The sequence below is a fragment of the Rhodococcus sp. NPDC003348 genome (assembly GCF_053589375.1).
Genome location: NZ_JBSFRT010000039.1, coordinates 1 through 56032, shown reverse-complemented (window position 1 = coordinate 56032; position 56032 = coordinate 1). Strand labels below are relative to the sequence as shown.

The 56032-nt window shown below is 68.9% G+C and carries 56 protein-coding genes (1 of these 56 cut by a window edge); 17 read left to right on the top strand and 39 right to left on the bottom strand.

From position 1 onward, the window contains the following. On the top strand, positions 1-1028 hold the 3' portion of the coding sequence (locus ACWDU4_RS22080; RefSeq protein WP_450116064.1) for an enoyl-CoA hydratase/isomerase family protein. Its footprint begins 34 nt before the window's first position; 1028 of the gene's 1062 nt are visible here — the last part of the coding sequence; its start codon lies beyond the left edge, outside the window; the stop codon is at positions 1026-1028. Between the two features lie 70 nt (positions 1029-1098). Here ACWDU4_RS22080 and ACWDU4_RS22075 read toward each other — a convergent pair whose 3' ends face one another. The 12 genes from ACWDU4_RS22075 to ACWDU4_RS22020 form a co-directional block, all read right to left on the bottom strand. Further along, the gene (locus ACWDU4_RS22075) at positions 1099-2001 is read right to left on the bottom strand and encodes a TIGR03619 family F420-dependent LLM class oxidoreductase (protein ID WP_450116063.1); all 903 of its coding nucleotides are present in this window, start codon (positions 1999-2001) and stop codon (positions 1099-1101) included. 55 nt (positions 2002-2056) lie between these two features. Next, positions 2057-3799: an ABC transporter permease gene (locus tag ACWDU4_RS22070; RefSeq protein WP_450116062.1), complete on the bottom strand. Its 1743-nt coding sequence runs from the start codon at positions 3797-3799 to the stop codon at positions 2057-2059. A 5-nt stretch (positions 3800-3804) separates the two neighbouring features. Next, positions 3805-4971, bottom strand: coding sequence for an ABC transporter ATP-binding protein (locus tag ACWDU4_RS22065; RefSeq protein WP_450116061.1), 1167 nt, complete (start codon positions 4969-4971; stop codon positions 3805-3807). A 34-nt stretch (positions 4972-5005) separates the two neighbouring features. Beyond that, positions 5006-6013 carry an acyl-CoA dehydrogenase family protein gene (locus ACWDU4_RS22060; protein WP_450116060.1) on the bottom strand — a complete coding sequence of 336 codons (1008 nt, stop codon included), beginning with the start codon at positions 6011-6013 and terminating at the stop codon, positions 5006-5008. Positions 6014-6198: 185 nt separating this feature from the next. Further along, on the bottom strand, positions 6199-6495 hold the full coding sequence (locus tag ACWDU4_RS22055; protein ID WP_450116059.1) for a hypothetical protein: 297 nt from the start codon (positions 6493-6495) through the stop codon (positions 6199-6201). Between the two features lie 53 nt (positions 6496-6548). Further along, on the bottom strand, positions 6549-7610 hold the full coding sequence (locus tag ACWDU4_RS22050; RefSeq protein ID WP_450116058.1) for an ABC transporter substrate-binding protein: 1062 nt from the start codon (positions 7608-7610) through the stop codon (positions 6549-6551). A gap of 36 nt (positions 7611-7646) precedes the next feature. Next, positions 7647-8891 carry an acyl-CoA dehydrogenase family protein gene (locus ACWDU4_RS22045; protein ID WP_450116057.1) on the bottom strand — a complete coding sequence of 415 codons (1245 nt, stop codon included), beginning with the start codon at positions 8889-8891 and terminating at the stop codon, positions 7647-7649. Positions 8892-8939: 48 nt separating this feature from the next. Continuing rightward, positions 8940-10115, bottom strand: coding sequence for an amidohydrolase family protein (locus ACWDU4_RS22040; protein WP_450116056.1), 1176 nt, complete (start codon positions 10113-10115; stop codon positions 8940-8942). 199 nt (positions 10116-10314) lie between these two features. After that, positions 10315-11532: a CaiB/BaiF CoA transferase family protein gene (locus ACWDU4_RS22035; protein ID WP_450116055.1), complete on the bottom strand. Its 1218-nt coding sequence runs from the start codon at positions 11530-11532 to the stop codon at positions 10315-10317. A 50-nt stretch (positions 11533-11582) separates the two neighbouring features. Continuing rightward, on the bottom strand, positions 11583-12359 hold the full coding sequence (locus ACWDU4_RS22030) for an SDR family NAD(P)-dependent oxidoreductase (protein ID WP_450116054.1): 777 nt from the start codon (positions 12357-12359) through the stop codon (positions 11583-11585). A 119-nt stretch (positions 12360-12478) separates the two neighbouring features. Next, positions 12479-13270 (bottom strand): FadR/GntR family transcriptional regulator, encoded by a 792-nt coding sequence (locus ACWDU4_RS22025; RefSeq protein WP_450116053.1) that lies wholly within the window; start codon positions 13268-13270, stop codon positions 12479-12481. A gap of 135 nt (positions 13271-13405) precedes the next feature. Continuing rightward, positions 13406-14182, bottom strand: coding sequence for an SDR family NAD(P)-dependent oxidoreductase (locus ACWDU4_RS22020; protein WP_450116052.1), 777 nt, complete (start codon positions 14180-14182; stop codon positions 13406-13408). A 212-nt stretch (positions 14183-14394) separates the two neighbouring features. On the opposite strand from ACWDU4_RS22020, the gene ACWDU4_RS22015 reads away from it, so the two are divergent. Beyond that, complete coding sequence (locus ACWDU4_RS22015) at positions 14395-15108, top strand: SDR family oxidoreductase (RefSeq protein ID WP_450116051.1); 714 nt, start codon at positions 14395-14397, stop codon at positions 15106-15108. Between the two features lie 89 nt (positions 15109-15197). Here the strand turns inward: ACWDU4_RS22015 and ACWDU4_RS22010 are convergent, their stop codons facing one another. The 20 genes from ACWDU4_RS22010 to fabG form a co-directional block, all read right to left on the bottom strand. Continuing rightward, a complete protein-coding gene (locus ACWDU4_RS22010) occupies positions 15198-16301 on the bottom strand; it encodes a phosphotransferase family protein (protein ID WP_450116050.1) in 1104 nt (367 codons plus the stop codon). Beyond that, entirely contained in the window at positions 16301-17590 is a 1290-nt protein-coding gene (locus ACWDU4_RS22005) for an acyl-CoA dehydrogenase family protein (protein WP_450116049.1), read from the bottom strand. Before ACWDU4_RS22005 ends, ACWDU4_RS22010 begins: the two co-directional genes overlap by 1 nt. Positions 17591-17633: 43 nt before the next feature. Continuing rightward, the gene (locus tag ACWDU4_RS22000; protein WP_450116048.1) at positions 17634-18776 is read right to left on the bottom strand and encodes a thiolase family protein; all 1143 of its coding nucleotides are present in this window, start codon (positions 18774-18776) and stop codon (positions 17634-17636) included. Next, a complete protein-coding gene (locus tag ACWDU4_RS21995) occupies positions 18773-19210 on the bottom strand; it encodes a Zn-ribbon domain-containing OB-fold protein (protein ID WP_450116047.1) in 438 nt (145 codons plus the stop codon). The genes ACWDU4_RS22000 and ACWDU4_RS21995 overlap by 4 nt, the downstream gene beginning before the upstream one ends. Beyond that, the gene (locus ACWDU4_RS21990; protein ID WP_450116046.1) at positions 19207-19701 is read right to left on the bottom strand and encodes a Zn-ribbon domain-containing OB-fold protein; all 495 of its coding nucleotides are present in this window, start codon (positions 19699-19701) and stop codon (positions 19207-19209) included. The genes ACWDU4_RS21995 and ACWDU4_RS21990 overlap by 4 nt, the downstream gene beginning before the upstream one ends. Beyond that, positions 19698-20888 carry a thiolase C-terminal domain-containing protein gene (locus ACWDU4_RS21985; protein WP_450116045.1) on the bottom strand — a complete coding sequence of 397 codons (1191 nt, stop codon included), beginning with the start codon at positions 20886-20888 and terminating at the stop codon, positions 19698-19700. The genes ACWDU4_RS21990 and ACWDU4_RS21985 overlap by 4 nt, the downstream gene beginning before the upstream one ends. A 31-nt stretch (positions 20889-20919) precedes the next feature. Beyond that, positions 20920-21693 (bottom strand): SDR family NAD(P)-dependent oxidoreductase, encoded by a 774-nt coding sequence (locus tag ACWDU4_RS21980; RefSeq protein WP_450116044.1) that lies wholly within the window; start codon positions 21691-21693, stop codon positions 20920-20922. Positions 21694-21707: 14 nt separating this feature from the next. Then, complete coding sequence (locus ACWDU4_RS21975) at positions 21708-22538, bottom strand: mycofactocin-coupled SDR family oxidoreductase (RefSeq protein ID WP_450116043.1); 831 nt, start codon at positions 22536-22538, stop codon at positions 21708-21710. Between the two features lie 39 nt (positions 22539-22577). Continuing rightward, entirely contained in the window at positions 22578-23645 is a 1068-nt protein-coding gene (locus ACWDU4_RS21970; protein WP_450116042.1) for an extracellular solute-binding protein, read from the bottom strand. 69 nt (positions 23646-23714) lie between these two features. After that, entirely contained in the window at positions 23715-24734 is a 1020-nt protein-coding gene (locus tag ACWDU4_RS21965; protein WP_450116041.1) for an NADP-dependent oxidoreductase, read from the bottom strand. Positions 24735-24774: 40 nt separating this feature from the next. After that, entirely contained in the window at positions 24775-26268 is a 1494-nt protein-coding gene (locus tag ACWDU4_RS21960) for a class I adenylate-forming enzyme family protein (RefSeq protein WP_450116040.1), read from the bottom strand. Between the two features lie 276 nt (positions 26269-26544). Then, entirely contained in the window at positions 26545-27570 is a 1026-nt protein-coding gene (locus ACWDU4_RS21955) for an acyl-CoA dehydrogenase family protein (protein WP_450116039.1), read from the bottom strand. Beyond that, positions 27567-28709, bottom strand: coding sequence for an acyl-CoA dehydrogenase family protein (locus ACWDU4_RS21950; RefSeq protein WP_450116038.1), 1143 nt, complete (start codon positions 28707-28709; stop codon positions 27567-27569). The genes ACWDU4_RS21955 and ACWDU4_RS21950 overlap by 4 nt, the downstream gene beginning before the upstream one ends. A 23-nt stretch (positions 28710-28732) precedes the next feature. After that, positions 28733-29923: an acyl-CoA dehydrogenase family protein gene (locus ACWDU4_RS21945; protein ID WP_450116037.1), complete on the bottom strand. Its 1191-nt coding sequence runs from the start codon at positions 29921-29923 to the stop codon at positions 28733-28735. A gap of 314 nt (positions 29924-30237) precedes the next feature. Continuing rightward, positions 30238-30888, bottom strand: a complete 651-nt coding sequence (locus tag ACWDU4_RS21940) for a ScbR family autoregulator-binding transcription factor (protein WP_450116036.1) — start codon at positions 30886-30888, stop codon at positions 30238-30240. Positions 30889-31030: 142 nt separating this feature from the next. Further along, positions 31031-31915 (bottom strand): LysR family transcriptional regulator, encoded by an 885-nt coding sequence (locus tag ACWDU4_RS21935; protein ID WP_450116035.1) that lies wholly within the window; start codon positions 31913-31915, stop codon positions 31031-31033. Continuing rightward, on the bottom strand, positions 31915-32787 hold the full coding sequence (locus ACWDU4_RS21930; protein ID WP_450116034.1) for a LysR family transcriptional regulator: 873 nt from the start codon (positions 32785-32787) through the stop codon (positions 31915-31917). Before ACWDU4_RS21930 ends, ACWDU4_RS21935 begins: the two co-directional genes overlap by 1 nt. A 72-nt stretch (positions 32788-32859) precedes the next feature. Then, positions 32860-33312 (bottom strand): MaoC family dehydratase, encoded by a 453-nt coding sequence (locus tag ACWDU4_RS21925; RefSeq protein ID WP_450116071.1) that lies wholly within the window; start codon positions 33310-33312, stop codon positions 32860-32862. 5 nt (positions 33313-33317) lie between these two features. After that, a complete protein-coding gene (locus ACWDU4_RS21920; protein WP_450116033.1) occupies positions 33318-34529 on the bottom strand; it encodes an acetyl-CoA C-acetyltransferase in 1212 nt (403 codons plus the stop codon). Next, a complete protein-coding gene (fabG, locus tag ACWDU4_RS21915) occupies positions 34529-35269 on the bottom strand; it encodes a 3-oxoacyl-ACP reductase FabG (protein WP_450116032.1) in 741 nt (246 codons plus the stop codon). The genes ACWDU4_RS21920 and fabG overlap by 1 nt, the downstream gene beginning before the upstream one ends. A 155-nt stretch (positions 35270-35424) precedes the next feature. Here fabG and ACWDU4_RS21910 point away from each other — a divergent pair, with 155 nt between their 5' ends. Then, the gene (locus tag ACWDU4_RS21910) at positions 35425-36603 is read left to right on the top strand and encodes an acyl-CoA dehydrogenase family protein (protein ID WP_450116031.1); all 1179 of its coding nucleotides are present in this window, start codon (positions 35425-35427) and stop codon (positions 36601-36603) included. A 24-nt stretch (positions 36604-36627) separates the two neighbouring features. On the opposite strand, the gene ACWDU4_RS21905 is transcribed toward ACWDU4_RS21910, so the two are convergent. From ACWDU4_RS21905 to ACWDU4_RS21885, 5 genes are all read right to left on the bottom strand, one after another. Next, complete coding sequence (locus ACWDU4_RS21905) at positions 36628-37371, bottom strand: GTP pyrophosphokinase (RefSeq protein ID WP_450116030.1); 744 nt, start codon at positions 37369-37371, stop codon at positions 36628-36630. A gap of 79 nt (positions 37372-37450) precedes the next feature. Next, entirely contained in the window at positions 37451-37978 is a 528-nt protein-coding gene (locus ACWDU4_RS21900; protein WP_450116029.1) for a DUF1990 family protein, read from the bottom strand. A 140-nt stretch (positions 37979-38118) separates the two neighbouring features. Continuing rightward, positions 38119-39591 carry a hypothetical protein gene (locus ACWDU4_RS21895; protein ID WP_450116028.1) on the bottom strand — a complete coding sequence of 491 codons (1473 nt, stop codon included), beginning with the start codon at positions 39589-39591 and terminating at the stop codon, positions 38119-38121. Between the two features lie 90 nt (positions 39592-39681). After that, positions 39682-40836 carry an NADH:flavin oxidoreductase gene (locus tag ACWDU4_RS21890; protein ID WP_450116027.1) on the bottom strand — a complete coding sequence of 385 codons (1155 nt, stop codon included), beginning with the start codon at positions 40834-40836 and terminating at the stop codon, positions 39682-39684. 67 nt (positions 40837-40903) lie between these two features. After that, positions 40904-41230 carry an ArsR/SmtB family transcription factor gene (locus tag ACWDU4_RS21885; RefSeq protein WP_450116026.1) on the bottom strand — a complete coding sequence of 109 codons (327 nt, stop codon included), beginning with the start codon at positions 41228-41230 and terminating at the stop codon, positions 40904-40906. A 48-nt stretch (positions 41231-41278) separates the two neighbouring features. On the opposite strand from ACWDU4_RS21885, the gene ACWDU4_RS21880 reads away from it, so the two are divergent. The 14 genes from ACWDU4_RS21880 (at position 41279) to ACWDU4_RS21815 (ending at position 54496) form a co-directional block, all read left to right on the top strand. Next, on the top strand, positions 41279-42526 hold the full coding sequence (locus ACWDU4_RS21880; protein WP_450116025.1) for an MFS transporter: 1248 nt from the start codon (positions 41279-41281) through the stop codon (positions 42524-42526). Positions 42527-42931: 405 nt separating this feature from the next. Further along, positions 42932-43729, top strand: coding sequence for an MlaE family ABC transporter permease (locus ACWDU4_RS21875; protein ID WP_450116070.1), 798 nt, complete (start codon positions 42932-42934; stop codon positions 43727-43729). Then, a complete protein-coding gene (locus ACWDU4_RS21870; RefSeq protein WP_450116024.1) occupies positions 43730-44587 on the top strand; it encodes an ABC transporter permease in 858 nt (285 codons plus the stop codon). 3 nt (positions 44588-44590) lie between these two features. Further along, positions 44591-45901 (top strand): MlaD family protein, encoded by a 1311-nt coding sequence (locus tag ACWDU4_RS21865; protein WP_450116023.1) that lies wholly within the window; start codon positions 44591-44593, stop codon positions 45899-45901. After that, the gene (locus ACWDU4_RS21860) at positions 45898-46935 is read left to right on the top strand and encodes an MlaD family protein (protein ID WP_450116022.1); all 1038 of its coding nucleotides are present in this window, start codon (positions 45898-45900) and stop codon (positions 46933-46935) included. Before ACWDU4_RS21865 ends, ACWDU4_RS21860 begins: the two co-directional genes overlap by 4 nt. A 4-nt stretch (positions 46936-46939) precedes the next feature. After that, positions 46940-47992 (top strand): MCE family protein, encoded by a 1053-nt coding sequence (locus ACWDU4_RS21855; protein WP_450116021.1) that lies wholly within the window; start codon positions 46940-46942, stop codon positions 47990-47992. After that, on the top strand, positions 47989-49095 hold the full coding sequence (locus tag ACWDU4_RS21850; RefSeq protein WP_450116020.1) for an MCE family protein: 1107 nt from the start codon (positions 47989-47991) through the stop codon (positions 49093-49095). The genes ACWDU4_RS21855 and ACWDU4_RS21850 overlap by 4 nt, the downstream gene beginning before the upstream one ends. Further along, positions 49092-50195 (top strand): MlaD family protein, encoded by a 1104-nt coding sequence (locus ACWDU4_RS21845; RefSeq protein ID WP_450116019.1) that lies wholly within the window; start codon positions 49092-49094, stop codon positions 50193-50195. The genes ACWDU4_RS21850 and ACWDU4_RS21845 overlap by 4 nt, the downstream gene beginning before the upstream one ends. Further along, the gene (locus tag ACWDU4_RS21840; RefSeq protein WP_450116018.1) at positions 50174-51451 is read left to right on the top strand and encodes an MlaD family protein; all 1278 of its coding nucleotides are present in this window, start codon (positions 50174-50176) and stop codon (positions 51449-51451) included. Before ACWDU4_RS21845 ends, ACWDU4_RS21840 begins: the two co-directional genes overlap by 22 nt. 27 nt (positions 51452-51478) lie before the next feature. Continuing rightward, positions 51479-52102 carry a hypothetical protein gene (locus ACWDU4_RS21835; protein ID WP_450116017.1) on the top strand — a complete coding sequence of 208 codons (624 nt, stop codon included), beginning with the start codon at positions 51479-51481 and terminating at the stop codon, positions 52100-52102. A 105-nt stretch (positions 52103-52207) separates the two neighbouring features. Next, a complete protein-coding gene (locus ACWDU4_RS21830) occupies positions 52208-52804 on the top strand; it encodes a TetR/AcrR family transcriptional regulator (protein WP_450116016.1) in 597 nt (198 codons plus the stop codon). A gap of 154 nt (positions 52805-52958) precedes the next feature. Next, complete coding sequence (gene lppU / locus ACWDU4_RS21825) at positions 52959-53552, top strand: LppU family putative lipoprotein (protein ID WP_450116015.1); 594 nt, start codon at positions 52959-52961, stop codon at positions 53550-53552. A 63-nt stretch (positions 53553-53615) separates the two neighbouring features. Then, a complete protein-coding gene (locus tag ACWDU4_RS21820; RefSeq protein ID WP_450116014.1) occupies positions 53616-54065 on the top strand; it encodes an FAS1-like dehydratase domain-containing protein in 450 nt (149 codons plus the stop codon). Beyond that, positions 54062-54496 carry a MaoC/PaaZ C-terminal domain-containing protein gene (locus ACWDU4_RS21815; RefSeq protein WP_450116013.1) on the top strand — a complete coding sequence of 145 codons (435 nt, stop codon included), beginning with the start codon at positions 54062-54064 and terminating at the stop codon, positions 54494-54496. Before ACWDU4_RS21820 ends, ACWDU4_RS21815 begins: the two co-directional genes overlap by 4 nt. A gap of 54 nt (positions 54497-54550) precedes the next feature. On the opposite strand, the gene ACWDU4_RS21810 is transcribed toward ACWDU4_RS21815, so the two are convergent. Further along, the gene (locus tag ACWDU4_RS21810) at positions 54551-54937 is read right to left on the bottom strand and encodes a DUF1304 domain-containing protein (protein ID WP_450116012.1); all 387 of its coding nucleotides are present in this window, start codon (positions 54935-54937) and stop codon (positions 54551-54553) included. Positions 54938-54983: 46 nt separating this feature from the next. Next, the gene (locus ACWDU4_RS21805) at positions 54984-55757 is read right to left on the bottom strand and encodes a DeoR/GlpR family DNA-binding transcription regulator (RefSeq protein ID WP_450116011.1); all 774 of its coding nucleotides are present in this window, start codon (positions 55755-55757) and stop codon (positions 54984-54986) included. Positions 55758-56032: the final 275 nt, after the last annotated feature.

Sequence of the window (56032 nt, the reverse complement as noted above, 5' to 3'; positions counted from 1 at the left end):
ACCTCGCCGCCGGAGTCGCGGACCAGCCGCTGCTCGCCGAGGGAGCGGCCGTCGACCGGCCGCTGTTGGTGGTCGATCTCGACGCCGACATCGACGCCGACCTGGCCGCGCGAGCGGCGGCGAGGGCCCGCGGCGGCACTCGGGTTCTCGTCGGGCTGCGCACCCGGGCGCAACCGCTGACGGCCGCGCACCTCGAGCTGGCCGCCGCCCTCGACACGTCCCTGGTCCCTGAGTCCGTCGCCACCGATCGGACCCTCGTCGGCGTCCCGGACCCGGCCGCCGCCATCGAGACCGTGCTCGCCGCCGTCGCCGAGCAGGTGCACGCGGCGGTCGTGCTCGGGCAGGTGCTGCGTGTGTCCGAGTCGTTGCCGGTACCCGAGGCCATCGACGTCGAATCCCTGGCCTACTCCACGCTGCTCGGCACCCCCGGGTTCCGGCGGTGGCTGGCGGTGCGCGGGCCGCGGCCGTTGCCGCCGCCGGCGCCGCAGGAGCCGGTGCTGCTGGATCGGGACGGCGACCGCCTGCACATCACCCTGAACCGGCCGGAGCGGCGTAACGCCTACGGGGCGCAGGTGCGCGACGGCCTGGTGGAAGGGTTGCGGCTCGCCCTCGCCGACGACAGCATCACCTCGGTGCTGCTCGACGGCGCCGGGCCGGTGTTCTCCGCGGGCGGCGACCTCGACGAGTTCGGCACCACGCCCGACCTGGCGACCGCACACCTGATCCGCACCCGGGCCGGGGCGGGACGCCTGGTGGCGGCGCTGGCGGACCGGATCGAGGTCCGGGTTCACGGTAGCTGCGTCGGCGCCGGCATCGAGGTGCCCGCGTTCGCCGCCCGGATCGTCGCGGCGCCGGGGACCGTGTTCCGGCTGCCGGAGGTGTCGATGGGGCTGGTTCCCGGCGCCGGCGGCTGCGTCAGCGTGCCCCGCCGCATCGGCCGCTGGCGCGCCTACTGGATGTGCGTGACGAACGTCCCGCTCGACACCGACACCGCCCTCTCGTGGGGCCTGGTCGACGAGATCGCCTGACGAGGTCGTCGACGCGACAGACGAACGCCCCGGATCCGCAAACGGTCGGATCCGGGGCGGTAGTGGATGGTCAGTTTCGTTCTGCCGTTGCCGAGAACGACCGGTGTTGGGCGCACAGCCCCAGACGCTCCGCCGCCGCGGTGAGGTTGCGTCGGCGCTCGCCCGGGGTGTCACCGGTCCAGAGCGCGTCGGCCCACAACACCAGGTCCTCGACGCCGTTGTTCCGGTAGTCGGCGAGGACGTCGGGGTCGGTGGTCGACACTCGGACGTAGCAGGGAAACCGGTCGGAGGCGCCCGACTCGTGGCGAAGCCGCCGCAGCTCGGTGACCAGTGCCACCGCTTCGTCCGGGGTTGGGGTGCCCGACGCGAACCACGCGTCACCCAGTCGCGCGGCGCGGGCCAACGCGGGTGCGGTGTTGCCGCCGAGCACCACAGGGACCGGCGTGGGCCGTGGATGCACCTGGATCCGGTCGAAGGTGAAGTGCTTCCCGCTGTGGTCGAACTCGGCGCCGGACCACGACTTCCGGAGGATGTCGAGGCATTCCTCGGTGCGGGAGAACCGGGTGCGGAAGGGCACCCCCAGTGCGGCGAATTCCTCCTCGAGCCAGCCGGATCCGACCCCGAACAGCACCCTGCCACCGCTGAGTTCCTGCACGGAGATCGTGGTCCGTGCGGTGTGCAGGGGGTGCCGCAGCGCGGTCACGTACACCGCGGTCCCCAGTTTGATGCGGGAGGTGACCGCGGCGATCGCCGCGTGGGCGACCCACGGATCGATCAGTTCGGTGTCGGTGTCGACGATGGTCGTGTGGTGTTGCACGGTTCCCGTCGTGGGATGTTCGCTGCCGTAGCCGGCAGGTCGGATCACGTGCTCACCCAGCCACAGCGCGTCGAAGCCCAGTTCGTCGGCGCACACGGCGAGTTCGACGAGTTCGGCGACGGTCATGCCGTACGCACTCAGTCCGATTGACCCCACGGGCCACTTCCTTTCCGTTCGGCACATTGTCGGATGGTCGGGCGTCGTGTCCCGATCACATCTTGCTCAGCGAATCCGCGCCGCCCACGAGCATCGCGGCGGCGACGCCGACCGCGGTGACGCCCGTCATGATGAGCGCGACGGCGGCAACGAGGGGATAGCTGCCGTTCGACCAGGCGTCGAACAGGACGGTGCCCATGACCTGTGTTTTGGACGCCCGGACGAGGAGCGATGCGGTGAACTCGTGCGTCAGGAGCACGAAGATCAGGGCCGCGGTGCCGCCGAGGCTTCCTCGCATCAGCGGTAGCAGGATGCGGATGTTGGTGCGCAGGAAGCCTGCCCCGCTGACCCGGGACGCCTCGATGTAGCTGTCGCCGAGTGCGAGCATCGTCGAGAGCTGCATGCGGGTGGCGAACGGCAGCATCAGCGTCACGTACACGAGGATGACGACCCACGGCGTGCCATACAGCACGATCGGTCCCTCGGTGTAGGTGAGCAGGAACGCGGCGCCGAAGATGACCGCAGGAACGCCGAGCGGCATCGAGACCAGCACGTCGACGAGGACGCGCAGGGCAGGGTAGTGGACGCCTCGGACGATGAGGCTGGCGGCGATGAAGCCGAGCGGCAACGCGATCGCCATCGAGCCGAGTGAGAAGACCAGGCTGTTGGTGATCGCGGACGGCACCGCGGTCGTGCTGAACACGGTGCGGAAATTGTCGACCGTCAGGGTGGAGAGGTCGATGCTGCCACGCCAGTACCGGGAGAGCGAGACGAAGGCCAGCGCCAGGATCGGCAGGACCGTCGACAGCAGCGAAAAGAGCACGATGAGGCCGACGCCGATACGGGACGGGCGCCCCTGGGAGCGGAATGCCTTGCCGCCGTGGGTGACGAAGCGCTTCTGGTTGCCGAGCATCGCCTTCTGCGCGAACACGACTGCGATGCCCGCGAGCAACAGTGGCGAACCGAGAGCTGCCGCGGTGGCGAACTGGGCAGGGCTGTCGCTGATCTGGAAGTACATCTCCGTCGTCAGAACGCTGACACCGCTGTTGGTGCCGAGAAGCAGGGGCCCGGTGAACTGGCCGAGGCCGAGAAGCAGCGCGACGCCACCGCCGTAGATGAGGGTCGGGCGCAGCAGCGGAAGGGTGACCTTGAAGAACACCTTCCACTCCGGCATTCCGGAAACCTGTGCGGCCTCGAGCATCTCGGAGTTGATGTTGGAGAACCCGGAGCTGACGAACATGTACACGAACGAGCTCAGCGAGAAGCCGGTGATTATGACGATCCACTCGATCGAGTAGACGTCGACCGGGCCCTCCTCCAGGTGTGACCACCAGGGCAGGTTCCGGAGGGCGGCGTTGAGATACCCGGGCCGCGGGGAGAGCAGGAACGCCCAGCCTGCGATCGCGGCGACGGAGGGGATGACGATCGGGAGGATCGGCAGGATGCGCAGGAATTCGAGGCGCCGCGGGAGCCGACTCGCGGCCCACGCCAGCGCCGTGCCGAGCACCATCGCGATGACGACTGATCCGATCGCGAGTCCGACCGTGTACTTCAGGATCTCGCCGATGCGATCGAGTCCGAACGCACGGCTGAAGCCGGCGCTGCCGTCTTCGAACGCGGTCGCCTGCAGGCGCACGATCGGCAGGATGACGAGGTAGGCGAGTAACGCCGCGAAGGCGATGACGCCGAGCCGTCGGGCTCCGGAGCGCACCTTCTCGTTCTCCATCAGCGACGGCGTCCCGGTGGTCGGAGCCGACGGGGTGGGAGTCGACGGGGTGGGGAGGGTCAGGGTAGCCATTCTCGTCACCCCACCAGCGCCGTGAGGACCGCGGACTGCTCGGTGGAGAGCATGCGTCCGTCGCTGCCGAACATCCGTCCGTCGGTGGCGTCGAACGCGAGGATCATCCGGTCGCCGCGTTCGACGGTCCGCGGCGCGCGGGACCGGTCGTACGTCGAGATCCGGGCGTGCAGTTCGCGCCGTCGCGAGTCCCGTGCCGTGGAGGAGAGCATCACATCCAGGTGCAGACCGCCGAATTCCACGTCGTCGACGTTCACGGCGATGCCGGCCTCGCCGGCGCGCAGGTCGCTCGCGTCGCCGATCAGCCGCACCTTCTCGGGACGCAGTCGCAGGACGAAGTCTCGGGTGCCCGCGGCCGCCCGCGGCTCGGCGCCGATGAGCTCGGTGCCGAGGGCGTACCAGTGCCCATCGACGTACTCGCACGACAGCCGGTTCGACATGCCGGTGAACCCGGCGACGTACTCGTCGACCGGCTCCTCGAACACCTCACGGGGAGTTCCGATCTGGACGATCTGGCCGGCGTTCATGATGGCCATGCGGGTGCCGAGCGCGAGCGCTTCGCTCTGGTCGTGCGTAACGAAGACCGCGGTGAACGGATTGCGCTGGTGCAGGTCGTGCAGCTCGGCGCGCACCTGGTCGCGCAGTCGCGCGTCGAGGTTGCTCAGCGGTTCGTCGAACAGCACCAGATCGGGGTGTGCGACGAGGCCGCGGGCGAGGGCCACGCGTTGCTGCTGTCCACCCGACAGTTCGGCGGGCAGTCGGTCGAGGAGGCGCTCGCAGTCGACGAGGGCTGCGGTCTCCTCGACGCGTCCACCACGCAGTTCGTCGGTCATCTTGCGGGACTTGAGGGGGTAGGCGATGTTCTTGCGGACGCTCATGTGCGGCCACAGCGCGTACGACTGGAACACCATGCCGATGAACCGCTTGTCCGGAGTCAGGTTCAGACCTCGGTCGGCGTCGAACACCACCTGGTCGCCCAGGGAGATGGTGCCGCCGACGGGCTGTTCCAGACCGGCGAGGCACCGGAGGGTCGTCGTCTTGCCACAGCCGCTGGGGCCGAGCAGGACGAGGAACTCTCCGTCCTCGATCTCGAGGTCGAGGTGGTCCACGGCGACGGTGGGCGGTTTGCCGTCGAAGTTCTTGAGGAGCTGACGAACGGATACGTGGGACACGGGAACTCGCTTTCTGACCGGGCTGGGTCGGGTGCTACGACGAGAGGGCGGACGCAGGGATGGGCACGGCGTCCGCGTGCGCGCACGTGTGCGCACCGGTGGCCAGTTCGTAGAGGCGTTGCGCGTGTTCGTCGCCGCTGCCCCACAGCACCGCGTTCGTCAGGGCGCGACGGTAGTAGCGGTGAGCGGTGTGCTCCCAGGTGAATCCGATGCCGCCGTGAATCTGGACGGTGTCAGCGGTGGTTCGGGACGCGGCGTCCCCGCACGCGATCGCGGAGATCGCGGCGGCTTCCGCGAGCTCGTGATCGGTGCCTTCCTCGACCGCCCACACGGCGTGAGCGACAGCTGACGTGGCGAGCTCGATTGCGACGGCGGCTTCGGCCAACCGGTGTTTGACGGCCTGAAAGCCACCGATCGCCCGTCCGAACTGGACGCGGCTGCCCGCGTAGGCGACCGCGTCGTCGAGGGCGCGTCGAGCGACCCCGAGGCTGTCGCAGGCCAGCGCGACGAGGGCGCGGTCCTGGAGACGACGAACCGACGGGTGGGGATCCAGCAGCGCGGCGGATGCGCCGTTCGCGGTGACCGTCGACAGCACGCGGGTGCCGTCGGTTGCGGTCATCCGCGTCCGGGACAGCGCCTCGGCGGCCACGGCGAACAGCCCGGTGGTGCCGTCCTCGGCCTGTGCGAACACGAGCACGACGTCGGCGATGTCCGCGTCCACGACGAAGGACGCCGATCCCGTGAGTGTGGCTCCTTCGGTGGCATTCGTTACCCGGAATGCATTGTCGTCGCGAGAAACCGGGACCACGGTGGCCGCGATCAGTTCACCTGAGGCAATGCGTGCCAGGTAGTCGTCGACAGTGGCGGAGGCAGGCGCGTCGATCAGGGCGGTCGTCGAGACGACCGCGGAAAGGTACGGCACGCGTGACAGCTCGGCACCGAGGACGGTGAGCACCGCGGACACGTCCTGGAAGGACGCACCGAGACCGCCCCGGTCCTCGGGCACCGACAGGGCACCGATGCCGACTTCGCGAGCGAGCAACGACCACAGGGCGTGATCAAACGGTCCGTCCCGATCGATTCGCTCCGATCGTCCGTCGGCGGGGTCGAGACGGTGGACAGCCGACTGGACCGTGGACACGAGCATTTCGGTGTCTGCGCGTTCGGTGGTTGTCGTGCCGAGAATCATGGTGCAGGCCTTTCTGCGATCGTCGAGGCGGCCGGGCGTCAGTCCGAGGCGGGGAGCGGGCGGGGCGCTGCCAGCTCGAGGTCGACGCCGTCGACGGTGAGCGGGCCCGGGCCGGCGGTCACGCACAGCACCTCGACGCCGGCGCCCGAGTACCGCTTGCCGAGGACGAGGGGTGCACCGTCTGTGGACGCCTGCGCTTCCGCCGCGCCAGTGGCACCGCCGGAACCCATCGGTACGCCCGCGCAGTGCAGGGGGCCGTTCACGGCATCCCCGACCTTGACGACGATCACCTCGACATCGGACACCGAGCTCTTCAAGCGTTCGCCGACATTCATGGGTTGTCCTTTCCGAATCCGGTCCGCAATGGGCCGGAGTTGTTTGTGGTCTTCTACTGGCTCGCGCCGAACATGCGCTCGAACTCGCTGCGGAAGGCGACGGTGTCGTCCGCGGAGACGGCACGGCTGCTCGTCCAGATGTTGTCGGCCGACGTGGTTGCGGTCGGAATGTCCGGCAGCACCGCTCCGGCGCGGTTGGCGACGGCGTTCTGGCCGGCCTTCGTGACGAGGAAGTTGGCGAACAGTTGAGCGGCGTTGGGGTGCGGCGCCTTCGCCACGACGCCCGTCAGGAACGGGGCGCCGAACACCGGCGATGCCAGACCGAAGTCGACGGGCGCCCCCTTCTCCTTCTCGGCCGTCAGCGGAAGCGTGTATGCGGCGGCGGCGATTTCGCCGGAGGTCAGTGCCTGGGCGATGGCCTGTGCGCCCGTGTAGGTGCGGGGCCGCTGCGCGGCGAGCTTCTCTACGTAGTCCGGGGACACGGTCTCGTTCAGGTAGCCGTAGAAGTCGACGATCGCGGCCGAGATGGGCAGGATCACGCCGATCTTCCCGCCCGCGAGGTCGGGAGTGAGCAGGTCCTTGTACCCGGACAGGCCGGCGGGGACCCGGTCGGTGTTCCACGCGTAGGTGAGGACCGCCGCGGACGAGGTGAAGATCGTGTCGTCCTGGACGAACTTGGCGGCATCGAACTCGGGAGCGGAGAACGCCGGACCCGTCACCGGCACGAAGTAGTTCTGGGTGAGGCGTTCGTCCACCCATGGCCGTGCAGCGGACGCGACGACGTCGGCCACCTGATTGCCCGTCGTCTCCTCCGCGGCCAGCTTGGTCTGCAGGTTCGCGTCGTTGTCTCGCACGATGTCGACCTTGATGCCGTACGCGGATTCGAAGGCGGTGGCGGCGGTCTGGAGGTTGTCGGTGGCCTGCCCCGAGTAGTAGGTGACCGAACCCTCCTCCTTGGCCTTGTCGATCACCTCCTGCCAGGAAGTGTCCCCACTGGGACCGAGATCGCCGGCCGAGACCTCCACTGTTTCGCCGGAACCGCATGCGGCGGTCGCGAACGTGACTGCGGCGACGCCGAGGCCGGCGAGAACGCGCCGGAAAGTCGTGACTCTCATTGTGCGGGCCTTTCTGAAATCGATTGGGGGATTGGGTCACCGCTGGGCATCGGCTTGTGCGGCACGGGCCTCGCGCCAGGTGAGGCCGCGATCCGAGCGATGCTCGGGCGGCAGGCCGAGGACCCGCTCGGCGATGATGTTGCGTTGGATCTGGTCGGTGCCGCCCGCGATGCTGTAGCCGGGTGCTCCGAGCACGTGGGCGTTCCACGAGAACGTTCCGGGGGCACCGGTGTCGGCGATCAGGTCGCGGCCGAGGATCGCTCGAGCCGCGGCGGACACGGCGGTGAGCTTGTCCACCCACTGGACCTTGCGGATCGAACCCATCGCACTCGGCGCCGCGCCCCCGTCGCGGGACTGCCGATCGAGGAGGGTGTCGACTCGGGCGAGCATCTGTCGCAGGTACACCTGCGCCATCAGCTCGCGCACCCGCGGATCGTGATCTCGCCCGAGATCCTGTGCAGTGGAGACCAGTTGGGTGAACTGTCCGCCGATGCTGCTGCTGTCCGAGCCACCCTCGCGTTCGAAGGCGAGGGTCGTCAGCGCGACACCCCACCCCTTGCCGACCTCGCCGAGGCGGAGACGGTCGGGGATGCGAACCCCGTCGAGGAACACCTCGTTGAAACTGGTGCCACCCGACATCTGACGGATCGGCCGCACCGTGACCCCGGGAGCGTCGAGCGGAACCATGAACGCGGTGAGGCCGGCGTGCTTCGGCTGGTCGGGGTCGGTGCGGGCGATCAGCTCACCCCAACCGGCGAACTGGGCACCGGACGTCCACACCTTCTGCCCGGTGATCACCCAGTCGTCGCCGTCGCGGAGGGCGCGGGTCGCGACGTTGGCGAGGTCGGAACCAGCATCCGGCTCGGAGAAGAGCTGGCAGGCGAGGAGCTCGCCGTGCAGCATGTGCGGAAGGAACTCGTCCTTCTGTTCCGGGGTGCCCAGCAGGTTGATGGTGGGAGCCACGAGATGCATGGTGACCGCGAACAACTCGTGTGGGCGCAGCGGGCAGAGTTCGTTCTCGAGGCGGACGAACGTCTCGGTGTATGCCGAGTCGAGTCCGGCGCCGCCGACCTCCACCGGCCAGTCGAGTGCCGCGTAGCCGGCATCGAACTTGGCGCGCTGCCACGTTCGGTGCTGGTCGAGGAGTTGCTGCTCCTCCTCGAAGTCCATGTCGTGGAAGACCGCGACATCGTGGGGGTCGTCGACCCGGTCGAGGCCGAGGCGAGCGGCGGTGGCGAGAATCCACTCGCGTGCCTCGGCTTCGAAGGCGGGAAGGGACATCGTTCCTCCGGGGGCTGGTGGTGGCGAAGGTGCGGCGGGCGCGGAGCCTCAGTCGTCCAGGTTGTAGAGCTTTGCGGCGTTGTCGTGCAGAATCTTTCGCGCATCTGCTTCGCTCAGGTGGCCGAAGTTCTTGCGCAGGTAGTCGTCGGGGCGCTGTGCGTCGGAGGCGGGGCCGGGCGACATCGACGTCGGGTGCGGGTAGTCCGTCTCGTAAAGCACGTTGTCGGCGCCGATCTGATCGATGGCACTCAGCGCGGACGCCTGCTCGAACCAGAAGCATCCGTAGATCTGCCGCTTGAAGTACTCGCTGGGCAGCAGTTCGTAGTTCGGGTGCTCCTTGTGCACGCCGCTGTTGCGCCACTGCCAGTCCATGCCCTCGAGGGCGAACGGCATCCAGCCGATCCCGGACTCGACGGACACGAATTTGAGGTCGGGGAAGCGGTCGCAGATGCCACCGAAGATGAGTTGCGACAGGGTGCGGGCATTGTCCATGAAGAACGAGATGCCCATCATGCCGTAGTTCGCCGCGACCCCGTTGCTCTCGTGCCCGAATCCACTGAGATCGACTTCACCGGAAGCGATGTGGAAGTTGATCGGCAGCTTCTTCTCCTGCGCGGACGCCCACAGCCGGTCCCAGTAGGGGTCGGTGAGCATGGGGAGGCCGAAGGCGGCAGGGTTCTGTGTGAAGACGAGGCCCTTGTGTCCGGCGGCGGCGACGCGGTCGACCTCGGAAAGGGTGGCCTCCATGTCCCAGAACGGGAGGATGCCGACGGGGATGTAGCGGCCGGGCGCGAAGTCGGCCCACTCGGTGAGGTAGTCGTTGTACGCCTTGATGCACTCGATCTGGAGTTCGTTGTCGCCGTTGGACTGCAGTGTCTTCGAGCTGAACACGGCGACGTTCGGGTACAGGACTTGTGCGTGGATGCCGTACTCGTCCATGAGGGTCAGGCGCTTGGCAGGATCCCAGGACCGCGGGTCGGCGTCGGCGAACCGGGGCGGGCAGTTCGGCGGGTATTCGTGCCAGCCGGCCATGGCCGGGGAGCCGACCGCGCTCATGCGGGTTCCCGACACGAACCAGGCCTCGTCGCCACGCTGGTCGTCCCAGCGGACGTGGGGGACGAGGTCGCCCCACTTCTTGGTCGAGATCCGGGAGGTCCACAGGTCCGGGGGTTCGACGACGTGGGTGTCGGTGTCGATGATCTTGATGTCGCGAAGGTCGTACACGTTTCCTCCTGAAGTGAGGGTCGGTGGTTGGACGGATGCGCCTGGAGCGGGGCCTCGCGGGCGAAAGCTCTAATATTCGAATATTAGAGGGATTTAGCTCACATTGGAAGGCCTGTTGAGATTTCCGTCACTACCAAGGGGGGTGTGATCCGGTGAACGTGGGGCCGCCGGGGTTTGCGGGCGGGAGCGGGTCAGTTGCTCACTTGACCGCGCCCGAGACCTTGAGCGCGAAGATCTCGTCCCAGCTCAGGCCCTGTTCGAGCAGTACCTCCTCGGTGTGCTCGCCGTGACCGGGTGCGGGGGTGAGAATCGGGGTCGCACTGTCGAACTGGACCGGCGCGGTCACGAGGTTCAAGGAGCGGCCGTTCGGATACTCGACCGGGCAGACGTAGCCGTTCTCGACGGCCTGCGGATCGGTCACCACGTCGCCCGGCCTCCGGAAGACGTCCCACTGGCCCTCCTGTTTGCCGAGGATGTCCACCCATTCGCTCAGTGGACGGGCCTGGAAGGTCGAGGTCAGTTCGGCCGCGCACTCGCGCGAGTTCTCGGCGCGGGAGTCGAATGTCGAGAACCGTGCATCGTCGACGAGGTCTGCGCGTCCGATCGCCTCGCAGAGGCCCGGCCAGTACTTGTCGCTCTGGAGCAAGGCCAGGTGGATGTACCGGTTGTCGCTCGTGCGGTAGATGTTCGACACGGGGTTGACCGGGATGTCGCGATTCGGGTACGGCAGCTCGGCCTCTCCGATCAGCTGTGCGCCCACGATCGTCGGCTGCATCGCCCACGCGCCGACCGAGAACAGTGATGCGTCGACGACGGTGCCCTCGCCGGTGCGTTCGCGGTGCAGGAGGCCCGCGGCGACGCCACCGGCCAGGGCCATGCCGCTCTGGACGTCGCCGAATCCGGGGCCGGGCATGTTCGCGGGCCAGTCGAGGTCGTCGGGCGCGATCGAGCCGGCGGCGCCGGAGCGTGCCCAGTATGTGATGCCATCGAATCCGCCCTTCTCGCGCTCCGGACCCTCGGGGCCCTGGGCGGTCCCGCGGGCGTAGACGATGCGGGGGTTGCGAGCGGTGACGTGCTCGACGTCGATGCCGAGCTTCTGACGGGCGTCGGGAAGAAAATTCGTCATGAAGACGTCGGCCTCGTCGATCATCTTCATGAGCAGTTCCCGGCCGTCGGGGTGCGCGAGATCGATTGCGACGCCGCGCTTGCCGCGGTTCGAGACCTCCCACAACCCGGACATGCCGTCGACCTGTCCGGGTACGCCCCAGGCCGCTGTGGTTCGCATCGGGTCGCCGAACGACGCGTGCTCGACCTTGATCACCTGGGCGCCCCAGTCGGACAGGATTGCGGCGGCGGAGGGGACGAACGCGTACAGCGCGACCTCCACCACCTTGATTCCGTTCATTACCTTGGTCATTGGAAGCCTCCGTGTGAATGAGGGTGGAGTGGAGATTGGTCGGTCGTCGCTCAGTAGAGCGATTCACCGCCGTCGACGACCATGTTGGTTCCGGTCACGAAGGCGGATCCGGGGGAAAGGAGGAACAGTGCGGCTTCGGCCATGTCGGCGGGTGTACCGGCGCGGCCCATCGGGACGGTGGCGGCGCGTTCGTCGAACAGTGAATTGCGTTCCTGGGAAAGCGGTGTCGCGGTGATGCCGGGCGAGAGTGCATTCACGCGGACCCCGGTCGCCGCCAGTTCGTAGGCCGCAGCGCGGACGAGTTGGTTGACTCCCGCCTTGGATGCCGCGTACGGCGCGACGCCGACGCGCGCTCCGAGGGCGCGGATGGAGGAGGTGACCACGATCGAGCGATTGGCGTCCGGTGTGGTCACCATCCGGCGAGCGGCGGCCTGGACGCACAGGAACGTCCCGGTGAGATTCAGGTCGATCGTGCGCCGCCAGTCATCGAGCGTCAGATCCAGGAACGAGGCGACGGATCCGCTTCCCGCATTGGCGACGAGGCCGTTGAGGATCGGGAACTCCTCGGCGACATGTACGAACAGCTCGTGGACCGAGTCGGGATTGCTCACGTCCGATGCCACCGTCAGGATGCGCTGTCCCGCATCTGCTTTCGTGCGAAGGAGCTCGGCTGCGTCTGCGAGGACCTCGGCGCGGCGGGCGGCGAGGGCGACGTTGGCGCCGGCCTCGACGAGTCGTGCGGCGATGCCGTGGCCGATGCCTTCGCTCGCGCCCGTGACGAGGATGTTTTGTCCGAGGAGGGGGTGAGGGGTGGAACTGATGGTCATGGTCGACTCCAAAGGATATTAATATTCGTATATTTTGGAGGGCAGGCGTCGGCGAGGTTTCGGGCCGGAGTCACTGCGGTGTGGGACTGCGGTCCGTTGGCCGGGACCGCAGTCGTCACTCACTTCCAGTCGACGCGGTCCTGCAGGATGGAAGGGTGGTCGCCGAGCGTCATCGCGACCGACTCGCGCATGTGCGCCACCGCGAGCTCGCGCGCCTTGTCTGCGTCGCCCGCGCGGATCGCGTCGCCGATTTCGGCGTGTGCGTCCGCGAACACCGTGCGCTCCTGGTCGCTCCACTCACTCGGGTGGGCACCGATCGCGCGATCCGAAAAGAGGTGCGCCAGTGCGGAACCGACGAGGGCAAGGATGTAGTTTCCGGCCATCTGCCGCAGGTGGTCATGGAAGCCGACGGTGGTCTCGATGAACTCGCGGTGTGATTCGACGTCGTGGTCGTGAGCATCGAGAGGCTCGAGTACCTCCGGGTCGGTGATCTCGCCGCTCGCCACCCGTTCGGCCGCGAGCGCCGCGGTCAGACCCTCCATCTGGATGACGGCCTCGACGACCTCGGCGAGTCGGATGTCGTTGACCTGGAGGTACATCGACATGGTGTCACCGAAGGCGGCGCCGGTCGGCTCGGCCACGCTGGGTCCGCCCCCGAGTCCCTGGCGGACGGTGACGAGGCCCTGTGCCTCGAGAAGTCGGAGCCCTTCGCGCACGGATGCGCGACCGACCCCGAAGTTGTTGGCCATCTCCTGCTCCGAGGGCAGTGCAGCGCCGGGCTCCAGTCGATCGTCGGCGATGGTCTTCGCCACGAGTCGGGCGACCGTGCGGGACACCTTCTCCCCCCGGGTGGCCGCGATCGCTCGCCGAACCGCCAGGTTCCTGATCGGGTCGCCCCCCGGCTTAACCATCTCGTCCCTCGTTCTCACTCGTTGCACAGGTCACCACGCATCCGGGTCCGGGGACGCGTTATGCGAATCCCCAAGTCTAGTGGGTGAGGCGTGGCGTATTCGCCGAACTCACCCCGGTCTGATCGGTGTCGTTCGTCAGCGACCCATCGCGGTTCGCCCCCCGTCCACGGGGAGGAGCACCCCGGTCGTGTAGCTGGACGCCGGACCCGCCAGGTAGAGCGCGGTGCCGACGATCTCCTCGGGGCGTCCCACGCGTCGTGCGGGTAGGTGAGCCATTTCGCCGGCGACTACCTCCGGGTCCCAGGACGCGGCGATGTCGGTGTCGAATGCACCGGGGAGGATGGCGTTGACCCGCACCGACGGTCCGTACTCCTGGGCGAAACCCATCGTCATGATCTCGAGCGCCGACTTGGCGGCGGCGTACGGAAGTTCGCTTGCCATGGGCCGTTTGGTGGCGATGGAGCTGACGTTGATGATCGAGCCTCCGCCAGCCGCGGCCATTCGCGGCGCGATCACCGACATGAGTCGGAAAGCGCCCTTGGCATTGACGTCGAAGACCTTGTCGTACAAGGCCTCGGTCACCTCGGGGAGGCTCGGGTACACGGGTGCGATGCCGGCATTGTTGACGAGGATGTCGATCCGTCCGAACTCGGCCTGGACGAGGTCGGCGAGTTCCTCCTGGGCGTTCCACTCACCCATGTGGCACGCGAAGCCGACTGCGCGACGCCCGGTGGCTGCTTCGATTTCCTTGGCGGTGGCCTCGCAGGCATCGAGCTTGCGGCTGACGATCGCAACGTCTGCCCCGGCGTGGGCGAAGGCCACTGCCATCTGGCGGCCGAGGCCTCGGCTTCCTCCGGTGATCAAAGCGACCTTGCCGGCGAGCGGTGTCGTGTCGAGGTTCTGATCCGACATGGTGTCTCCGATTTCTCCGCGTGGCGCCGGCCCCAGCGGGGCGGCTGCGCACTGTGGTCTCTTGTGGCCGCGAACCAAGTCGGTGGTGTCACTCTCATTCGGATGCTCTCGTGACATGCGCCACATCGACCTGTACCGTAGAACCTACCAACTACACGAAATATTGCAATGTTTTCTTTCCGTCAATTTGGCTACAGCTCCGAGAGGACCGCATGACCACCTCGCTGCCCTACACCGCCATCGTCACCGGAGGGACCGGTGGCCTCGGCTCCGCCGTCACGGAACACCTGCTCGACCGTGGCTGGCACCTCGTCGTCCCGTGGTGCGTGGAAGGCGAACTCGACCGGGTCCCAGAACATCCCGACCTCGAGCTGATCCGCGCCGACCTGTCCACCCAGGAAGGCGTCGACGCCGTCGTCGACCTCGCCACAAAGGACGAGGAACGCCCCCTGTTCGGCATCGTCAACCTCGTCGGAGGTTTCGTCTCGGGGCAGCGGGTGCACGAGACCCCGATCGAGGTGCTCGACGCCCAGTTGTCGATCAACCTGCGCATCGCCTACGGGGTGGTCCAGGCCGCGCTGCCGCACCTGATTCGCAGCGGCGGCGGCTCCGTCGTGTGCATCGGCTCGGCGGCCGCGGTCCGCCCGTTCCCCGGCGCCGCGACGTACATCGCCTCCAAGGCGGCCGTCGCTGCTCTCGTCGAGGCGCTTGCGGTCGAGTATTCCGGCGACAACATCCGCGTGAACGGGCTGCTCCCCACGATGATCGACACCCCGGCCAACCGGGAGGCGATGCCGGAGGCCGATCGGACGAGCTGGGCGCGGCCGTCGGACATCGCCGAAGTTATCGGATTCCTGCTCTCCGACGCCTCCCGCGCGGTGACGGGTGCATCGATTCCTGTGGCCAACACCGCCGGAGCGTGCTGACAACGGTCGCGAAAATGTGAGTTCCCGGGCGGTGGCCCGAAAACGGGGTGTGCGGCGGGACCAGGCCCGCGGCACACCCCGTTCTCGTCTCAGTCGGTGAGGAGCTCCAGCGCACGCCGGGCGAGCGGTGCCACGAGGTCGCCGCGTTCCCCCATCCGCTCGTCGGACGTCTCACCTCGCACGAAGCGTGCGTACAGCTGCTGCAGGATCACCACGGTCTTCCAGCACCCGAACGCCTCGTACCAGGAGATCCGGGACAGGTCGAGAGAACTTCCGGCGGAGTACCGTTCGACGACCTCGGCTCGCGACGGCAGGTCGAGACCGTGCATCCCCGGGACCGCGATGAACGCCGCGGCCGAGTCCGGGTCCACGGTCCGGTCGGGCCAGTAGTTCAGCAGCGTCCCCAGATCGACGAGGACGTCACCGGTGGTGGCCATGTCCCAGTCGAAGACCGACTTCACCCGGTCGGGGTCGTCCGGCGCGAACTGGCAGTTGTCCACCTTGTAGTCGTTGTGCACGATGCCGGCCCGCTGGGAGGTGGGGATCGCGGCACGAATCAGCCTGCCCACCTCGTCGACCACTCGCGCGGCCTCCGCGGACGGCGCGTGCTCGGCTACCGCGTCCCACCGCGACGACCAGCCGCGGACCTGCCGATCGAGGTAGCCGTCCGGCCGCCCGAGGTCCGACAGTCCGCACGACGCGGGATCGACCGCGTGTAGCTCCGCGAGGCCGTCGATCACCGCCAGCCCGATCCGGCGTCCGGCGTCGGGTAGATGCGCCATCGACACCGGAATCGAATCCCACACCACGATTCCGTCGCGGTACTCCGAAACCAGGAACTCCGCACCGATCACCGCTGCGTCCGCGCAGTGCAGCAGGGCCCGCGGTGCGCGGTCGTAGCGTTCGTGCAAACGCGACAGCACCCGGTACTCGCGGCCCATGTCATGTGCGCCCGGCGCGATCTTCCCGAACGGGGGACGACGAACCACCAGGCGACGGTCCCCGAAGCTGACGCGGTAGGTGAGATTGGCTGAGCCACGTGGGAACTGGAGCACCGAGAACTCCCCGTCGAGGCCCTCGACGTTCGCCCGCAGGTGCGTTTCGAGCGAGGCCCAGTCGAGCTCTTCGCCGGCCCGGACCGGGGCGATCTCGTCGACCGGTTCCGTGACTTCGGAGGGAGAGGAGGACGCCATCACCAGGTCCCCTTGGCAGGCAGCCCGAACTTCCGTTCCGCCGCACCGTCGAGGACGGGAAGGTGCATCGTCGGGAACAGGCCCTCGGCGGGCGTGGCGTCTTTGAGCAGCTGCTTTGCGATCTGCTGCTTGTGCAGTTCCGTCGCACCGTCGGCCAGGCCCATGTGGTAGCTCTCCAGCAGCCACTTGCCGAACGGCATCTCGGTGGAGATGCCGAGCGACCCGTGCAGCTGGATGGCCCGCGACACCACACTGTTCAGGACCTTCGGCATCACCATCTTCACCGCGGAGATGTCGGCGATCACCTTCTTGTAGTCCTGCAGGTTGTCGATCTTCCAGGCGGTGCGCAGCACCAGCAGGCGGAACTGCTCGAGCTCCACCCAGGACTCGGCGATCATCTCCTGCACGAGCTGCATGTCGGCCAGGCTCCGCCCGCGAGTGTGTCGTGAGACCGCCCGCTCGAGCATCATGTCCAGCGACGCGCGGACGAGGCCGACGGTGCGCATCGCGTGGTGGATGCGGCCGCCACCGAGGCGGGTCTGGGCGACCTCGAAGCCGTTGCCCTCCTCCCCGAGCAGGTGGTCGACGGGGACGCGGACGTCGGTGTAGCGGATGTACGCGTGTGTGCCCTCGGACTCCGAATGTCCCCACACCCCGACGTTTCGGACGATCTCGATGCCGGGTGTGTCCGTCGGCACGACGAACATCGACGCGCGCCGGGTGCGGGGTGCGTCGGGATCCGTGACGGCCATGACGATGAGGAACGACGAGAACCGGGCATGGGAGGAGAACCACTTCTCGCCGTTGATGACGTAGTGGTCGCCGTCGCGAACGGCGCGGGTGACGAAGCTGGTCGGGTCGGACCCGCCCTGCGGCTCGGTCATCGAGTAGCAGGACATGATGTCGCCGTCGATGAGGGGGCCGAGGTAGCGGGCCTTGAGCTCCGGTGTGCCGTAGTGGGCGAGGATCTCGGCATTGCCGGAATCGGGTGCCTGGCAACCGAACACGACCGGTCCACTGTGGGTGCGGCCGAGGATCTCGTTGAGCAGGGCGAGATTGAGCTGACCGTAGCCGGGTCCGCCGAGGTTGGGGCCGAGGTGGCAGGCCCACAGTTCCTGCTCGCGCACCTTCTCCTGCAGCGGCCTGATCAGCTTGTTGCGGGTGGGATCGGAGACGTCCCACGCGTGTTCGACGATGCGGTCGACGGGCTCGACCTCCTCGGTGACGAACCGGTCGACCCAGTCCAGCTTCTCCTGAAACTGTGGATCGGTTTCGAAATCCCATGCCATTGCGCTCTCCTAGTGGTTCGGGCCTCGATGTGTGCTGCGAGGGTCAGCGGGTCAGGACGGTGCAGGCGCTGATGCCTGGTGCCCCGTACACGTGTGTGAATCCCACCCGCGGATTGCCGGCGACCTGCCGGTCGCCGGCACGGCCGCGCAACTGGACGACGTTCTCGTACACCTGTCGCAGGCCGGTGGCGCCGATCGGCTCGCCGTTGGCGATGCAGCCGCCGTCGGTGTTCACCGGGATGGAACCACCGATCTCCGTTGCGCCGGAGCGGATCAGCGACTCCTGCTCGCCGTGCTTGCACAGCCCCGTCTCGGCCAGGTGCATGATCTCCGCGCCCGCCTCGGTGTCCTGGATCTGCGCGACGTCGACGTCGGTGGGGTCGATGCCCGCGGTCTCGAAGGCGGCGCGCGAGGCGGTGACGGTCGGCCCGTCGGCGCGCTCGGGTGACACCCACGGGCTGAACACCTCGAACGACCCGAACTGGCGTGACCGCAGCGCCGCGGCCTCGACGAACACGGGGGTGTCGGTGTACCGGTGCGCGTGGTCGGCGCGCGCCAGGATCAGCGCGACACCGCCCTCGGCCGGCGAGCAGAACATGTACTGCGTGAGCGGGTCGCTGACCATCGTGGCGCCCGTGATCTCCTCTTCGGACAGCGGTGTTCGCCGCCATGCATGCGGAGCCAGGGCGCCGTTGCGGAACGCCTTCGCCGCGACCGTCGCCAGGAGGCTCTTCGGCAGGTCGTGCTCGACGAGGTAGCGCTGGATCTTCATCGCGAAGAACTGCGTGGTGACCATCATCCCGGTCTCCCCGTACCAGCGCCCCAGTCCGTTGTCCTCGGGGCGCGCGTTGAACGCGCCCCGCGGATGCTTGTCGAACCCGACGACCATGCCGAGATCGCTCTCACCCGAACGGATCCTGCTGAGCGCGGACGTGAGGGCGCTACCACCGGTGGCGCAGCCGTTTGAGACGTTGACGAAGGGCAGCCCGGTGAGCCCGAGATCCGACACGAGCGTGTCCGCATTACCCGCGGAATCGCTTCCACCGTAGGCGAACTGGATGTCCTTGAACTCGACCCCGGCATCGGCGAGTGCCTGCCGGGCGGCGAAAGCGCCCTGGTCGCGTCCACTGACGCCTTCCGTGCGGCCGAACTTGTGGATACCGACTCCGACGATCGCGACCTTCACGACGACTCTCCTTCCGCGGGTTCGAATGCGAACGCGCGCACCTCGGTGCCGCCCTCGTCGAGATGGTTGACGATCGTTGTGAGTCGCACAGCCGTCCCGATCGTGAGGGCATCGGCGTCGGCGACCGTCAACCGAGACTCGACGATCACCTCGCCGAGGTCGACGTAGCCGACACCGAACGGAGTGAACGGGTCGACGGTGCGGAAGGGGGCCTTCGGGGCGAAGGTCTGCACCGTGTACGACCACAGGGTGCCCTCCCGGGGCAGGGGCGTGCTCTCCATCGACGAGCCGCCGCACCGCGGGCAGGACGCCTGCACTGGAAAGGTGACGGTCCCGCATCCGGCGCACTTTGCGCCCACCAGAGCGGAATCCGCGTCTGCCGTGGCGAACAGCGTGTCGTCGACGAACCGCCACGCGGGTGTTGTCGTCGTCATGCGGCACCACCGTCGTCTGCGTTCGCGGCCGCGCGGCCGGTGTCGACCCGCCATACCGGAATCACCACCGCGTTACCCTCCGCGTCCTCACCCAGATCCTCGAAGTCGCTCACCACCGGTGTACCCGCGGACACGTCCGCGCGGCCGGGCAGGTTGCCGATCATCCGGACCCCGTCCTCTTCGCCGTCGACGTCGACGACGATCACCGTGTACGGCACCGGGAACAGGGGGTGCACCTGGTGCTCGACGACCGTGTGCGCGTAGACCGTTCCGGTGCGTGCCACCGGTTGCCACACAGGACCGGTGCCGCCGCAGTACACGCAGCGCGGCCGCGGCAAGTGGATCCGCTTGCCGCACGAAGTGCAGGTCAGCACGGACAGCCTGCCCTGCGCGGCCTCGGCGAAGAATCCACTGCTGCCGCGGTCGACGACGGTCGGGCGCAGCCGCGCCGGCTCATGGTCCATGGTCTCGGCCGTGGTCGGGGCGCTCATGCCGCCACCAGGATCAGTGCGCTGGCCGCCGGCGGGGGAGCGGAGGTCACTAGCGAGACCTGAGCACCCGGCACCTGGCTGGTGGAGGTGCCGCGGATCTGCCGCACACCCTCCACGACATGGTTCATCCCGTGGATGTACCCCTCGGACATGTGTCCTCCGCTGGTATTGATCGGAATCGATCCGCCTAGATCGATCTGGCCGTCGGCGAGGAAGTCGCCGGTGTCTCCGCGCTTGCAGAATCCGTAGTCCTCGATCTGGATGAGCGCGGTGATGGAGTAGCAGTCGTAGATCTGTGCGACGTCGACGTCGGTCGGTCCGAGGCCTGCGCGCGAGTACAGGGTGTCCTGGCAGACCCGTGACGGCAGCACTGTGACGTCCTCGCGCATCAGCGTCGGGTACATGATTCCCGGCTGCGGCCGCGGGCACGTCGACATCGCGGCAGACCGGATCAGGGCGGGCGGCTGTGCGAGGTCGCGTGCGCGCTCGGCCGTCGTGACGACCACGGCTGCGGCGCCGTCGGTTTCGAGGCAGTAGTCGAACAGTCGCAGCGGCGACGAGAGCATCCGCGAGGCGAGGTAGTCGTCGAGGGTCATCGTGCGGTCGTGCATCTGGGCGGCCGGGTTCGCGTTGGCGCGCCTGCGGGCTACGAGAGCGATCTCGGCGAGCTGTTCCGACTTCAGGCCGGTCTGCGTCATGTACCGCTGCGCCATCAGCGCGAAGTACTGGCCGGAGGACAGCAGCCCGTACGGTCCGAAGAACTCTTCCATGGTCTCCTGGCCGCCGACCTCGGGCGTGGTGACGGGAGAGAGCCCGAACCGGCGTCCCGATCGGCCGTTGAGTGAACGGAAGACCACGACCGTGGTGGCCTGGCCGCTCATGATCGCGGCGACCGCCTGGGCGACCATGGCGCACGGACCCGACCCGCCGGGCCCCGCCTCCCCCCAGTAGGTGAGGTTGGGGACGCCGAGACCGTCGGCGAGGGCGGCACACGACACGAGATCCATGTCGTTGCGCACGATTCCGTCGACATCGGCGACGGTGAGGCCGGCATCGGCGAGCGCGTTCGCCGCGGCCTCGACGGCGAGAGCGGTCACCGACACGCCGGAGTCCTTGGAGAACGCGGTTGTGCCGATTCCCGCGATGGCGCACGCGTCGCGTTGCCAGGCGATGGTGTCTGTGGGCATGGGGGCTCCTTCGGAAGGGTCGAACGGGCTGTCAGTGCGCGGTGAGGCCGCCGTCGGCGGCGATGGCTGCGCCGGTCATGAACGAGGCCTCGTCGGAGAGCAGGAATGCGGTGACGGTGGCCATCTCGTCCGGAGCCGCCTTGCGTCCCATCGGCGTCGCCTCGATCGCATCGCTGCGGGTGCGCACCTGGATCTTTCCGTGGAGCGCGGCGGTGTTCGCGGCCAGGCCGGTGCTCACGACGCCGGGGCACAGGCAGTTGGCGCGGATACCGTGCTCGGCGTAGCCGAGGGCGATCGACCGCGTCAGCTGGAGCACGCCGCCCTTGGACGCCTCGTATGCCGGGGTGTTGAAGTTCGGTGCGACCAGTGAGGCCACCGAGCCCACGGTGACGATGGAGCCGCCGCCGGCCTGGAGCAGGTGCGGGATGGTGGCACGCAGTGGCAGGAACGTGCCGGTCAGATTGACGCGGAGCGCGATGTCCCAGTCGTCGAGGCTCAGCTCGTGGGCGAGGCCGGCACGGGTGATGCCGGCACACGTCACGACACCGTCGAGACCGGACAATGCGAGCGCCGCGGTCTCCACTGCCGATGCCACCGACTGCTCGTCGGCGACATCGCAGTGGATGGCGACGGCGGTGCCACCGGCCGCGCGCACGGATTCGGCGACGCTCTCGGCTGCGTCCTTGCGCGCGTCGGTCACAGCGACGGCTGCACCTTCCGCTGCGACCCGGTGGGCGACTGCCTCACCGATGCCGCTGCCGCCGCCGGTGACGAATACCCGGCGCCCCGCCAGTCGTGAAGTCATGATGTTTCCTTTCGTCACTGCAGCAGGAGGCCGGCGTCGACCGGGAGCGACGCGCCGGTGATGTATCGGGACTCGTCTGAGGCGAGGAAGAGGACGGCGTTGCTCATGTCGATCGGCTCCACCCACCCGACGTCCATGACGTTGCGCGCCTTCGAGCGGTCCCACAGGTCGTCCGGCCCGGGGTTCTCCAGGTCGGGTCCGAACACGGCGAAGGTTGCCTCGTTGTGGAGCATCGGAGTCGCCACCGCGCTCGGGTTGACGGTGTTCACGCGAATCCTGTTGCGCCCCAGCTCGCCGGCCAGTGTGCGCATCAGCCCCATCACGCCGGCTTTGGAGGCGTTGTAATGCGCGATGTTCGCGGAGCCGCGGAACGCCTGGATCGAACTGGTGATGACGATCGATCCGCCCCGGCCGGCATCGATCATTCCGGGCACCACGGCCTTCACGGTGTGGAAGACGCCGGTGAGGTTGACGTCGATGACGTCCTGCCACTCGCCTTCGGTGAGTTCCCAGGTGGGCGCGAAGCCGACGATGCCCGCGTTGGCGCAGACGATGTCGACGTGACCGAACTCCGAGATTGCCTCGCCCACGGCGTCGTTCATCTGCTGCTGGCTTCGCACGTCCGCGACCCGGGACACCACGCGGCGCCCGGTCGCAGCCACCAGTTCGGCGGTCTCCTTCAGGTCCGCCTCCGTTGGCAGGGGATACCGCACCGACGCGATGTCCGTGCACGCGTCGATCAGGAAGACGTCGGCTCCCTCCTCGGCGAGACGGACCGCGTGTGAACGGCCCTGCCCGCGTGCGCCACCGGTGACCAGTGCGACCTTGCCCGACACCCGTCCCATGAGTTCGTGTCCTTTCGCGATGCTTGTGGAGCCGTGAAATCAGTTGAAGAGCTGGTTGAATCGGGCCTTGAGTGCCTCCAGGGCCTCGGGCGTCATTGCCGCGGTGTCCTGTGGCGCAACCTTGTCGATCGTGATGACGGCGCTCGCGATGTCGGGCAGAACCGACGCCGCGCGGTAGGAGATGGCCTCCTGGCCGGCTGGAGTGACCAGGTAGTTGGCGAGCAGCTGCGCGGCGGCGGGATGCGGGGCGTCGGTGAGGATGCCCGCATACATCGGCCCGCCCCAGACCATGTCGTCGAAGCCGGATGCGACCGGAGCGCCTGCCTCGGCTTCCTTCGTCTGGTCCTGCACGAACGTCGCGGCGGCGATCTCACCGGATGCCAGCGCCTGGGCGAGTGGTAGAGCGCCAGGGTAGATGCGCGGCTTCTGTGCGGCGAGCCGCTCCATGTAGTCGGCGCCGCCGACGTTGTCCAGGTAGTTCTCGTAGAGGTCGATGTGCGCCGCAGAGGTGGGCAGAACGGTGCCGATCTTGCCGCCGGCAAGGGCGGGATCGAGCAGGTCCTCGTAGCCGGTCAGGCCCTCAGGAAGGCGGTCGGTGTTCCAGGCGAATGTCCCGACGGACGCATTGGTCACGAAGTCGTGGCTGGGCCTCAGCAGCGTGGCGGCGTCGTACTCGGACTCCGTCACGGCGGGACCGACGGGAGCGGTCAGTTCTCCCGTGGTCCCGAGCTGCTCGCTCCACGCCGGCGTGGCTTGCAGCACGACGTCTGCCACGGTGTTGCCGGTGGTGAGCTCGGCTCCGATCTTCTGATGCAGGTTGGCGTCGACGTCGCGGACGACGTCCACCCGAATCCCGTATTCGTTCTGGAACCGGGAGGCGAGTTCTGCCAGCTGCTCGTTGGTGTTCGACGAGTAGATCGTGACCTCGCCCTCGGCCTTGGCATCCTCGATCAGTTGCTGCCAAGAGGCGTCGCCGGTCGGTCCGGTCGATCCGATCGAGTCGTTGGCGATTCGCTGGTCCGCGCCGGCGCCGCCACACGCGGTCAACAGCAATACTGTGGCGGTGAGTCCGGCTGCCGCGCTGGCGATTCGTCGAAATGCGCTCACGAAGGCTCCTGTCGGGAATGGCGGCACAGTTGTGCCGGGCTGGGGTGATGTGGGGGTGGTTGGTTCGAGTCAGAGGAGAGGAACGACGGCCTTTCCGACGGAGGTGCCGTCCAGCATCCCGTTGAACGCCGGCCACGCACCCGCGATGCCGCCGGGGAACTCGGTGTGGACGGGTCGGACCGCACCGGCACGGATCCAGGCCGCCATGCGGTTCTCGAATTCGGGGCGGGCGTCCTCGTGGTCACCCAGGAGGAAGCCCTCCATTCGGGCGCGACGCCAGATCAGCTTGAGCAGGTTGGCGGGCCCCGGCTGTGGCGCCCGCGCATTGTAGATACTGCTCATGCCGCACAATGCAATTCGCGCATGATCGGACAGGACTCGGATCGCGGCCTCGAGATGCTCCCCGCCGACGTTGTCGAAGTACACGTCCAGCGAGGTCGTGCCTGCCTCCGCGAGCGATCTGCCAAGGAGGTCCTTCACCGGCCCGTCGTGGTAGTCGAAGGCGGAGTCGGCACCGAGATCGCGAACGAGCGCCACCTTCTCCGGTGACCCCGCGCTCCCGATGACGGTGGCGCCCATCCGTTTGGCGATCTGAACGACGGTGGACCCGACGGCTCCCGCTGCGGACGAGACGAAGAGGACGTCACCCGCTTCCAGTCGCGCGATTCGCGTCAGGCCGACCCATGCGGTCATGCCCGGGATCCCGAGCAGCCCGAGATGAGTTGCGGGGGAAAGATCGTCGTGGTCGAGGATGCGGCATTCGGTGGCGTGAAAGGTGGAGTGCTCCCGCCACCCGTGGTCGTGGAGGACGAGCGCGCCGACCGGGACCGAGGAGTCGGCCGACTCCGTCACCCGGCCAACGGTCGGCGCGGACATCGGCGCGTTCAACGGGTAGGGCTCGGCGTAGGTCGCTTCACCACCCATTCGTCCACGCATGTACGGTTCAACGGACATCACCTGGTTGGCGACGCGGACCATGCCCGACGCCGGCGGCGGGCACATGGTCTGGACGAGTTCGACGTCCGCGTCGCGGGGACGTCCTGTCGGGCGCGAGCGAAGGCGCCACTCACGGCTGGGTGTCGGAAGCATTTTTCCTCCGGAGAGAGGGCGGGCGGTCGGCTGGTTCTCCTCAGGCGGGTTGGAGGGCTTCCACCTGCAGGACGAGATCACGACGGACGAGTTTCCCGGTGGGAGTTCGGGGCAGATCGTCAACGAAGACCACGTCGTCCGGTGTGCGTGATCCGCGCAGGCGCGCACGGCACCACGCGCGAATCTTTTCGGGTTCGAGGGTTTCCGACGGCTCGGGAACGACCACGGCGCAGATCCGTTCACCCCACTCGTCGTCGGGGAGACCGATCACCGCGACCTCGCGAACACCGTCGTGACGTACAAGGACGTCCTCGATCTCCGCGGGCGCGATGTTCTCGCCGCCGCGGATGATCGTGTCGTCGGCGCGACCGCCGATGTAGAGGTAACCGTCGTCGAGGTGGGCGCGGTCTCGGGTCGGAAACCAGCCGTTCTCGTCGAGTACGGTCCCCCTCCCCATGTACTCGCCGCTGACCTGTGGGCCGCGCACCCACAGCAGACCGGTCGCGCCGTCGGGGAGGACGGTGGCGTCGTCGTCGGCGCGGATCTGCGCCTCCATGCCCGGCACTACCCGGCCGACCGATGACAGTCGAGTGCGGAGTGCTGGATCGGCGAGCGCTTCGCGGTGATCCGCGGGGCCGAGAACCGCAATGGTGGAACTGGTTTCGGTCAGTCCGTACGCATTGACGAACCCGGTGGTCGGGAACGCGGCGAGCGCACGTTCGAGGACCGGCTGCGGCATCCGGGCGCCGCCGTAGGCGAGGGAAGCGAGGCGGGGTGTCCGCGCCGGTTCCCCGTTCAGGTGCTCGACGACGCGTGCGAGCATCGTGGGGACCACCATCGCGCTCGTCACGCCCTCGTCGCGGACGAGTTCGAGCCACCCCTGGGGAGAGAAGTCCGGCAGGTGCACCATCCGGCGGCCTGCGTAGACGTTGCTCAGGACCGCTCCCATGCCCGCGATGTGGTAGGGCGGGGTGCTCACGAGGGTGGCCTCTTCCTCACCCGCGGAAGCGAATTCGACGGTGTTGAACAGGTAGGACAGTAGGTTGCGATGCCGGAGGAGGACACCCTTCGGAGCCGATGTCGTACCCGATGTGAACAGTACGATCGCGGTCGCGTCGTCGGGTGCCGGCGCGAAATCGGCGGGCCCGGCGCGGTGGGCGAGGTCGAGGAACCGATCGGTGGTCAGAACCGTCTCCGCCGCGTCGGCGATCTTGTCCGCGTACGCGGGGTCCGCGACGACCACGGGTCGGTCCAACTGGGCGACCAGGCCACGTAATTGTTCGTCGGAAAGCCGGTAGTTCAGTGGTGCGAGTGGAATGCCCGCCCGAGCCGCCGCGAAGGTCAGGACCGGCAGTGCCGGGCCGTTCACTCCGACGAACACGACGTGCCGTGCACCCCGGTCGCGGAGCGTCGTGGCTCCTCCCGATGCGAGGTCGCTGAGCTGCCGACAGGTCAACCCGGAGCTGCGCCGTCCGATGACGATTCTGTCGGGATGAATCGAGGACGCCATGTCCAGAACAGTTTCGATACCCATTGCACCACCTGGCTGAAGTGAGCGCGGTGCACGTCCGTATGCACCGACCGTCCGGTCTCGCCTGCCGTGTGCGGCCAGTCACGCTTGTGTGCGCTGGGCCACATTTGGCGAGTGGTGTGAACTGTAGCAAATATGACGATATTTATGAATATCCGAATGTGATCGGTTCTGGTGGGTGAGTGACTGCGCGCGCACTGGCCGTGTGGCCTGGGAAAAGGTCGACCGGGCACGCCGAAGCTGCGGATGCGGGCGCGCATCCGCGGGGGGCGAGAACGGTCAGGCGGTGTGGTGAGAGCCGCTGATCAGCGGCCACAGTCCGGCACCGCCGGCGGCGGCCGCGGTGGCGGTGAGTGCGTCGTCCCACGAGCGGACGGAGCCGAACTCGCCGCGCCAGGAGAGCAGCCGGTTCGTGAACCGGTGCAGGGGATGTTCGGCGGTGAAGCCGATCGCACCCATCGCCTGATGGGCGTTCCGGACGATCGTCGACGCGCCGTGCCCGGCGCAGGATCGGGCGGCGGCGATCGCGAACTCGGTTGCCGTGGAATCGAATCCGTGATCGATCACGGCGGTGACCGCGGCCTCGGTGGCGGCCCGGGCGAGCGCGTCGGCGGTGGCGATGTCCGCGACCAGGTGCTGCACCGCCTGGAACGCCGCCACCGGCCTGCCGAACTGCGTGCGGGTGGTGGTGTGCCCGACCACGATGTCGAGTACCCGCCCCGCCGCCCCGGTCATCGCCAGCGCCCGGGACAGTGCCCCGCGCAGGTACAGCTCACGGGCGACGGTGCTGGGCACGGGGATTCCGTCGAGTCCGGTCAGGTCGACGCTCACCCGGTCCCTGGGTTCGTCGGCGAGGTTCGTGCCCGGGGCCACGGTCACGTCGGAGCGCGGCACCTGCGCGACCCGGTGGCCGTCGCCGCTGGGCCAGATCAGCACCAGCGCGTCGGCAATTCGGCCCCAGGGGACGTGCTGCGCCGTGCCGTCGGAGTCCAGTGCCGCGACGGTGCGGACGGCGACGGTGCCGCCCGGGGGTACTGCGGCGGTGTCGCTGAGGTCCGCGGTGTCGGCCAGCCAGCCCGCGAGCAGGTCGTTCTCCGCGAGGGGAACCGGCGCCGCGGTCGCCCCCGCCGCGGCCAGCAGAACCGCCGCCTCCGGCCAGCCGCCGCCGGACTCTGGGCCGGTCAGCCGCGTCACCCCGAGGTCGGTCAGCGTCGCCCACAGCGTGGTGTCGAAGTCGGGTGTGTCCGAGGCCCGGTCGAGGACCTGTTCGAGGATGCGGGTCAGGTCGTCCAGCTCGGTGCTCATCGCATCCCCAGTCCCCGCGCGATCACGCCGCGCAGAATCTCGCTCGTACCGCCGCGCAGGGTGAAGCCGGGCCGCTGCATGGCGCCGGCGGCGACCAGCGCGGCGTACCCCTCGGCTGCGTCCTCCCCGCTCAGTTCCTCGGCCAGGTCGGCGATGTCGCCTTCGGTCGCGGTGCCAAGGACCTTGACCACCGAGGCCGCGACCTCCGCGCTCTCGTGGCGTTCGAGCGCCTCGGACACCGCGGTCGACATGTGGTGCAGTCCGACCAGCCTGCCGATCTGGGCGCCGATTCTCGGGTCGGCGGGCAGTCGGCCGGCGGCGACCTCGTCGACGGTCGCGGCCAGGAGGGTGAAGGTGGACAGGAACCGTTCCGGCCCGCTGCGTTCGTAGCCGAGTTCGGAGGTCACCTGGGTCCACCCGTCGCCGATGGTGCCGAGGACCAGTTCGTCCGGCACGAACACGGCCTCGAGCCGCACCTCGTTGAAGTGGTGGTCGCCCGACATCGACATGATCGGTTCGATGGTCACTCCGGGGGAGTCGAGCATGACGATGAACTGGCTCAGCCCGTCGTGCCGGTGCGCGGTGTCCAGCGGTGCCGTCCGGGCGAGGGCGAAGAACGCGTGCGCATGATGGGCCCCAGATGTCCACAACTTGGTGCCGGTCAGCGACCAGCCCCCGTCGACCCGCACCGCCCTGGTCCGCACACTCGCCAGGTCGGATCCCGATTCGGGCTCGGACATGCCGATGGCCCAGCAGATCTCGCCGCGGGCGATGCCGGGCAGGAAGCGCTGCTTCTGCTCTTCGGTGCCGTACTTGAGCAGCGACGGCGCGGCCTGCCGGTCGGCCACCCACTGGGCGGCGACCGGTGCGCCGACCGCGAGGAGTTCCTCGGTCACGACGAACCGCTCCATGAAGGTGCGGCCGTGCCCGCCGTACTCGACCGGGATCGTCATCCCCACCCAGCCCCGCTCCGCCAACGCGCGGGTGAAGCCGGTGTCCCAGCGGGTGAGCCAGGTGTCCACGCCCGGCGTGAAGGTGCCGGCGTCGACCTGCTCACGCAGCCACGACCGCACCTGCGCCCGGAGCGCCTCGACGGCGGGTTCGGGTGCGGTCGTGGCGGGGACCAGTGGTGTGCGCATCGTTGCTCCTGTGGTGCTCGTGCTCAGATCCGGTAGCTGCGCAGCACGCCCTTGCTGATGATGGTCTTCTGGATCTCGCTGGTGCCCTCGCCGATCAGCAGGAACGGTGCCTCCCGCATCAGCCGTTCGATCTCGTACTCCTTCGAGTATCCGTAACCGCCGTGGATGCGGAAGGACTCCTGTGTCACCTCCGCGCAGTACTCGCTGGCGAGATACTTGGCCATGCCCGCGGCGACGTCGTTGCGTTCGCCGGAGTCCTTGAGCCGGGCCGCGTTCACCATCATCAGGTGCGCGGCCTCGACCTTGGTGGCCATCTCGGCGAGCTTGAATGCGATCGCCTGGTGTTCGGCGATCGGCTTGCCGAACGTGTTGCGCTGCTGCGCGTACCGGGCGGCGAGTTCGAACGCGCGGATCGCGATGCCGCAGGCCCGCGCCGACACGTTGACCCGGCCGACCTCGATGCCGTCCATCATGTGTCCGAACCCGAGTCCCGGTGTGCCGCCGAGGATGTCGTCGGCGGACGCCCGGTACCCGTCGAAGACCAGTTCGGTGGTGTCGATGCCCTTGTAGCCCATCTTGTCGATCTTCCCGGGGATGGTGATCCCCGGCACCACCTCGCCGAACCCGGCCGGCTTCTCGATCAGGAAGGTGGTCAGGTTCCGGTGCGGCTTGTCCGCGCCCTCGTCGGTCTTCACCAACGCCGCCACGAGGGTCGAGCTGGCGCCGTTGGTGAGCCACATCTTCTGGCCGGTGATCGAGTAGCCGTCGCCGTCCCTGGTCGCCCGGGTGCGGATCGCGGCGACGTCCGAGCCGAGCTCCGGTTCGGACATCGAGAACGCGCCCCGGACCTCCCCGGTCGCCATCCGCGGCAGGTAGTGCGCCTTCTGCGCGGGGGTCCCGTGCCGGCGGATCATGTACGCGACGATGAAGTGGGTGTTGATCACCCCGGAGATGCTCATCCAGCCGCGGGCCAGCTCCTCCACGCACAGGGCGTAGGTGAGCAGGGACTCGCCGAGCCCGCCGTACTCCTCCGGGATCATCAGACCGAACAGGCCCATCTCGCGCATGCCGTCGACGATCTGCTGCGGGTACTCGTCCGCGTGCTCGAGCTCCTGCGCGTGCGGGATGATCTCCTTGTCCACGAACGCGCGGACGGTGGCGAGGATCTCGGACTGGGTGTCGGTGAGCCCGGGGGTCTGGGCGAGCCTGGTCATCTCTGATCCTTCGGCAGGTTCGGCGCGGAGCGGGTCGGGATCCATCATGCAGCACCGACGGGGGCCCGGCCGGGCGCCGGCCATAGCTTCTGGCTAACCGGGCGATTCACCGAATGCGCTTGTCGGATCGTCCGCGTGCATGGTTGCCGCGTGTCGGCCGGAGCGGTCGGCAGGACCGTTCGCCCGGTCAGGCCTCTGCCCGGTCCGTGGTCTCCGACAGGCGGAGTTCACGGGCGATGAGGCAGGCCGGGAACGTCACGCCGATCGCGACGACGAACGACGCGATCCGGCGGGCCACCGGCCGTGAGGTGGGGTCACGCGGTCGTCGGATCCCACCTGGCCTCGAGGTATCGAGGGATCTTGTGACGGCGCCGCGGTGCGACGATCGCCGGCAGGATGAACGTCAACATCTCGGCGAGCCGAGCCTCGAGGTCACTGCGCTGCGCGAGCACGTTCGACACGAGCTGGACGCCGGTGAACGCCGAGACGAAGTAGCGGGCGACCGCGGCCGGATCGATGCTGTCGAGTACGTCGCCCTCTTCGATGGCCAATCGGAACACCTGATCGAGGTTGTCGATCCAGTCGAGGTACGGCTGCGGTGGGCCGGACTCGGCGCTCATCTCGAGTGTCAGGCGAATGCCGGCTCGGACGATGGGGTCCTCGATGATCTCGCGGCCCATCTCGTAGCAGAACATCACCAGCTGTTCGAGGGCAGGCGCGCCCGTCTCCCGGATGCGCCCGGCCATGGCCATCGAGATCGCGTGCTGCTCCTCGATGACGACCGCGGCGAGCTCGTCCTTCGACTTGAAATGGAAGTACACGGCGCCCTTGGTGAAGCTGGACAGGTCGACGATCTCGGACAGGCTGGCGCGCTCGTATCCGGTCTCGTCGAACCGTGTGGCGGCTGCCCGGACGATCTGTTGCCGGGTTGCGATAGCCCTCTGCTGCTTGACCACTACGCCCATGTCCTCTCGGTTCGCGTCCCGGTTCCGATATACCACGACCACATGCCCGGCCGGGGACTCTCGCCATCATGGCCGAAGACGCCTGCACCCGGAGGGCCGAGGGCGGCCCCCGCGTTCGCGTCGCAGAATTCGGGAGGTGCCGTCACTCCACCGGCCTCGGGTGTGTCCGGTCGCGTACCAGGTCGGCGAAGGCCCGGCCGACGGGAGAGAGGGTCTCGGGGTCGAAGGCGAGTCCGAAGCCCCGGCGGATCGGTGGGTCGATTGGCCGCACCACCGCCCGGTCGGCCACCGATTCGGCCAGCGACCGCTCGACGACGGTGCCGCCGATGCCGGCGAGCACCATCGGTATGCGGGCCTCACGGTGGTCCACCAGCACCGCGTTCGCCGGACGGACCCCGGCTGCGCGAATCGCGTCCTGGATCTCGTCGGCCACCGAATTGCCCTGCGGGACGAACACCATCGGCACGTCCGGAAGCTGCGACAGCGGCACCGGTCCCTCGGGCAGGTCGGTGCCGTGCGGATAGGCGAGCCAGTACTCCTGGCTGCCCAGCTCGATCACCTCCAGGGCGGGGTCGTCGATCGGGAGGTGTGCGACGACGAACTCGCTGTGCCCGTCCCGGATCAGTGCCGGAGCCGACGGCTCGTCGAGCATCTCGCCGAACCCGACGACGACTCCCGGATAGGTGCCGCGGAACTCGGTGACCAGCGGGACCACCTCCGGCGCCAACGCAGGAAACGCCGTCACGTCGAGGCGCCCCGTGAGTTCGCCGCCGGTGTCACCGAGCAGGTCGTGCACTGCGGTGAGGTCGCGCAGAATCCGCCGGGCCGGGCCGACGAGGCTTCGTCCGGCCGCGCTGAGCACCATGCCCCGGCCGACCCGTAGGAACAGGGGCACACCGAGTTCGCGCTCGAGGCCGCGCAACGCCTGGGAAATGGTCGGCTGGGCCACCGACAGTGCCGCGGCCGCACCGCTCAGGCCCTCGTGCTCAGCGACGGCGAGGAAATACGCGAGTTGGCGGCGCTCCATCAGGACTCCCCGATGCCGGTGGCGATTGCCGTGAACGCCTCCGCGGCCGGAGAGGCCGGACCGGAGCGCAGGACCAACCCGACCTGCCGCACGAGGGGCGGGTCGAGCGAACGGAGTGCCACACCACGCAGCTGTCCCTCGGCGACGGCACGGGGCAGTACCGTCGCGCCGGTGCCGCGGGCCACGAGGTCCCAGGTCGCGGTCGGATGGGCGCAGTCCACCACGACCGGGTCGCCGGACTCGCCGACCAGGTCGCCGATCAGCCCGGTGCCGCCCCGGCCCGCGCCGTCGACGATCAGCGGCAGCGTCCGAACCCGGTCCCGCGGCACCGGATCGGGCAGCCCGGCCGCCAGGTCCGGCGGCAACGCCAGCACCACTTCCTGGGAAGTGATCGGCACCGTCCTCAGGGTTCCGGTGTCGGCGGCCAGGTCGACGACCCCGATCTCGGCCTCGCCGCTGCGCAGTGCCGCCAGCACGCCGAGCGGGCCCGGGGTGTCCCGGATCCTGACGGTGACCTGCGGGTGTCGCCGGCGGAACCGCTGGACCAGCGTCACCATCGGGTCGATCGAGAACGACGACGTGGTGACCACGTCGACCCGCCCGGAGGTGAGTTCGCGGACCGACGCCACCCGGGCCTTCGCCCGTTCGACGTCGGCGAGGATCCGGCGGGCCGCGACGTCGAGTTTGCGGCCCGCCTCGGTGAGTTCGAGGGTGCGGCCGGAGCGGTCGAACAGGGTGACGCCGAGCCTGCGTTCGAGGGTACGGATCGCCTGGGACAGTGACGGCTGCGAGATGTACAGCGCGCGGGAGGCCTTGGTGATCCCGCCATGGTCGACCACCGCGACGAAGTAGGCGGCGAGCAGCAGGTCCACCGGCCCATCGTAGAACCCGGGCGCAGGACGGACCCGACGGCACCGCCGGGGGCGGTCTCGACGGCGCCGCCGTCAGGGCACCACCAGGGTCACTGTCTCGGCGACCAGGGCCGGCTTGTCGCCGCCCTCGATCTCGACCACGAACCGGGTGGTGAGAAAGGTGCCGGCGTCGGTGGTGCGGCACTCGAGCGGCGTCGCCGACGCCCGGATCCGGGAGCCGACGCGGACCGGCGCGGGGAAGCGAACCTTGTTGCTGCCGTAGTTCACCCGCGCCGACCCGGTGTCGATCGCGTACAGGCCGGCGGCGAGCGCCGGGAGCAGCGACAGGGTGAGGTAGCCGTGGGCGATGGTCGCGCCGTACGGCCCGGTGGCCGCCCGCGCCGGATCGGTGTGGATCCACTGGTGATCGCCGGTGGTTTCGGCGAACGCGTCGATCCGGTCCTGGTCGACGGTGATCCACTCGCCGGGGCCGACGGTCTCGCCGAGCGCGGACCGCAGGGCGTCGATCGAGTCGAAGGTACGCAGGGCCATCACTTCACCGCCTCGAAGATCGCAGCCAGGCCCTGCCCGCCGCCGATGCACATCGTCTCGAGTCCGTACCGGCCGTCGCGGCGGTGCAGTTCGCGGGCCAGGGTGGCGAGCATCCGGCCGCCGGTGGCGCCGACCGGGTGTCCGAGCGAGATGCCGGAGCCGTGCACGTTGGTGCGGTCGCGGTCGGCGTCGGTGAACTTCCACTCCCGCATCACCGCGAGCGCCTGTGCGGCGAACGCCTCGTTGAGTTCGATGACGTCGATGTCGGCGAGCGTCAGGCCGGCCTTGCGCAGCGCGACCTCGGTGGCCGGGACCGGGCCGATGCCCATGATCTTGGGCGCGACCCCGGCCAGTCCCCAGGACACCAGCCGCACCAGCGGCCGCAGCCCCAGTTCGTCGGCCTTCTCCCGGGTGGTGACGAAACACAGTGCGGCGGCGTCGTTCTGGCCGCTGGCGTTGCCCGCGGTCACGGTGGCCTCGGGATCGGTCTTCGCCATGATCGGACGCAGTGCGGCGAGGGATTCGACGGTGGTGTCGGCGCGCGGGTGCTCGTCGGTGTCGATCACGGTGTCGCCGCGACGCCCGGGGACGGTGGTGGGGACGATCTCTTCGGCGAGAATCCCGGCCCGCTGCGCGGCGACGGCGCGCTGGTGCGACGCGACCGCCAACTCGTCCTGCTCGGTGCGGCCGATGTTGTATTCGCGACGCAGGTTCTCGGCGGTCTCGATCATTCCGCCGGGAACGGGATACAACCGGCCGCCCGCGGTTTCGCGGGCGCGGACCAGACCGTCGTGCACGGCCACGCCTCCCCGGGCACCGCCCCAGCGCATGTCGGTGGAGTAGAACGCCGCGTTGCTCATCGACTCGCTGCCGCCGGCGACGATCAGGTCGTTGTCTCCCGCGCCGACCTGCAGCGCCGCCTGGATCACCGCCTGCAGGCCGGACCCGCAGCGCCGGTCGATGTGCATGCCCGGCACGGTGACCGGCAGGCCGGCATCGAGCGCGACGACACGGCCGATCGCGGGGGCCTCGCTGTTGCCGTTGCAGTGCCCCAGGATGACGTCCTCGACCTGCTGGGGTGCGACGCCGGTGCGCTCGAGGAGTCCCTGCAGCGCGGTGACCCCCAGATCGACGGCGGTGAGCCCCTTGAACATCCCGCCGTACCGGCCGATCGGGGTGCGGACGGGTTCGCAGATCACGACCTCACGCATCACATGAACCTCCCGCCGGTGACCTCGAGCAGGGTGCCGGTCATGTACGAGGACAGGTCGGAGGCGAGGAACAGGGCGACGTTCGCCACCTCGGTGACCTCCCCGGCGCGACCCATCGGGATCTCGGTCATCTTCTGGTCCCACGCCTTCTGCGGCATCGCCTCGGTCATCGCGGAACGGATCAGTCCCGGTGCAATCGCGTTGATCCGGATGCCGTGGTGCGCCACCTCTTTCGCGGCGGCCTTCGTCATGCCCACGATCCCCGCCTTGGCGGCCGAGTAGTTCGTCTGCCCCACCAGGCCGACCTTGCCGGACAGCGACGACAGGTTGACGATCGCACCGCTCTTGCGTTCGCGCATCATCGCCGACGCCAACCGCAGCCCGTTCCAGGTGCCCTTGAGGTGGACGGCGATCACCTGGTCGAACTGGTCCTCCGTCATCGTGCGCATCGTCGCGTCACGGGTGATGCCGGCATTGTTCACCAGGATGTCGAGGCCGCCGAACGAATTCACCGCGGTGTCGAGCATGGCCTGCACCTCGTCGGCGACGGTGACGTCGCAGACCACCCCACGCGCGACGTCGGGTCCGCCGAGTCGGGTGGCGGCCTTCTCGACCTGGGCGGCGTTCACGTCGCCGAGCACGACTCGCGCCCCCTCCGCGACGAAACGCTCGGCGATCGCATAGCCGATTCCCTGTGCACCGCCGGTGATCACGGCGGTGCGGTCGGTCAGCAATGGCATGTCGGTGTCCTTCTCCAGAAAGTGATCCGATGCTGGGGGCCACAGTAGTGACGGCTCGTGCCGTCGAGGAAGGCTCTCGCGATCGGGATTGGCTAACGGTCGGGTGCGCGGATGCCTATTGGACGCGGTCCGGCGCGCGGGGGAGGGTGGACGGCATGAGCACCCTGCCCGGAGGCGCCGAGGTCGGCGCCGACGATCTGCGCGACATCCTCGACCAGACCCGGCGCTTCGTCCGGTCCACCGTCGTCCCGCGTGAGCCGGAGATCATGGACGGCAACGCGATTCCGGAGGACATCCGCGCCGCAGCCAAGGAGATGGGGCTGTTCGGGTACGCGATCCCGCAGCAGTGGGGCGGCCTCGGACTCGACCTGGCCCAGGACGTCGAGCTGGCGATGGAACTCGGCTACACCACGTTGGCGCTGCGATCGATGTTCGGCACCAACAACGGCATCGCGGGACAGGTGCTCGTCGGGTTCGGCACCGACGAGCAGAAGGCACAGTGGCTGCCCCGGATCGCGTCCGGTGAGGTGGTCGCCTCGTTCGCGTTGACCGAGCCCGGCGCAGGCTCCGACCCGTCCGGGCTCCGCACCCGCGCCGTCCGCGACGGTGACGACTGGGTGATCAGCGGGGAGAAGCGGTTCATCACCAACGCGCCCATCGCGGACCTGTTCGTGGTGTTCGCGCGCACCCGTCCCGCCGACGCCGACGGCCAGGGGATCGCGGTGTTCCTGGTCCCCGCGGACACTGCCGGTGTCGAGGTCGGGCACAAGGACCGCAAGATGGGGCAGGAGGGAGCCTGGACCTCCGACGTCCGGTTCACCGACGTCCGGGTGCCCGCCGCGGCGCTCGTCGGCGGCAACGAGGACGACGGCTACCGGGCCGCGATGACATCGCTCGCGCGGGGGCGCGTGCACATCGCGGCGCTCGCGGTCGGGCAGGCGCAGCGGGCCCTCGACGAATCCGTCGCCTACGCGGCGACCGCCACCCAGGGGGGCACCGCGATCGGCGACTTCCAGTTGGTGCAGGCGATGCTCGCCGACCAGCAGACCGGGGTGATGGCCGGCCGCGCGCTGGTCCGGGACGCCGCGGCCAAGTGGGTCGGCGGTGAGGACCGGCGGATCGCGCCGTCGGTGGCGAAGCTCTACTGCACCGAGATGGTCGGGAAGGTCGCAGATCTCGCCGTCCAGGTGCATGGCGGCAGCGGCTACATGCGCGAAGTCCCGGTGGAGCGGATCTACCGGGACGTGCGGCTGCTGCGCCTCTACGAGGGCACCAGCGAGATTCAGCGGCTGATCATCGGGCGCGGGCTGGTGAAGGCGGCGCAGCAGGGATGAGTTCCGGCGCCGCCGGCCACCGGTTCACGACCCGGCGGCCCGTTCGATCGCCGCGACCTCGTCGTGCAGCCTGGCCATCGTCCGGTCCAGTTCGGTCGCCACGTCGGCGGCCTGCTTGAGTTCCTCGAGCAGCCGCTGCGGCACCGCCTTGTCGAACTTGTAGTAGATCCGGTGTTCGAGGCTTGCCCAGAAATCCATTGCGATGGTGCGGATCTGGATCTCCACGTACGTCATCTCGGTGCGATCGGAGAGGTACACGGGCACCTGCACGATCAGGTGCAGGCTCTGGTAGCCGTTCGCCTTCGGGTTGGCGATGTAGTCCTTGACCTCGACGAGCGTCACGTCGGGTTGGCTGGTGAGCATCTCGGCGACCCAGTACGCGTCGGAGACGAAGGCGCAGGTCACCCGGATGCCGGCGATGTCCCGGATCTGGGCGCGGATCGAGTCGATGTCCGGCGGGCACCCGATGCGGATCGCCTTCGTCAACAGCGACTCCATCGACTTGAGCCGGGTGTTCACGTGCTCGATCGGGCTGTAGTCGTGGGCGAGTTCGAACTCTTCGCGCAGGATGGTGATCTTCGTCAGGGTGGCGTCGATCGCGAACTTGTAGTTGAGCCGGAATCGGGTCAGACGTTGCTGCATCTCACGCAGTGAGTCCAGCGTCGGCTCTGCCGGAGTGCCCTCCCCGGTGCCGGTCACCTCGCGGACGAGATCGGACAGGATCGCCAGCTCGGGCTCGGTGCCGTCGCCGGAGAAGTGGGTGCTCACGGGTACTTCCTCACTGCGGTTGCGCCGCCCGGGACGGCGGCACGGTAAAGGTGCTCCCCGTCCATTGTGCCGCCGCGCGTCACAGTGCCCGCAAATACCGGTCGGTGATGCGACGCTGCACGAGCCGGGCGATCGGCGCACCGGCCCGCGACCACCACGTCGCCGGGCGGGAGAACGCCACGACGTTCAGCACCACGGTGTCGTCGCCGCGCCACTCCACGGAGAACAGCTCCTCCCCGCGCTCGGGGTGTCCGGCCAGGGTGCCGTAGGCGAAGCCCCGCCGCCGCGGTTCGTCGACGACGTACACCACCTCGCAGGTGGCGTCGAGGTGCAGCGGACCCACGCCGACCCGCAGCGTCACCCGGGAGCCGACCTCGGCGCGCAGGGTGGTCGCGGTGACGTCGACACCCGCGCGGCGGTGCATGTCCCAGCCGAGCACGGCGTCGGCCGCCGCACTAAACGCCGCCTCGCCGCGGCCGATCGTCCGCGACCGGCGGACGTGGTGGTAGCCCGCGGGCAGCTCCGTCGCGGTGGCACCGACCTCCGGGTAGGTCAGGTGCGTGTTCCGTTCGCCCGGGCCTGGGTCGAACATGGGTCGGCGGGCCATGGATCCGAGACTAGGCGGTGAGGCCGGTTGTCGTCCGCTGTGTCGGTCCACACAGACTTTCCCGCGTGCACACACCTGATGACGGTGCATTACGTGTGTGCACGCCCGAAAGCGTGTGTGCACGCGGGCTCCATTGCCGCTCACGGCATCGTGCTGACGTCGAGAGTCGCACCACCCGACGGCCCCGGTCGATATCCGAGAGCCGTCAGCGCCGGATGGTCGGCCACCGCGTCGATGCGGGTGGCGCCGGCGTCGGCGAGTCTGTGCGTCAGGGCGAACGCCAGCCGCTCGAGCGCCTCGTCGGGTGTGCCCGGCACCACCTCGAGCAGGTCGATCCGCGCGATGCCGTCCGCGATCCAGACGGCTGCGGCATGCCCGACGAACGGACGGCCGTCGGCGTTGTTCTCGTACGCCTGGATCCACGCCGCGAGCGTCCCGCCGTCCTTCGCGGACAGTGCCGGGTCGATGTGGAGGCCCTCTGTCGCCAGCCACGCTCCGGATCGCTCGTGCAGTGGCACGGTGCCGATCCCGTAGGCGCTGCGCTTGGACCGGCGCCGCGACGGAGGTCCGATGTGCAGGACGCCGTCCCGTCGGGTGCGGGTGCCGCGCACGACCAGCCCGGTGTCGAGCTCCTCCATCCAGTCCATGAGAAGGGTGGAGACCACGCCGCCCGGGCTGTCGATCGGTGGACCGCGGAAGTCCGTCTCGGTCTGCGGCAGCCGGAAGTTCATCGCGAAAATGTTCGGGTTCAGCTTCCAGTGGAAATGTACGTGTACGACGGTGCTGTCGAGGACGATGCGGAGGGGGCGGAAACCTCTCGTGACCGCGCCGCGGATGCGCAGCGACCGGCAGGCACGGTCGAAGGTGTCCCGGGCGACCGGGGCGAGGCCGGCCGGATCGTCGCCGGAGATCTCGACCCTCCAGCCGCCGTCCGGGTCGGTGCGCGGGTCGCGGATCGTCGCGGTGTCGACGAAGGGCCCGAAGCGGGCGAGGTACTCGACGAGATCGGTGTTCACGGGGTTGGGTTCGAGCTTGCGTGGTTCGAACCGTCCTTGCCACAACCGATTCCAGGACATGTTGTCCGGCGCGAGAATCGGCGTGCCACCGCCGTCGACGAGGACCAGGTAGATCGACTGGGGGTAGGGCACGCCCGATCGACGAGGCCGGCCGACCTGGATGAGTTCGTAGGCGTGGTCGCTCCAGTCGGCAGGCAGCGCGGCTCGTACCCATCCCTCGCTCTCGTTCCGCGACAGTGGTATTCGTTCGCTTCCGGAAGACCTCAGGTCGGGGTGTCGACCCGGGTAGCCGTGGACGTGAATGCGGAATGCCTGGGGATCGGTACCGGGCGCAAACGAACCGAGATCGTCGGCATCCTGAAAGCTGTAGCCGATCCGGATGCGGCCGCCGGGCGTGTCGATCGCCGCTCCATCGGGCTCGTACGAGTCCCGAGGCCATCGGCGGTGCGCGCTGGTGGGCCATCCACGCTCGTGGACGGCGGCATCGAGTACCTCGCGGAACGCGGCCAGTTGCTCGGGGATTCGTTCGGTGACGGCCCGGGTGATCTCGGGGACGGAGAGCCTGTGCTCTCGCGGGTCAGCAGGCGGCCGGGACATTCTTTCGGCAAGTCGTGACGGTCATGCGGTCGAGGGTACACCGCAATGCTCCTGCCGCGCAGAATCTTCCGCGGCAGGAGCATCGCCGGATCAGACGAGGACCGACTCGAGATCCTTGTGGTACGGCTGGATCGAGTCGAGTTCGCCCGCGGCGACCTTGCGCACCCAGTGCGGGTCGGCGAGGACGGCGCGGCCGAGGCCGACCAGGTCGAACTCGCCGCGCGCGAACAGCTCCATCAGCGGCGCCAGTGACAGGCTGGCCTGGCCCTCGGTGGCCTGGCCGAGGAACGGTGCGGACACCCCGACGGAGCCGAGCGCGATCACCGGAAGCCCGGACAGGTGCTTGGTCCAGCCGGCCAGGGTGCGGTCGGAGCCGTCGAACTCGGGCAGCCAGTAGCGGCGCGTCGACACGTGCAGCAGCGACACGCCCGCGTCGACGAGCGGGGTCAGGTGCTGTTCGAGCTCGTTCGGGCTCTCGGCGATCCGGGCGTCGTAATGGCCACCCTTCCACTGGGAGAAGCGGTAGGAGATCGGGTAGTCGGCGCCGACGCGGTCCCGGATCGCAGCGACGATCTCGGCGCTGATCCGCATCCGGTTCGCGACGGAGCCGCCGTAGGAGTCGGTGCGCCGGTTGGTGTGCTCCCAGGTGAACTGGTCGAGCAGGTAGCCGTGGGCGCCGTGCAGTTCGATCCCGTCGAAGCCGACAGCCTGCGCGTCGGCGGCGGCGCGGACGAACGCGTCGATGATGCCGTCGATGGTGGTGGCGGTTGCCGGGTCGCCGACCTGCCCGCCGTCGAGGCCGAGGCCGGAGGGGCTGACGATCGGGGCGTCGGTGTTCGGGCCTGCGCCTGCGATGCGGGTGCCGCCGAGGTGCCACAGCTGCGGGAAGATCCGGCCGCCCTCGGCGTGCACCGCGTCGACGACGCGACGCCAGCCGGCGAGCGGTTCCTCGCCGTAGAACACCGGGACGCGGTTGCTGGCGCCGGCCGAGTACTCGTCGACGTAGGTGCCTTCGGTGACGATCAGTCCGAGGGAGGCGGCGCGCTTCGCGTAGTACTCCGCGACGTCGTCGCCGGGGGTGTTGCCGGGCGAGAACTTCCGGGTCATCGGGGCCATCACGAACCGGTTCGAGAGTTCGAGACCCGGAACGATCGAGGCGGGTTCGAGCAACGGGGTGACGTCGGCGCCGTCGAGCAGGGTGCTCGCCGGGTTGACGTCGGTGGTCTCCTCGCGCAGGTCGGTCATTGATTCTCCCACTCGTGTTGCGCTGTGGCCGTGCGACGTTCGCGCGCGGTCGGGGACGGGACCCGGGTCAGCCCTCGTGGTGCTCGGTGAGCACCGCGTCGAGCAGTCCGGGGAACCGGGCGTCGAGGTCGGCGCGGCGCAGCGTCAACCGGCGGTTGCGTCCACGCAGCTCGCTGTTGATCACGCCCGCCTCCCTCAGCACCTTCACCTGGTGCGACTTTGTGGACTTGGGCAGGTCCTCGCCGAGCGCCGTGCAGCAGTCCACCATGTCCTGCGGGCCGGCCGACAACTGCCGCACCAGGGCCAGCCGCGCGTCGTCGCTGAGCGCGAACAGGACGCCCGTGAGTTCGATGTCCTCGCGGTCCGGGTGTGGCAGCTTCGAAACCTCGGTCATGGTTCGATAATAGTTGAACCATTCCCGGTGCAAATGTAACCTTCGCTAATGGTTCCAAACAAGTCGAACTATGCGGTCGATGTGACCACTCCCGTCGTACCGCCCTCGACGCCGGACCTCGGGGCTCGGGGACATCGGGGATTTCGGCTGGTGCTCGCCGCGGCCACCGCGATGATGGCCGGCGCGAGCGCGCCGTCCCCGTTCTATCCGGTGATCCAGGCCGAGCTCGGATTCACCCCCGTCATGACCACCGCCGTGTTCGCCGTGTACGCGATCGCGCTGCTCGCCACCCTGCTCGTCGTCGGGTCGGTCTCCGACCATCTGGGCAGGCGACCGGTGATCTCGGTCGGCTTCGTGCTCCTGGCCGTCAGCGTCGTGCTGTTCTGGCACGCGGACAGCGCCCCCGGGTTCGTCGCGGCCCGGATCCTGCAGGGCGTCGCCAGCGGTGTGCTGCTTTCCGCGCTGTCGGCGGCCGTGGTGGACCTCGAACCGCGGGACCGACCCGGGTCGGCGGCGGCGTGGAACGCGATCACACCGATGATGGGCCTGGCGGTCGGCGCGCTGGTGTCGGGTGTCGTCCTCGACCGTGCCGAGGACGGTGCGCTGGCGGGTGTGTTCGGCACCCTGACCGGGCTCTACCTGCTCCTGGCCGTCGGTGTGTGGACCGTCCCCGAGACGGCGCCGCGTCACGAGGGACTGTGGTCGTCGCTGCGGCCGCGGGTGGCGTTGCCGGGTGACGTGCGGGCGGTGTTCGCGCGCAGCGCCCCCGCGGTCTTCGCCGGCTGGGCCACCGGTGGGCTGTATCTCTCCCTCGGCCCCGCGATCGTCGCCACCGAACTCGGCGGGTCCTCACATCTGGCTCAGGGGCTGGTGGTGACGCTGCTCGCCGGCAGCGGTGCGCTCGCCGCCTTCCTGATCCGCAACCGCACGCCCCGCGCCATCACCCTGTACGGGACCACCGCCCTCGCCGTCGGTACCGCGTCGACCCTCGCCGCCCTCGCCGTCGACTCGCTGCCCGGCTACTACCTCGCGGTCATGATCGCCGGGACCGGATTCGGCACCGCCTTCTTCGGGGTGCTGCGCTCCATCACGCCCTTGACCCGGCCCGGCGACCGCGCCGAGGTGTTTGCCGCGATCTTCGTCATCAGCTACGTGGCATTCGGCGTCCCGGCCGTCGTCGCCGGTCTCCTCGTGCCGCATCTCGGCCTCGCCGCGACCGCCTACGGATACGGCACCGTCATCACGCTGCTCGCCACCACGGCCGCGTTGCTGCGCCGGTTCGGGTCGCGGGACTGACGCGGCCCCTCGCCGAACCACCACGGCCATTCGGCCGCTCGTGTCGGTTCGCGTCCTGCGATCTTTGTGAGATCCGTTGGTGCAGTTGGCTCGTGCCCGACCTGGTCGGCTCTGTCCGGTCTTCGCGCGGGTCCGATCGATGTGTCCTTGACCACACTCGGACGTGCGTGATAGACATTCTCCCCACATGCTGAGCACCTGATCAGCATTACAGGGGATCAACAGTGAGCAGGACCGATCACGATCGAATGCTCCCGGGTCGACGCCCGGGGCTCGCGGGATGGTGGTGAAGGCTCGATGACACACGTGGGTGTTCGTGCGGACGGACGGGGCGACGGCGTCTCGGCCGCGCCGTTCGGCGACGAACCGGCACGACGGTCGTCGGTCCGCGAGATCACCCAGTGGATGCGCAGCTACCTCCAACGGCATCCGGTGGCGTCGCTCGAGACCGTCGGCGGGCAGGCGGTGCTGGGAATTCGCGCCATCCAGTACCTGATCCTCGACATCGTCACGTGGAAGTTCCCCTTCCGCGAATTCGTCCGCCAGGCGGCGTTCATGGTCTCCGCGACGGCGATGCCGACCCTGTTCGTCGCGGTCCCGATCGGCGTCACCATGTCGATCCAGTTCGGGCTGCTCGCCGGCCAGGTCGGCGCGACCTCGCTGGCGGGCGCAGCCAGCGGACTCGCCGTCATCCGGCAGGGCGCGCCGATGGTCGCGGCCCTGCTGATGGCGTCCGCCGCGGGATCGGCCGTCTGCGCGGACCTGGGCTCACGCAAGATCCGCGACGAGATCGACGCCCTCGAGGTGATGGGCATCTCGGTGGTGCGCCGCCTCGTCGTGCCGCGGCTGGCGGCGGCGATCCTCGTCGGGGTCGCCCTGACCGGGCTGGTCTGCTTCGTGGGCTTCCTGACCGGCTACCTGTTCAACACGTTCGTGCAGAACGGAACCCCGGGCAGCTTCGTGGCCACCTTCGCCTCCTTCGCTACCATCGGCGACTTCGTGCTGACCATGATCAAGGCCGTCGTCTACGGTGCGATCGTGGCAATCGTGGCCTGCCACAAGGGACTCGACACCCGCGGCGGATCCGCCGGTGTCGCGAACTCCGTCAACGCCACCGTGGTCGCGTCGATCCTGCTGCTCATGCTCGTCAATGTCGGGCTCACCGAGCTGTACGTCATCCTCTTCCCCCGGGTCGGGTTCTAGATGGCGTCGCGGTACTTCGCGGTTCCCGGTGGCCGCGCGCTCGGTCGGGCCGTCGCGGCGCCGACCGGGACGGCGGTCCGGCTCGGCCACATGGTTACCTTCCTGGTGCGTGCGCTGGCGTCGATTCCGTTGACGCTCAGGCACTATCGGAAGGAGTTCCTGCGGATCCTGTCCGACGTCACCTGGGGCAACGGGTCCCTGGTGGTGGGCGGCGGCACCGCGGGAGTGATCATCGTCCTCGGTGCGGCCGCCGGCGCGATCGTCGGCATCGAGGGGTACAACGCGCTGCACCTGCTCGGGCTGGAGCCGGCCACGGGCATGATCTCGGCGACCGCGATCACCCGGGAACTCGCACCGATCATGGCCTCGCTCGCGTTCGCCGCGCAGGCCGGGTGCCGGTTCACCGCCCAGCTCGGTGCCATGCGGATCTCCGAGGAGATCGACGCGATGGAGGCGTTGGGCATCCGGTCGATCCCGTACCTGGTCACCACCCGGCTGGCGGCGTCCGTGGTCGCGGTGATTCCGCTCTACCTCGTGTGCCTGGCCGCGAACTACGTGGCGGTGCGACTGGTCATCGGGATGTCGCGCGGCATGTCCTCCGGTACCTACGACCACTACTTCCGGATGGTGCTCAGTGGGACCGACGTCGTCTACTCGCTCGTGAAAGCCGTTGTCTTCGTGCTCATCACGAGCACAATCCAGTGCTACTACGGCTACTACGCGGCGGGGGGTCCGCAGGGCGTCGGTGTCGCCGCCGGGCGGGCCATGCGGGCGAGCATCTCCACGATGGTTGTGATCAACCTGCTGCTCACCATCATCCTGTGGGGCATCGGTTCGAGCGCGCGGCTGGGAGGCTGACCGGTGCCGAACCGCTTCGAGATCGACGGCCGAGGGCCGTCGGAGACCAGCCTGCTGCTGCGCGGCGCGCTCGCGCTGCTCGTCGTCGGGATCGTGGTGGCAGGCGCCGTGGTCAAGATGAACGGCGGTTTCACCCAGGCGATTCCGGCCACGGCGCTGCTCGCCGACGTCGGTGACGGGCTGCCCGCGCACTCCGACGTGAAGTTCCGCGGTCTGCTGGTCGGCGAGGTCACCGGCGTGACGCCGGGTACCGGCGGCGCCCCGAACCGGGTGCAGGTCGCCCTCGAACCGGGCCACGCCGAGGGGATTCCGGGAACGGTGACCGCCCGCGTGGTGCCGAGCAACGTCTTCGCCGTCGCCTCGATCCAGTTGGTCGACAACGGGCCCGCACCGGCTCTGCAGGCCGGCGCCGAGATTCCCCAGGACGAGAGCCTGGAAACGGTGCAACTGCAGTCCGCGCTGACCAAGCTGCGCGAGATCGTCGCCGCCACCGGGCGGGTCGGCAGCGAACGCACCGTAGGCCTCCTCGCCGCGGTGGCCGCGGCCACCGACCGGCGCGGCGACGACATCGTCGAGGCCGGAAGGCAACTCGACCGGATCACCCGCGAGATCGGCGCCGTGGTCACCCCGACCGGTGCGCCGTCCACCCTCGACGCGCTCGGCACCGCCGTCCGCGGCCTGCGTGACTCCGCCCCCGACCTGCTCGACGCACTGCACCACGCGGTGGTCCCGCTGCGCACCCTCACCGAGAAGGAGGCCGCGCTCACCTCTCTGCTCAGTGCCGGCTCCGGCACCCTGGGCACGGTCGGGGACGCGCTGGAGAACAACACCGACCGGATCATCGGTATCACCACGCAGATGGCGCCGGTGCTCTCGGTGCTCGCCGACGGCTCACCCTCGTTCACTCCGATCGTCACCCGCATGAACGCCATCTCCGCCAAGTGGTTCCAGGAGTTCTGGCCGCGCGGACAGCAGAATGCCACCGGCAAGTTCATGTTTCAGCTCACCCCGCATCGCCTCTACACCCGCGCCGACTGCCCCCGCTACGGCGACCTCGCAGGACCGAGTTGCACCACCGCTCCGGACACCGTCGCCCAACCGGTGATCCCCGAGAACCAGGTCCAACCGGTGGTGCCGAACGCGGTGGACACCACCGGACCGGTCGGCGGCAACGTCGGGCCGGTGGGCAGCCCCGAGGAGAAGGACATGCTCTCGCGCATCCTCGGTGGTGACCTGACGAGCGCCGGTGAGTTCCTCCTCGGTCCGCTCGCCCGTGGGGCGGTCGTGCACGTGACACCGGAGGAGGGGCCGTGAGCATCCGGAGGCCGCTGATCGGCCTGACCCTGTTCCTGCTGGTGTCGGCGCTGCTCACCTCGACAGTGGTGGTCACGCTGCAGCGCTCCGTGCAGGGTGCGACGCGGTCCTACACGGCGATGTTCACCGATGTGTCCGGGTTGCACGAGGGCGACGACGTCCGGATGGCCGGGGTGCGGGTGGGCCGGGTCGACGGCGTGACCCTCGACGGCACGCTCGCCCGGGTCGTGTTCCGCGTCGAGGACGACCAGCTGCTTTTCGGGAACACCAAGGCGTCCGTCACCTACCAGAACGTGATCGGGCAGCGGTACCTCGGCCTGTCGCTGGGCAACTTCGGCGATCCACAGGTGCTCGAGGACGGCAGCGAGATCCCGGTCGAGCACACCGAGCCGTCGTTCGACATCTCAGGACTGCTCAACGGATTCGAGCCTCTGTTCAGCGTCCTCGACCCGGCCCAGGTCGACAACATCACCAGCGCCGTGATCAGCGCACTGCAGGGGGACACCGGGTCGGTGGCCACGCTGGTCGCACAGACCTCCAGCCTCGCCGAGTCGCTCGCCGGGCCCGATCAGGTCCTCGGCGACCTGATCGTCAACCTGGACGGGGTCGTCGGCTCCCTGGCCGCCCAGCGCGGCGACCTCGACACCGTCATCTCGCAGTCACACGCCATCCTGAGCTCGCTCTCGGCGCGCCGGGACGAGTTGTCCGACCAGCTGGGCCGGGTCGCCACCGTCGCGGACCAGGCCGCCGGCCTCGCCGAACAGGCGCAACCCGAGATCGACCAGATTCTTTCGCGCGAACCGGGTTTCGTCGATCACTTCCTCGAGAACAAGGACTCGTTCGGCTTCTTCGGATTCAACCTTCCGCCGCTGCTCAAGGGCCTGGCCCGGGTGAGCCAGGAGGGCAGCTACCTCAACACCTACCTGTGCAACTTCAACGTCACCCTGGTACCCGCGCTCAGCAACGTGATCCCGACCGTCGTCGCCAATGCCACCCCCGGCGGCCGGATCACCCAGTCCCCGGTCTGTAGGTGACCCGATGTCGCGAATCGATGTGAAGAATGCGCTGCGCACGCTGCGCCGTCCGGTCGAGGAACACCGGCCGCTGACCGTCGGCATCGTCACCGTCGCGGCGATCGTCGTGTCGCTGGCGGTGGTGCTCGGCGTGTCGCGCTCGGGCGCCGGGGAGGTCACGTACCGGGCGGACTTCGCGCAGGCCGCCGGCATCGCGCCCGGCGACTCGGTCAGCGTCGCCGGTGTCCAGGTGGGCTCGGTCGACAGCACCGAACTCGCGGGCGACCACGTGGTGGTCGGCTTCCGCGTCGACCGCGACGTCCCGCTCGGATCGTCGACGCGGGCGTCGATCAAGCTCACCACCCTGCTGGGGTCCCGATACCTGGAGTTGCGTCCGGCCGGCGACGGTGAACTCACGGACCGCCGGATCCCCTTGGACCACACGGACGTTCCGTACGATCTGCAGCAGGTCCTCGGCGACGCCACCACCACCTTCGAGCAGGTCGACGCCGCGAAGATCGGGCAGGCCATGAACACCCTGTCCGACCAGCTGGCCGGAACTCCCGCGCTGGTGCCACAGGTGCTCACCAACATCGGGAACCTGTCGTCGATCCTGGCCGACCGCCGGGACCAGATCGGGTCGCTGCTGCGCAACACCGCCGACCTGACCGATGCGGTCCGCGCCCAGCAGGGACAGCTCGGACAGCTCGTCACCGACGGCACCGGCCTGGTGCAGGACGTGGTGCTGCGGCAGGCCACCCTGGAACGTCTGCTGTCGGCGACCACCACACTCATCGACCGGCTCGACAGCACCGTGGTCGGCCGGCAGCAGGAGATCGACGCCCTGGTCGCCGACCTGCAGGGCCTGCTCCAGACGCTCACCGACAACGACGCGTTGCTGCGCAACATCCTGGAGATCCTGCCGGTGCCGCTGCGCAATTTCACCAACGCCACCGGCACCGCCAACGAGGTCGACTTCACCGCCCCCGCCGGACCGCTCATCGACAGCTGGATGTGTGCGATCAGCGGCCGGGCGAACGAGATAAACCTGCCGCCCTACCTGGAAGACTGCCGATGAAGGTGACCAAGCCACTGCTCGGGATCGCCGCGCTCGGCGTGCTCGCGGTCCTGGCGTCATGCCTGGTCGGCAGCGCCGTCACGTCGGACGACACCATCGAGGTGACCGCCGAATTCGACAGCGGCGCCGGACTGTACGTGGGCAACGCCGTCTCGGTGCTGGGCATCGAGGTCGGCTCGGTGATCCGGATCGAGCCGCAGGGCACCAAGGTCGACGTGACCATGAGCCTCGACCGTGACGTCGCCGTCCCGGCGGACGTATCCGCGGTCACGGTGTCCACCTCGGTGCTGACCGACCGGCACGTGGAACTGACCCCGCCGTACACCGGGGGCGCGATCCTCGCCGACGGCGCGGTGATCGGCCCCGACCACACCCGCACCCCGGTCGAGTTCGACCGGTTGCTGTCGATGGCGGACACGATGGCGCAGGAACTGCAGGGAGACGGGCAGGGGCACGGGCCGGTGTCGAACCTGCTGGACGTGAGTGCGGCGATCACCGTCGGGAACGGGGACGCGATGAAGTCCGCGCTGACCAGCCTGTCGCAGGCCCTGCGGCTCGGCGACGACGGCGGTGACCAGACCCGCAACGCGATCACCACCGTCGTGGACAACCTGGCGACGCTGAGCGGGGTGGCGGCCGACAACCAGCGGCAGATCACCGAGTTCGGTTCCACGATGAACCAGCTCGCCGAGGTGCTCGCGAAGTCGGAGGTCGGCTCCGGGGACACCGGCGCGAAACTCAACGCGATCCTCGATCAGGCCACCAGCATCCTGGACGCCAACCGGGAAGCGTTGCAGGGCACGGCGTCCGGCGCGACCACCGTCACCGGTGCGCTGGTCGACTACCAGCGGCAGCTGGCCGAGTTCCTGGACCTGGCCCCGCTGCTGCTCGACAACGCCTACAACTCGATGGACCAGCAGACCGGCAGCGCCCGGGTGCACGCCCAGCTGGAGAAGGTGTTCTTCGACAGCCAGCTGACGAAGGAGGTGTGCAACCTGCTCGGCATGAAGCAGTTGGGTTGCAGTACCGGAACTCTCGCGGACTTCGGTCCCGACTACGGCATCTCCGGGATGCTGGAGGGACTGGCGGGGGGTACCCGGTGAACGGCCGGCGGACCGCACTGGCCGGGATCTGTGTCGCGGCGTCGGTGTTCGTCTCCGGTTGCGGCGTCGGGCTCGAGGACCTGCCGCTACCCGCACCCGGTGTCGGCGGCGACTCGTACACCCTGACAGCAACCTTCGCCAACGCCTTGAACCTGCCCGCGGCGGCGAAGGTCAAGCTGTCCGGCGTCGACGTCGGCGAGGTCGAGTCGATGTCCGTCGACAACTACACGGCCGTGGTGCGGATGCGGATCATGGACGGGGTGCAGCTGCCCGTCGGCAGCACCGCCGAACTGCGCTCCGCGACGCCGCTCGGGGACATCTTCGTTGCCGTGCACATCCCCGAGAACCCACCGCCGGGCACCGCGATGCTCGGTGACGGTGACGGCATCCCGCTCGAGTCGACGTCAGCCGCCGCCACGGTCGAGGAGGTGCTCACCACTGCGGCGCTGCTGGTCAACGGTGGCGTCCTGCGGGATGCGACGAAGGTCGTCAACGGTCTCGGCGCCGCTGTCGGTGATCGCGGCGAGGGGCTGTCCGGGTTGATCGACCGGTCCACCGGTCTGGTGAACAACCTTGCGTCCCGCAACGACGAGATCCGCGGCGTCCTCGAGGAGTCCGCGGAGCTGGCGCGGACGCTCGCCGGCCAGCAGACCGCGATCGCCGATCTGATGGCGGCAGCGGCGCCGGCGACCGGTGCGGTGTCCGCCAACACCGAGCAGGCGCTGGCCCTGCTGGGCCGGCTGGACCGGGTCGCCCGGCAGCTCGAACGGTATCCGTCCATCGCGGGGACCGCGCCGGGTGGCATGGTCGCGGACCTCAACCGCATCGCGGCGGAGCTGGCCCGTGCCGCGAACGATCCGAACGCGGACCTCGACGCGGTCAACGAGATGCTCGCCCCGATCATCAAGATCACCAACTCGACGTCCGCGCACGTGAACGCGGACCTGCAGGACCTCGCCCTCGGCGCGATCGCCGATCCGAACCACGCGGCCGATCCGGGCAGCAGGATCCCGGAGAGCGGTGACGCCGCCGCTGCCGTCGGCACCCTTACGTACACGCTGCAACGGTTGCGGGACAAGTGGATCGGACCGGGACGGTGACCGGCCTGCTGGAACGGCCGGCGGGCTGGCTGGTCTCGGCCGTGCGCTACGTCTCGGCACACCGCCTCGGCGCGTCCGCACTCGGGCTGGTGGCCATCCTCCTGCTGGGCTCGGCCTACATGACGGTCGGCGTCTTCGGGGTCCGGCCGACGGATTCGACGATCACCGTGCGGGTGCACCTGGCCGACACCGGCGGCCTGCTGCCCGACCAGAACGTCACCCTGCGTGGTGTCCCGGTCGGGAAGGTGGAGGCGATGGAGCTGACCGACGACGGTGTCGTCGCGCTCGCCGCCATCGACTCGTCCACCCGGATCCCCACCGGGGGCGAGGTGCGGGTGGCAGGGCTGTCGCTCGCCGGCGAGCAGTACCTGGACTTCCGGCCCACCGACGACGGGGCACCGTACCTGGAGGACGGCTCGGAGGTGGCCGCGGCAGACACCGTGACCCCGGTTCCGCTGTCCTCCCTGATGGGCAACCTGGACGGCATGCTGGCCCAGATCGACCCGGATCAACTGCACGCCGTCATCGACGAACTGGGCGTCGGCCCCGACGGGCCCCGGAAGCTCGCCGCGATCGTCGACGGCGGCACCTTCCTGGTGTCGACGCTGGATTCCGTTCTGCCCCAGACGGTCAGCCTGATGAACACCAGCCGGGTGGCGCTGGGCTCGCTGGGTGACGGCAGCGGGTTGCAGTCCACGGCGAGCAGCCTGAAGCAGGTGCTCGCGGGGGTCGAGGCGAAGGACGCGGGGCTGCGCGCCCTGCTCGATCGGGCGCCCGCCACACTGGCGTCCGTCGACGCGATGATCGCGGACAACTCGCCGACGATGGTGCAGTTGCTCGGCAACCTGACCACCGTCTCCCAGCTTGCCTACCTCCGGGTGCCGGCGTTGCAGGAGTTCTTCTTCCCGCAGTACCGCACCGGGTCCACGCTGGACGCGATCTCGAAGGTGTTCCACGAGGGCGGCATCTGGGCGGCCGTGAACATCCATCCCCGCAACTCGTGCGACTACAACGTGTCGCGGCTGCCTCCGTGGCAGGCCGACTTCCCGGAACCGCTGCTGAACGTGGACTGCCCGGACCCGGACCCGTCGGTGCTGATCCGCGGCGCCCGTAACGCGCCACGGCCGGCGAACGATCCGTTCTCCAGTCCGAGCCCGCAGGGCGATCGTGAGCAGACGGCCACGCCGACCCCGACCGGCCCGTACTCCATCCCGCTGCCCTACGCGGGCCCCGTACTTCCCGGCCAGGGTGGCTGACCGATGGATGACGAACAGGAGAGTGACATGAGCACGGACACCCGAATCGAGACCGAAGGTCGCGAACTCGAGGGCTCGGCCGACGAAACGTCCAAGGCCGAGAACGACTCTCCGGACCAGGGCGCGAGCGACCAGGCGCCGCCCCCGCCCGGCGTCGGGTCGAGCGGAGGGCGGCGGTTTCGCCGGTTGGGTGTCGCGGCGCTGGTTCTCGTGACCGTTGCCGCGCTGGCGTGCGCGGCCGTTCTCGGCTGGAAGCTGAAGGAGGCCAACGACATCGAGTCGGCCGCCGATCAGGCGCGGGCGACCGCGCGAAACTACGCGGTGACGTTGACGAGCGTGAACGCCGACGGGCTCGACCAGAACTTCGCCGATGTGCTGGACGGCGCGACCGGCGAATTCAAGGAGATGTACGCCAAGTCGAGTGAACAGCTCAAACAACTGCTGATGGACAACCACGCCACCGCCAAGGGGACCGTGATCGAGGACGGCATCAAGTCCGCGACCGAGACCAAGGTGGAGGTGCTGCTGTTCGTCGACCAGGCCGTCACGAACACGGTCACCCCCGAGCCGCGGATGGACCGCAGCCGGGTGGTGATGACGATGGAGCTGGTGGACGGCCGGTGGCTGGCGTCGAAGGTGGACCTGCCGTGACCGGGGACGGACGCGAGGGCAGTGGGTGCGTGCACGCTAGTATCTGCTGCATTCTCGTAAGGGGGCCAAGGCGACGCGAGATGTGTACGCGGAGGTGGCAATAGCGTGTCGACGCGCAGGATCGGTGCGCCGGATGCGAAGAACCGTGGCGTGCTGCTGGATGCGGCGGAGGAACTCCTTCTCGAGGAGGGATACGCGGCGGTCACCTCGCGTCGGGTCGCGCAGAAGGCCGGTCTCAAACCTCAGCTCGTGTACTACTACTTCCGCACCATGGACGAGTTGCTGCTCGAGATGTTCCAGCGTCGTTCCGACATGGGACTCGAGTACCAGGCTCGGCTGATGAAGTCGCCGCAGCCGTTGCGGGCGCTGTGGGAATTCAGCACGGACCCGAACGCCGTGGTGGTCACGATGGAGTTCATCGCGATGGCCAACCACCGCCCGAAGATCCGGCAGGCGATCGCGGACTACTCCGAGCGATTCCGCGCCGCGCAGGCCGAGGCACTCGCCGAGATCCTGCCCCGGTACGGCGTGGACCCCGACTACACCCCGGAGGTGGTGTCGGTGCTGATCACCAGCCTCTCCCGGGTGCTCGTCATGGAGTCCCACCTCGGCATGGCCGGCGGACACGAGGAATCCTTCGCGCTGGTCGAGAAGTTCCTGGAGCAGTACGAGGGACCGCGGGAGGACGGGCCGCTCGCCTGACCGCCGCCGGCCCCCGGTGCCGCCGATAGCAGACCCCGCGGTCGGTGAGACGGGGTGGGTGCCGAGCGGTGCGCCGAGCCGATCGGTGAGGATCGGAGCCGATCCGGCGCATCGCCGGACCGGTGACGGACTCGACGATGACGGAGGTTGCGCGGTGAATGGTTGGGGAGCGGCGGCACGCGTGGCCGGGGTGGTCGCCGGAGCGTTCCTCGTGGCCGCGTCCGTGGCCTGTTCGGCGGAGACCGTCGAGGGCACCGCCGAGGCGCAGGACACGACGATCTCGGCGCCGGCGCCGACGATCGTGGGCCAGGACGTCGGCGACGGCGGCGGCCGGACGGACTTCCGGGCCGAGGTCGGCGACTGCGTGCAGCTCGGCGGAACCGTGGACGCGGCCGAGATCGATAAGGCGACCTGCGGAAGCGCGGACTCGAACTACAAGGTCATCGGCAAGGCGTCGAAGAACGCGCAGTGCCCGTCGGACGCCGATCAGGTCTACTACGAGACCTTCGGGTCGATCGAGCAGGGCGCACTCTGCCTGGACATCGACTGGGTGGTCGGCGGCTGCATGAGCGTGCCGGACGGGGACGAGGAACCGTTCCGGGTCGAATGCACGGACCCGACCGCGTCGTCGGTCGAGCGGGTGACCGAGATCGTCGAGGGCGTCACCGACGTCGAACGGTGCTCCGAGGGCGGTTTCACCCACCCGGAGCGGGAGTTCACGGTGTGCACGGAGACGGTGACCTCGTAGTTCCGGTCACAAATCTCGACCGGTACCGCCCAGTAAAACGTCGCGCCCCGATAGGCTCGGGCGATGCCATCACCGATCCCGACCCTTGCCGGCCGGGTCTTCCCGCCGACGAATTACCTGGTCGGCCGCGAGAAGATCCGGGAGTTCGCCCGCGCCGTGCGGTCCACCAACCCGTTGCACCACGACGTCGAGGCGGCCCGCGCGGCCGGCTTCGACGACGTCATCGCGCCGCCCACGTTCACCACGGTGATGGCGGGCCGGGCGATCCTGCAGCTGGTGGAGTCCCCGGACACCGGCCTGGAGCCCAGCCGCGTCGTGCACGGATCGGAGAGGATCGAGCCGCATCGCCCGATCGTGGCCGGCGACGACCTGGCGACCACGCTGACGATCACGGACGTCACCGAGCGCGCCGGCAACGCGATCCTCACCACCGTCTTCGAGATTCGCGACGCCGCCGGCGGATCGGTCGCGACCATCACCTCCAGCCTGCTCGTCCGAGGAGATGACGCATGACCACCAGCACCACCCCCTTCGCCGCCCTCGAGCTCGGTGCGGTCGTCGCCAAGTCGGACCTCACCGTCACCCGGGAGGACCTGGTCCGGTACTCCGGTGCGTCGGGGGACACGAACCCGATCCACTACAACGATGCCGTCGCGGAGAGTGTCGGGCTGCCCGGTGTGCTCGCCCACGGGATGCTCACCGCCGGCCTGGCGCTGCAGGTCGTGGTCGACTGGGTCGGCGACCCCACCGCCGTGACCTCCTATGAGACCCGGTTCACGCGGCCGGTCGTCGTCGACCCGATCACCGGCGCCGACCTGACCGTCACCGCGAAGGTGGCGCGCCTCGACGACGAGACGCGGACCGCGCGGCTCGACATCACTGTCACCTGTGGTGGGCAGACCGTGCTGGGGAAGACGCAGGCGCACGTCCGGTTCCCCGCGTAGTCCCGCGCCTGGCCGCGGTCGTGCCACATCACGGCGCGACCGTCGGCAGGTTCGTCAGAGCGCGAGTCCGAGCGCGAGGAGGGCGACGGCGAGCAGCGGCAGGGTGCCCTGGGTCACCGCCGCGCGGGCCTTGTCCGGCGACGAGACCAGCAGGACCAGTGCCGCGGCCAGCATCGAGCCCGCTCCCGCGAAGACCAGCGCGGCTCCGACCGCGGTCGAGCCGATCGCGACCGTGATGACTCCGACGGTGGTGACGATCGCCAGGAAGAGGTTGTAGAACCCCTGGTTGAACGCGAGTTCCTTCGTGGCGAGTGCCTCGTCGGCGGAGGTGCCGAACGTCGCGCGGGTGCGCGGCGCCGTCCACAGCAGGGATTCGAGCACGAAGATGTAGACGTGCAGGGCGGCCGCCAGCGCGGCGAGGGTCAAGCCTGCGGTCACCATGGTCACTCCTTCTTCCGGTGACCTGCATTGTCGATCAGGGCGGCGCTCACGTCGCGGCGGTGTCCGCCTCGACGAGCCGCAGACCCTCGCCGTACCCGTCGATCTGCTCGGAGGTCAGCCCGGCGTCGGTGACGATCGTGTCGACCTCGGCGAGGGTCGCCACCCGGGCGAGGGCGCGTTGCCCGAACTTGGAGCTGTCCGCGACCACCGCCGTGCGTGCGGCCGCGGCGATCATGGCGCGCTTGACCGGGATCTCGAGGGTGTTGGTGTTCGTGATCCCGGCGCCGGGGTCGATGGCGTCCGCTCCGAGGAACGTCCAGTCGACCGAGTAGTCGGACAGGAACTCGACGGTGCGTTCGCCGACGAGGGTGAACACGGACCCCAGCAGCTCGCCACCGGCCACCAGCAGTCGGACATCGGGGAAGGTGGCGACGTACTTGCCGATGCGCAGGTCGTTGGTGAGGATCGTCAGGCCGGACCGCTGCCGCAGGGCGGTGGCGATCTGATAGGTGGTCGAGCCACTGTCGAGGATCACGCTGTCGCCGTCGCGGACGAGGCCCGCCGCTTCGTGTGCGATCGCGGCCTTCTCGGCCCTGCGGGTGTTTTCCTTTACCGCGTAGGGGATTTCGGAGAGTGCGCCCTCGACCGGACGGGCGCCGCCGTGGGTCCGTTCCGCTTTGCCCATTCGTGCCAGCGCATCGAGGTCGCGGCGAATCGTCGACGCGTCCACGCCGAGGTCGCGCGAGAGGGTCTTCGCCTCGACGTAACCGTCCGTCGCGAGTCGCTCGAGTATCTCGTGTCGTCGTGTGCTCGCAGACAAAGCGGGTTCCTCCTCGGGCGGTGTCCGGCTGCTTCGGGGGCGACGTGCACCCGATAGTAGCCGTCCTAACGCTCACATATTGACAGTCGAACGCGCGGTTTGCATGATTGCAGGCAATTGATGCGCGAAAGCGTGCAAGGTTGGCGTGTGTGCTGGGCGCGAATCGCCACCTGCGGAATTGGAGGAACGGTGGCACTCAAGCTCGGGTACAAGGCGTCGGCGGAGCAGTTCGGTCCGCGGGAGTTGGTGGAGCTGGCGGTGCTGGCGGAGGAGCG

Excerpts from the sequence above, each read along its gene's own strand:
- ACWDU4_RS21810 (WP_450116012.1), bottom strand. The coding sequence starts at position 54,937 with ATGGTGACCGCAGGCTTGACCCTCGCCGCGCTGGCGGCCGCCCTGCAC.
- ACWDU4_RS21980 (WP_450116044.1), bottom strand. The coding sequence starts at position 21,693 with ATGACTTCACGACTGGCGGGGCGCCGGGTATTCGTCACCGGCGGCGGC.
- ACWDU4_RS22050 (WP_450116058.1), bottom strand. The coding sequence starts at position 7,610 with ATGAGAGTCACGACTTTCCGGCGCGTTCTCGCCGGCCTCGGCGTCGCC.
- ACWDU4_RS22055 (WP_450116059.1), bottom strand. The coding sequence starts at position 6,495 with ATGAATGTCGGCGAACGCTTGAAGAGCTCGGTGTCCGATGTCGAGGTG.
- ACWDU4_RS21820 (WP_450116014.1), top strand. The coding sequence starts at position 53,616 with ATGCCATCACCGATCCCGACCCTTGCCGGCCGGGTCTTCCCGCCGACG.
- ACWDU4_RS21895 (WP_450116028.1), bottom strand. The coding sequence starts at position 39,591 with ATGTCCCGGCCGCCTGCTGACCCGCGAGAGCACAGGCTCTCCGTCCCC.
- ACWDU4_RS21850 (WP_450116020.1), top strand. The coding sequence starts at position 47,989 with ATGAAGGTGACCAAGCCACTGCTCGGGATCGCCGCGCTCGGCGTGCTC.
- fabG (WP_450116032.1), bottom strand. The coding sequence starts at position 35,269 with ATGCCATTGCTGACCGACCGCACCGCCGTGATCACCGGCGGTGCACAG.
- ACWDU4_RS22005 (WP_450116049.1), bottom strand. The coding sequence starts at position 17,590 with ATGGCATGGGATTTCGAAACCGATCCACAGTTTCAGGAGAAGCTGGAC.
- ACWDU4_RS21960 (WP_450116040.1), bottom strand. The coding sequence starts at position 26,268 with ATGGGTATCGAAACTGTTCTGGACATGGCGTCCTCGATTCATCCCGAC.
- ACWDU4_RS21945 (WP_450116037.1), bottom strand. The coding sequence starts at position 29,923 with ATGACCAGGCTCGCCCAGACCCCCGGGCTCACCGACACCCAGTCCGAG.
- ACWDU4_RS21875 (WP_450116070.1), top strand. The coding sequence starts at position 42,932 with ATGCGCAGCTACCTCCAACGGCATCCGGTGGCGTCGCTCGAGACCGTC.
- ACWDU4_RS21855 (WP_450116021.1), top strand. The coding sequence starts at position 46,940 with ATGTCGCGAATCGATGTGAAGAATGCGCTGCGCACGCTGCGCCGTCCG.
- ACWDU4_RS22015 (WP_450116051.1), top strand. The coding sequence starts at position 14,395 with ATGACCACCTCGCTGCCCTACACCGCCATCGTCACCGGAGGGACCGGT.
- ACWDU4_RS22070 (WP_450116062.1), bottom strand. The coding sequence starts at position 3,799 with ATGGCTACCCTGACCCTCCCCACCCCGTCGACTCCCACCCCGTCGGCT.
- ACWDU4_RS21880 (WP_450116025.1), top strand. The coding sequence starts at position 41,279 with ATGGTTCCAAACAAGTCGAACTATGCGGTCGATGTGACCACTCCCGTC.
- ACWDU4_RS22045 (WP_450116057.1), bottom strand. The coding sequence starts at position 8,891 with ATGTCCCTTCCCGCCTTCGAAGCCGAGGCACGCGAGTGGATTCTCGCC.
- ACWDU4_RS21995 (WP_450116047.1), bottom strand. The coding sequence starts at position 19,210 with ATGACGACGACAACACCCGCGTGGCGGTTCGTCGACGACACGCTGTTC.
- ACWDU4_RS21910 (WP_450116031.1), top strand. The coding sequence starts at position 35,425 with ATGAGCACCCTGCCCGGAGGCGCCGAGGTCGGCGCCGACGATCTGCGC.
- ACWDU4_RS21920 (WP_450116033.1), bottom strand. The coding sequence starts at position 34,529 with ATGCGTGAGGTCGTGATCTGCGAACCCGTCCGCACCCCGATCGGCCGG.
- ACWDU4_RS21890 (WP_450116027.1), bottom strand. The coding sequence starts at position 40,836 with ATGACCGACCTGCGCGAGGAGACCACCGACGTCAACCCGGCGAGCACC.
- ACWDU4_RS21950 (WP_450116038.1), bottom strand. The coding sequence starts at position 28,709 with ATGCGCACACCACTGGTCCCCGCCACGACCGCACCCGAACCCGCCGTC.
- ACWDU4_RS21900 (WP_450116029.1), bottom strand. The coding sequence starts at position 37,978 with ATGGCCCGCCGACCCATGTTCGACCCAGGCCCGGGCGAACGGAACACG.
- ACWDU4_RS21870 (WP_450116024.1), top strand. The coding sequence starts at position 43,730 with ATGGCGTCGCGGTACTTCGCGGTTCCCGGTGGCCGCGCGCTCGGTCGG.
- ACWDU4_RS22020 (WP_450116052.1), bottom strand. The coding sequence starts at position 14,182 with ATGTCGGATCAGAACCTCGACACGACACCGCTCGCCGGCAAGGTCGCT.
- ACWDU4_RS22010 (WP_450116050.1), bottom strand. The coding sequence starts at position 16,301 with ATGGCGTCCTCCTCTCCCTCCGAAGTCACGGAACCGGTCGACGAGATC.
- ACWDU4_RS21885 (WP_450116026.1), bottom strand. The coding sequence starts at position 41,230 with ATGACCGAGGTTTCGAAGCTGCCACACCCGGACCGCGAGGACATCGAA.
- ACWDU4_RS21955 (WP_450116039.1), bottom strand. The coding sequence starts at position 27,570 with ATGAGCACCGAGCTGGACGACCTGACCCGCATCCTCGAACAGGTCCTC.
- ACWDU4_RS21815 (WP_450116013.1), top strand. The coding sequence starts at position 54,062 with ATGACCACCAGCACCACCCCCTTCGCCGCCCTCGAGCTCGGTGCGGTC.
- ACWDU4_RS21965 (WP_450116041.1), bottom strand. The coding sequence starts at position 24,734 with ATGCTTCCGACACCCAGCCGTGAGTGGCGCCTTCGCTCGCGCCCGACA.
- ACWDU4_RS21990 (WP_450116046.1), bottom strand. The coding sequence starts at position 19,701 with ATGAGCGCCCCGACCACGGCCGAGACCATGGACCATGAGCCGGCGCGG.
- ACWDU4_RS22025 (WP_450116053.1), bottom strand. The coding sequence starts at position 13,270 with ATGGTTAAGCCGGGGGGCGACCCGATCAGGAACCTGGCGGTTCGGCGA.
- ACWDU4_RS21935 (WP_450116035.1), bottom strand. The coding sequence starts at position 31,915 with ATGGAGCGCCGCCAACTCGCGTATTTCCTCGCCGTCGCTGAGCACGAG.
- ACWDU4_RS21985 (WP_450116045.1), bottom strand. The coding sequence starts at position 20,888 with ATGCCCACAGACACCATCGCCTGGCAACGCGACGCGTGCGCCATCGCG.
- ACWDU4_RS22030 (WP_450116054.1), bottom strand. The coding sequence starts at position 12,359 with ATGACCATCAGTTCCACCCCTCACCCCCTCCTCGGACAAAACATCCTC.
- ACWDU4_RS22035 (WP_450116055.1), bottom strand. The coding sequence starts at position 11,532 with ATGACCAAGGTAATGAACGGAATCAAGGTGGTGGAGGTCGCGCTGTAC.
- ACWDU4_RS21975 (WP_450116043.1), bottom strand. The coding sequence starts at position 22,538 with ATGGGACGGGTGTCGGGCAAGGTCGCACTGGTCACCGGTGGCGCACGC.
- ACWDU4_RS21940 (WP_450116036.1), bottom strand. The coding sequence starts at position 30,888 with ATGGGCGTAGTGGTCAAGCAGCAGAGGGCTATCGCAACCCGGCAACAG.
- ACWDU4_RS21835 (WP_450116017.1), top strand. The coding sequence starts at position 51,479 with ATGAGCACGGACACCCGAATCGAGACCGAAGGTCGCGAACTCGAGGGC.